The 57,215-nt window shown below is 64.8% G+C and carries 45 protein-coding genes, 4 tRNA genes, 3 pseudogenes and 1 riboswitch (1 of these 53 running past the window's edge); of the genes and pseudogenes, 30 read left to right on the top strand and 22 right to left on the bottom strand.

The window, feature by feature from the left end; translation table 11 throughout:
- Window positions 1-162: the final stretch of a hypothetical protein gene (locus AC5RV1_RS13835; RefSeq protein WP_493946405.1), read on the top strand. 381 nt of this gene lie to the left of the window's left edge; 162 of the gene's 543 nt are visible here — the last part of the coding sequence; the start codon falls outside the window, past its left edge; its stop codon occupies window positions 160-162.
- Between the two features lie 89 nt (window positions 163-251).
- Here the strand turns inward: AC5RV1_RS13835 and AC5RV1_RS13830 are convergent, their stop codons facing one another.
- Both AC5RV1_RS13830 and AC5RV1_RS13825 read right to left on the bottom strand, forming a co-directional pair.
- The gene (locus AC5RV1_RS13830; protein WP_163166594.1) at window positions 252-932 is read right to left on the bottom strand and encodes a response regulator; all 681 of its coding nucleotides are present in this window, start codon (window positions 930-932) and stop codon (window positions 252-254) included.
- Window positions 929-2,170, bottom strand: a complete 1,242-nt coding sequence (locus tag AC5RV1_RS13825) for a sensor histidine kinase (protein WP_493994952.1) — start codon at window positions 2,168-2,170, stop codon at window positions 929-931. Before AC5RV1_RS13825 ends, AC5RV1_RS13830 begins: the two co-directional genes overlap by 4 nt.
- 206 nt (window positions 2,171-2,376) lie before the next feature.
- On the opposite strand from AC5RV1_RS13825, the gene phoU reads away from it, so the two are divergent.
- Window positions 2,377-3,039 (top strand): phosphate signaling complex protein PhoU, encoded by a 663-nt coding sequence (gene phoU, locus AC5RV1_RS13820; RefSeq protein WP_493946352.1) that lies wholly within the window; start codon window positions 2,377-2,379, stop codon window positions 3,037-3,039.
- Window positions 3,040-3,117: 78 nt separating this feature from the next.
- Here the strand turns inward: phoU and AC5RV1_RS13815 are convergent, their stop codons facing one another.
- Entirely contained in the window at window positions 3,118-3,864 is a 747-nt protein-coding gene (locus AC5RV1_RS13815) for a phosphoglyceromutase (RefSeq protein WP_256246524.1), read from the bottom strand.
- Between the two features lie 101 nt (window positions 3,865-3,965).
- Here AC5RV1_RS13815 and AC5RV1_RS13810 point away from each other — a divergent pair, with 101 nt between their 5' ends.
- Window positions 3,966-4,811 carry a class I SAM-dependent methyltransferase gene (locus AC5RV1_RS13810; RefSeq protein WP_493946351.1) on the top strand — a complete coding sequence of 282 codons (846 nt, stop codon included), beginning with the start codon at window positions 3,966-3,968 and terminating at the stop codon, window positions 4,809-4,811.
- 28 nt (window positions 4,812-4,839) lie between these two features.
- On the opposite strand, the gene AC5RV1_RS13805 is transcribed toward AC5RV1_RS13810, so the two are convergent.
- Window positions 4,840-5,193, bottom strand: coding sequence for a DUF2516 family protein (locus AC5RV1_RS13805; RefSeq protein ID WP_163167969.1), 354 nt, complete (start codon window positions 5,191-5,193; stop codon window positions 4,840-4,842).
- Window positions 5,194-5,202: 9 nt separating this feature from the next.
- Complete coding sequence (locus tag AC5RV1_RS13800) at window positions 5,203-6,393, bottom strand: trans-sulfuration enzyme family protein (protein WP_493994944.1); 1,191 nt, start codon at window positions 6,391-6,393, stop codon at window positions 5,203-5,205.
- 108 nt (window positions 6,394-6,501) lie between these two features.
- Here AC5RV1_RS13800 and tmk point away from each other — a divergent pair, with 108 nt between their 5' ends.
- The 4 genes from tmk (at window position 6,502) to AC5RV1_RS13780 (ending at window position 10,058) form a co-directional block, all read left to right on the top strand.
- Complete coding sequence (tmk, locus tag AC5RV1_RS13795) at window positions 6,502-7,158, top strand: dTMP kinase (protein ID WP_493994943.1); 657 nt, start codon at window positions 6,502-6,504, stop codon at window positions 7,156-7,158.
- Window positions 7,155-8,297 (top strand): DNA polymerase III subunit delta', encoded by a 1,143-nt coding sequence (locus AC5RV1_RS13790; RefSeq protein WP_256246520.1) that lies wholly within the window; start codon window positions 7,155-7,157, stop codon window positions 8,295-8,297. The genes tmk and AC5RV1_RS13790 overlap by 4 nt, the downstream gene beginning before the upstream one ends.
- Before the next feature lie 17 nt (window positions 8,298-8,314).
- Entirely contained in the window at window positions 8,315-9,880 is a 1,566-nt protein-coding gene (locus AC5RV1_RS13785; protein WP_493994942.1) for an alpha/beta hydrolase, read from the top strand.
- A 105-nt stretch (window positions 9,881-9,985) separates the two neighbouring features.
- Window positions 9,986-10,058, top strand: a tRNA-Thr gene (locus tag AC5RV1_RS13780).
- Between the two features lie 362 nt (window positions 10,059-10,420).
- On the opposite strand, the gene AC5RV1_RS13775 is transcribed toward AC5RV1_RS13780, so the two are convergent.
- Complete coding sequence (locus tag AC5RV1_RS13775; protein WP_493994941.1) at window positions 10,421-12,226, bottom strand: CBM96 family carbohydrate-binding protein; 1,806 nt, start codon at window positions 12,224-12,226, stop codon at window positions 10,421-10,423.
- 883 nt (window positions 12,227-13,109) lie between these two features.
- Between AC5RV1_RS13775 and AC5RV1_RS13770 the strand changes: the two genes are divergently transcribed.
- The 3 genes from AC5RV1_RS13770 to AC5RV1_RS13760 all read left to right on the top strand — a co-directional run bounded on the left by AC5RV1_RS13770 (window position 13,110) and on the right by AC5RV1_RS13760 (window position 15,120).
- Window positions 13,110-13,784 (top strand): DNA alkylation repair protein, encoded by a 675-nt coding sequence (locus AC5RV1_RS13770; protein ID WP_493994940.1) that lies wholly within the window; start codon window positions 13,110-13,112, stop codon window positions 13,782-13,784.
- Window positions 13,785-13,930: 146 nt separating this feature from the next.
- Entirely contained in the window at window positions 13,931-14,896 is a 966-nt protein-coding gene (locus AC5RV1_RS13765) for a hypothetical protein (protein ID WP_493994939.1), read from the top strand.
- 38 nt (window positions 14,897-14,934) lie between these two features.
- Window positions 14,935-15,120, top strand: coding sequence for a hypothetical protein (locus tag AC5RV1_RS13760; RefSeq protein WP_493994938.1), 186 nt, complete (start codon window positions 14,935-14,937; stop codon window positions 15,118-15,120).
- Between the two features lie 105 nt (window positions 15,121-15,225).
- Here the strand turns inward: AC5RV1_RS13760 and AC5RV1_RS13755 are convergent, their stop codons facing one another.
- The 10 genes from AC5RV1_RS13755 to AC5RV1_RS13710 all read right to left on the bottom strand — a co-directional run bounded on the left by AC5RV1_RS13755 (window position 15,226) and on the right by AC5RV1_RS13710 (window position 25,760).
- Window positions 15,226-16,071 (bottom strand): aldo/keto reductase, encoded by an 846-nt coding sequence (locus AC5RV1_RS13755; RefSeq protein ID WP_493946342.1) that lies wholly within the window; start codon window positions 16,069-16,071, stop codon window positions 15,226-15,228.
- Between the two features lie 63 nt (window positions 16,072-16,134).
- Window positions 16,135-16,611 (bottom strand): hypothetical protein, encoded by a 477-nt coding sequence (locus AC5RV1_RS13750; protein ID WP_493946341.1) that lies wholly within the window; start codon window positions 16,609-16,611, stop codon window positions 16,135-16,137.
- A 5-nt stretch (window positions 16,612-16,616) separates the two neighbouring features.
- Entirely contained in the window at window positions 16,617-17,246 is a 630-nt protein-coding gene (locus AC5RV1_RS13745; protein WP_493994937.1) for a bacterial proteasome activator family protein, read from the bottom strand.
- 78 nt (window positions 17,247-17,324) lie between these two features.
- A complete protein-coding gene (locus tag AC5RV1_RS13740; RefSeq protein ID WP_493946340.1) occupies window positions 17,325-17,528 on the bottom strand; it encodes a YbdD/YjiX family protein in 204 nt (67 codons plus the stop codon).
- Complete coding sequence (locus tag AC5RV1_RS13735) at window positions 17,528-19,822, bottom strand: carbon starvation CstA family protein (protein ID WP_493994936.1); 2,295 nt, start codon at window positions 19,820-19,822, stop codon at window positions 17,528-17,530. Before AC5RV1_RS13735 ends, AC5RV1_RS13740 begins: the two co-directional genes overlap by 1 nt.
- Window positions 19,823-20,066: 244 nt before the next feature.
- Window positions 20,067-20,351, bottom strand: coding sequence for a DUF1540 domain-containing protein (locus tag AC5RV1_RS13730; RefSeq protein WP_493946338.1), 285 nt, complete (start codon window positions 20,349-20,351; stop codon window positions 20,067-20,069).
- A gap of 103 nt (window positions 20,352-20,454) precedes the next feature.
- Window positions 20,455-23,316, bottom strand: a complete 2,862-nt coding sequence (locus AC5RV1_RS13725; protein WP_493994935.1) for an FtsX-like permease family protein — start codon at window positions 23,314-23,316, stop codon at window positions 20,455-20,457.
- Window positions 23,316-24,053, bottom strand: a complete 738-nt coding sequence (locus AC5RV1_RS13720) for an ABC transporter ATP-binding protein (protein WP_493994934.1) — start codon at window positions 24,051-24,053, stop codon at window positions 23,316-23,318. The genes AC5RV1_RS13725 and AC5RV1_RS13720 overlap by 1 nt, the downstream gene beginning before the upstream one ends.
- Entirely contained in the window at window positions 24,050-24,652 is a 603-nt protein-coding gene (locus AC5RV1_RS13715; protein WP_493994933.1) for a PadR family transcriptional regulator, read from the bottom strand. The genes AC5RV1_RS13720 and AC5RV1_RS13715 overlap by 4 nt, the downstream gene beginning before the upstream one ends.
- 124 nt (window positions 24,653-24,776) lie before the next feature.
- On the bottom strand, window positions 24,777-25,760 hold the full coding sequence (locus tag AC5RV1_RS13710; RefSeq protein ID WP_493994932.1) for an NAD(P)H-quinone oxidoreductase: 984 nt from the start codon (window positions 25,758-25,760) through the stop codon (window positions 24,777-24,779).
- Window positions 25,761-25,867: 107 nt separating this feature from the next.
- Between AC5RV1_RS13710 and AC5RV1_RS13705 the strand changes: the two genes are divergently transcribed.
- The 3 genes from AC5RV1_RS13705 to AC5RV1_RS13695 all read left to right on the top strand — a co-directional run bounded on the left by AC5RV1_RS13705 (window position 25,868) and on the right by AC5RV1_RS13695 (window position 31,864).
- Window positions 25,868-25,955 (top strand) — tRNA-Ser (locus AC5RV1_RS13705).
- A gap of 194 nt (window positions 25,956-26,149) precedes the next feature.
- Window positions 26,150-26,944: a VOC family protein gene (locus tag AC5RV1_RS13700; RefSeq protein ID WP_493946333.1), complete on the top strand. Its 795-nt coding sequence runs from the start codon at window positions 26,150-26,152 to the stop codon at window positions 26,942-26,944.
- A gap of 363 nt (window positions 26,945-27,307) precedes the next feature.
- Window positions 27,308-31,864: an ExeM/NucH family extracellular endonuclease gene (locus AC5RV1_RS13695; RefSeq protein WP_493994931.1), complete on the top strand. Its 4,557-nt coding sequence runs from the start codon at window positions 27,308-27,310 to the stop codon at window positions 31,862-31,864.
- A gap of 168 nt (window positions 31,865-32,032) precedes the next feature.
- Here AC5RV1_RS13695 and AC5RV1_RS13690 read toward each other — a convergent pair whose 3' ends face one another.
- A complete protein-coding gene (locus AC5RV1_RS13690) occupies window positions 32,033-33,973 on the bottom strand; it encodes an FAD/NAD(P)-binding protein (RefSeq protein ID WP_493994930.1) in 1,941 nt (646 codons plus the stop codon).
- Window positions 33,974-34,056: 83 nt separating this feature from the next.
- Here AC5RV1_RS13690 and AC5RV1_RS13685 point away from each other — a divergent pair, with 83 nt between their 5' ends.
- The 4 genes from AC5RV1_RS13685 to AC5RV1_RS13670 all read left to right on the top strand — a co-directional run bounded on the left by AC5RV1_RS13685 (window position 34,057) and on the right by AC5RV1_RS13670 (window position 38,588).
- Window positions 34,057-36,294, top strand: a complete 2,238-nt coding sequence (locus tag AC5RV1_RS13685; protein WP_493994929.1) for a prolyl oligopeptidase family serine peptidase — start codon at window positions 34,057-34,059, stop codon at window positions 36,292-36,294.
- Window positions 36,295-36,296: 2 nt separating this feature from the next.
- Window positions 36,297-36,824: a GNAT family N-acetyltransferase gene (locus AC5RV1_RS13680; protein ID WP_493946329.1), complete on the top strand. Its 528-nt coding sequence runs from the start codon at window positions 36,297-36,299 to the stop codon at window positions 36,822-36,824.
- Between the two features lie 98 nt (window positions 36,825-36,922).
- Window positions 36,923-37,010, top strand: a tRNA-Ser gene (locus tag AC5RV1_RS13675).
- 147 nt (window positions 37,011-37,157) lie between these two features.
- A complete protein-coding gene (locus AC5RV1_RS13670; protein WP_493994928.1) occupies window positions 37,158-38,588 on the top strand; it encodes an MFS transporter in 1,431 nt (476 codons plus the stop codon).
- Window positions 38,589-38,684: 96 nt separating this feature from the next.
- Here the strand turns inward: AC5RV1_RS13670 and AC5RV1_RS13665 are convergent, their stop codons facing one another.
- Window positions 38,685-40,874 carry a RecQ family ATP-dependent DNA helicase gene (locus AC5RV1_RS13665; protein ID WP_493994927.1) on the bottom strand — a complete coding sequence of 730 codons (2,190 nt, stop codon included), beginning with the start codon at window positions 40,872-40,874 and terminating at the stop codon, window positions 38,685-38,687.
- A gap of 172 nt (window positions 40,875-41,046) precedes the next feature.
- Between AC5RV1_RS13665 and AC5RV1_RS13660 the strand changes: the two genes are divergently transcribed.
- Genes AC5RV1_RS13660 through AC5RV1_RS13650 form a run of 3 tightly spaced genes read left to right on the top strand, consistent with a single transcriptional unit; the run spans window position 41,047 to window position 43,436 of the window.
- Window positions 41,047-42,465: a phosphomannomutase/phosphoglucomutase gene (locus AC5RV1_RS13660; protein ID WP_493946326.1), complete on the top strand. Its 1,419-nt coding sequence runs from the start codon at window positions 41,047-41,049 to the stop codon at window positions 42,463-42,465.
- Between the two features lie 7 nt (window positions 42,466-42,472).
- A complete protein-coding gene (locus AC5RV1_RS13655; protein WP_493946325.1) occupies window positions 42,473-42,973 on the top strand; it encodes a hypothetical protein in 501 nt (166 codons plus the stop codon).
- 13 nt (window positions 42,974-42,986) lie between these two features.
- Window positions 42,987-43,436, top strand: a complete 450-nt coding sequence (locus AC5RV1_RS13650) for an RrF2 family transcriptional regulator (protein WP_493994926.1) — start codon at window positions 42,987-42,989, stop codon at window positions 43,434-43,436.
- Between the two features lie 60 nt (window positions 43,437-43,496).
- Here the strand turns inward: AC5RV1_RS13650 and AC5RV1_RS13645 are convergent.
- A pseudogene (locus tag AC5RV1_RS13645) lies at window positions 43,497-43,616 on the bottom strand (hemin transporter); the annotation flags it as partial.
- A 5-nt stretch (window positions 43,617-43,621) separates the two neighbouring features.
- On the opposite strand from AC5RV1_RS13645, the pseudogene AC5RV1_RS13640 reads away from it, so the two are divergent.
- Window positions 43,622-44,062 (top strand): annotated as a pseudogene (locus AC5RV1_RS13640) (ferredoxin reductase domain-containing protein); the annotation flags it as partial.
- A gap of 162 nt (window positions 44,063-44,224) precedes the next feature.
- Here AC5RV1_RS13640 and AC5RV1_RS13635 read toward each other — a convergent pair.
- Window positions 44,225-46,051, bottom strand: coding sequence for a phosphoenolpyruvate carboxykinase (GTP) (locus AC5RV1_RS13635; protein ID WP_493994925.1), 1,827 nt, complete (start codon window positions 46,049-46,051; stop codon window positions 44,225-44,227).
- A gap of 277 nt (window positions 46,052-46,328) precedes the next feature.
- Between AC5RV1_RS13635 and AC5RV1_RS13630 the strand changes: the two genes are divergently transcribed.
- The 6 genes from AC5RV1_RS13630 to AC5RV1_RS13605 all read left to right on the top strand — a co-directional run bounded on the left by AC5RV1_RS13630 (window position 46,329) and on the right by AC5RV1_RS13605 (window position 52,097).
- A tRNA-Arg gene (locus AC5RV1_RS13630) sits at window positions 46,329-46,402 on the top strand.
- 117 nt (window positions 46,403-46,519) lie between these two features.
- The gene (locus AC5RV1_RS13625; protein WP_493994924.1) at window positions 46,520-47,974 is read left to right on the top strand and encodes a dihydrolipoyl dehydrogenase family protein; all 1,455 of its coding nucleotides are present in this window, start codon (window positions 46,520-46,522) and stop codon (window positions 47,972-47,974) included.
- A 67-nt stretch (window positions 47,975-48,041) separates the two neighbouring features.
- Complete coding sequence (locus AC5RV1_RS13620) at window positions 48,042-48,740, top strand: ABC transporter ATP-binding protein (RefSeq protein WP_493994923.1); 699 nt, start codon at window positions 48,042-48,044, stop codon at window positions 48,738-48,740.
- Window positions 48,737-50,773, top strand: coding sequence for a YhgE/Pip family protein (locus AC5RV1_RS13615; RefSeq protein WP_493994922.1), 2,037 nt, complete (start codon window positions 48,737-48,739; stop codon window positions 50,771-50,773). The genes AC5RV1_RS13620 and AC5RV1_RS13615 overlap by 4 nt, the downstream gene beginning before the upstream one ends.
- Entirely contained in the window at window positions 50,770-51,414 is a 645-nt protein-coding gene (locus tag AC5RV1_RS13610) for a TetR/AcrR family transcriptional regulator (RefSeq protein WP_493994921.1), read from the top strand. Before AC5RV1_RS13615 ends, AC5RV1_RS13610 begins: the two co-directional genes overlap by 4 nt.
- An 8-nt stretch (window positions 51,415-51,422) precedes the next feature.
- A complete protein-coding gene (locus tag AC5RV1_RS13605) occupies window positions 51,423-52,097 on the top strand; it encodes a hypothetical protein (RefSeq protein ID WP_493994920.1) in 675 nt (224 codons plus the stop codon).
- Between the two features lie 31 nt (window positions 52,098-52,128).
- Here the strand turns inward: AC5RV1_RS13605 and AC5RV1_RS13600 are convergent, their stop codons facing one another.
- Complete coding sequence (locus tag AC5RV1_RS13600) at window positions 52,129-52,656, bottom strand: SixA phosphatase family protein (protein ID WP_163167933.1); 528 nt, start codon at window positions 52,654-52,656, stop codon at window positions 52,129-52,131.
- A 48-nt stretch (window positions 52,657-52,704) separates the two neighbouring features.
- Window positions 52,705-53,571, bottom strand: coding sequence for a winged helix-turn-helix domain-containing protein (locus tag AC5RV1_RS13595; protein WP_493994919.1), 867 nt, complete (start codon window positions 53,569-53,571; stop codon window positions 52,705-52,707).
- 700 nt (window positions 53,572-54,271) lie between these two features.
- Between AC5RV1_RS13595 and AC5RV1_RS13590 the strand changes: the two genes are divergently transcribed.
- The 3 genes and pseudogenes from AC5RV1_RS13590 to AC5RV1_RS13580 form a co-directional block, all read left to right on the top strand.
- On the top strand, window positions 54,272-55,012 hold the full coding sequence (locus AC5RV1_RS13590) for a response regulator transcription factor (protein WP_493994918.1): 741 nt from the start codon (window positions 54,272-54,274) through the stop codon (window positions 55,010-55,012).
- A 7-nt stretch (window positions 55,013-55,019) separates the two neighbouring features.
- Window positions 55,020-56,516 carry a HAMP domain-containing sensor histidine kinase gene (locus AC5RV1_RS13585; protein WP_493994917.1) on the top strand — a complete coding sequence of 499 codons (1,497 nt, stop codon included), beginning with the start codon at window positions 55,020-55,022 and terminating at the stop codon, window positions 56,514-56,516.
- Between the two features lie 126 nt (window positions 56,517-56,642).
- Window positions 56,643-56,803, top strand: a riboswitch (cyclic di-AMP (ydaO/yuaA leader).
- Between the two features lie 5 nt (window positions 56,804-56,808).
- Window positions 56,809-57,215, top strand: a pseudogene (locus tag AC5RV1_RS13580) (aggregation-promoting factor C-terminal-like domain-containing protein); the annotation flags it as partial.

Genomic DNA, 57,215 nt, shown 5'->3' with positions numbered 1-57,215 from the left:
ATCAGCGAAAACGGCACCAACGTGAGCAACACCGTGAAAGTACCGGTGCTGGACGCCACGCTGCCCGAGTACAAGGAGTACCTGCCTGCGGGCAGCACCCCGTCGCCGTCGGCAACCCCCTCCCCCACGGCTTCCGAACTCGGTGGCGGCAGCGGCCACTAGGCCGCTGGCCCGAAGAAGCTTCGGCACAACAAAAGGGAGGGGCCAGGCGGCTCCTCCCTTTTGTTTATGCCGTTCAGGCTCAGTTCCGCCTACGGTTCGAACTTGTAGCCGAGACCCCGCACGGTCACCAGGAACCGTGGCGCCGAAGGATCAGGTTCGATCTTCCCGCGCAGCCGCTTGACGTGGACATCGAGTGTTTTGGTGTCGCCCACGTAGTCCGATCCCCAGACCCGGTCAATGAGCTGGCCCCGTGTCAGCACCCGGCCCGAGTTGCGCAGGAGCATCTCCAGGAGTTCGAACTCCTTTAAGGGGAGCAGCACCTGTTCGCCTTGCACGCTGACCACGTGGCGTTCGATGTCCATGCGGACGGGCCCGGCCTGGACGGTGGAGGAGATCAGCTCCTCCGGTTCACCCTGACGGCGGAGGACAGCCCTGACCCTGGCCACCAGTTCGCGGGATGAGTATGGCTTGGTGACGTAGTCGTCGGCGCCGAGTTCCAGGCCCACCACTTTGTCGATTTCGGAGTCCTTGGCCGTCAACATGATCACCGGGACGCTGGAGCGCTGGCGCAGCTGGCGGCATACCTCGGTGCCCGAGAGCCCGGGAAGCTGGAGGTCCAGCAGCACCAGGTCCGCCCCGTTCCGGTCGAATTCGGTGATGGCGTCCAGGCCGTTGTCCACAACCTCCACCTCGAACCCTTCCTTGCCCAGCAAATAGGACAAGGGATCGCTGAACGATTCCTCGTCCTCCACAATCAAAATCCTGCTCAAGCGTTAGCTCCTCGTTCTTTTGCGCCTGCGGCGCGGGGTACTTGGGTGGCAGTTGGCTTCCGGTGAGTCTGTCCCGTAAGTGCGGGGGCGGCGGCGGGCGGAACCTCGTCCTCGCCGTCCTGTCCTTCCATTTCCGGGAGGCGGAGCGTGAAGGTGGACCCTTGGCCGGGCTGGGACCAGAGGGTCACTTCCCCGCCATGGTTGGAGGCGACATGCTTGACGATGCTCAGGCCGAGGCCAGTGCCGCCGGTATGGCGGGATCGGGCCGAGTCCACACGATAGAAACGCTCGAAGACGCGCTCCTGGTCCTCGGGGGTGAGCCCCTCGCCCTGGTCCGTCACGGAGATCGAGACCAGGCCATCCCGTGAGCGGACGCCGATGCCCACCCGGGTGTTGGCCGGCGAGTAGCGGATGGCGTTGTCGATCAGATTGCGCAGTGCGGTGACCAGGAGGTCCTGGTCACCAAAGACCTTGCCTTCTGTCCGGCCACCGACAACTATCCGGATGTTCTTGCTCTCGGCCGGGAGTTGGGACCGGTCCACTGCCTCGGCAATAACGGCGTTGACGTCTACCGGGCGGCCTTCCTGGGCGACGCTTGCACCCTGCAGCCGGGAGAGCTCGATGATGTCCTGCACCAGGGCGGCCAGGCGGCCTGATTCCTTATGCATGCGCTTGGCGAAGCGGCGCACTGCCTCTGCGTCGTCGGCTGAGGACTCCAGGGCCTCGGCGAGCAGTGAAATCGCGCCGACGGGGGTTTTGAGTTCGTGGGAGACGTTGGCGACGAAGTCGTTGCGGATCTCTTCGGTGCGTGTGATCTCGGTCCGGTCGTCCGCCAGCAGGAGGATGTATTCCTCCCCAAGCATGGCAGCCCGCACCTGGACAATGATCGTTCCCTGCCCCAGCGGGCCGCGCGGCAGCTCCAGCTGCTTCTCCAGGATGACGCCATCCCGCCGGACTCCTGCTGTCATGTCCAGCAGTTCCTTGTGGACCACTGTGTGCCCGCGCACCAGCCCGTAGGCGTAGGCGGCGGGGCTGGCCCGGACGACGCCGTCGACAGCGTCCACCACAACAAAGGCTCGTCCGACGACGGCCAGCACCTCGGCGGCGCCGGCCGGCAGCGCAATTTCATCGGCGTCGACGTCCAGCAGGTGCCGCTGCTTTTCACTGACCCTGTAGGCCAGCACGCCGAACGTGCCGAGCGCCAGGCCGATGAGGCCGGCGACCAGACCGATGAGCATAGGATCCACAGCTCCACCTTATGCGCTGGGAGTGGCCGACGGCGCGTCCGGGACTGCTGCACCGACGGTTCAACTAACGTTCATCTTCAAGGACTTAAACGTTTACCGGATACTGGCAGAGTAACGAGTTGGACTGCCGAACGGCGACACGAATTCCTGCTGCCCTGGAGCGGGCGGGATGGGAGTTCCAAGGAAAGGACGCCTAAGTGCGTAAGGTTTTTCAGGAAGAGCTTACCCAGGTCGGTGACCAGCTGGTGGAGATCTCCCGGCTGGTCAGTGAAGCCATGGCCAAGGCCACAACATCCTTCGAGGTGGCGGACGTGGACCTCGCCCAGGACGTCATTGCTGCGGATGCGCGCATCGACTTCCTGCAGAACAGCCTGGATGAACGTGCCATCGACATCCTGGCGCTGCAGGGCCCCGTTGCCAGCGACCTTCGGATGATCGTGGGATCCCTGCGGATGAGCGCCTCACTGGAGCGGATGGGCGACCTTGCGAGGCATATCGCCCAGCTGGCCCGTCTCCGTTTTCCCGCCAATGTTATTCCGGAATCCATGACCGCAACGTTCAAGAGCATGGCACAGCTGGACCAGGAGATCGCCGACAAGCTCACCTTGCTGCTGGAAACCCGTGATCTTGAGGTAGCCCGGGACATCCTGAAAGCGAACACCGCCATCAACGATCTGCATCTCAGCGTTTTCAAGGCCATCGCCGCCCCGGAATGGACCGAGTCGCCCGCAACCACCGTGGATGTGGCCCTGGCGAGCCGCTACTTCGAACGCTTTGCGGACCACGGCGTCTCTGTCGCGCAGAAGGTCACCTACCTCGTGACGGGTGCCTGGCAGCCGAACGGCAACGAGCACAGCTAACTTCGGCGGGTTTTTCGAACAAACGACGGCGGGCCGGTCACCAGGGGGTGACCGGCCCGCCGTCGAGCGTTTTGAGCCTTATTTCTTGCCCTGGTTGGCCACGGCCATGATGGCCTCTGCAGCTGCTTCGGGATCCAAGTACGTGCCGCCCGGCTTGACCGGCTGGAAATCCTCGTCGAGGTCGTAGACCAGCGGGATACCCGTGGGGATGTTCAGGCCGGCGATGGCTTCATCACTGATGCCGTCGAGGTGCTTGACGAGCGCCCGGAGCGAGTTGCCGTGGGCCGTCACCAGGACAGTTTTGCCCGATTTTAGGTCCGCCTTGATGTCCGATTCCCAGTACGGCAGCAGCCGGACCAGGACATCCTTCAGGCATTCGGTGCGCGGAATGGCGTCCCCGAGGTCGGCGTAGCGGGGATCCCCCACCTGGGAGAATTCGGAGTTGTCGTCCAAAGGCGGCGGCGGGGTGTCATAGGAACGGCGCCACTCCATGAACTGCTCTTCGCCGTATTCGGCGAGCGTCTGGGCCTTGTCCTTGCCCTGCAATGCACCGTAGTGGCGTTCGTTCAGGCGCCAGTCGCGCTTGACCGGGATCCAGCCGCGGTCGGCCTTGTCCAGGGAGATGTTTGCGGTGTTGATGGCCCGCTTCAGCAGGGACGTGTAGAGGATGTCCGGGAGAACATTGTTCTCAACCAGGAGCTCACCGCCCCTTGCTGCTTCCGTACGGCCCTGGTCATTGAGGTCTACATCCACCCAGCCGGTGAACAGGTTCTTGGCGTTCCATTCGCTGTGGCCGTGGCGCAGCAGAATCAGCTTGTAAGTCATGATTTTCATCCTAGCCGAGCGCCGCTGCCGCCCGCCCAGCGTTACAAACGGCGCCACCTGGCAGCAGGCGGGCAGGGATGGCACAAGGATAAGGTTGGGCGGTGGTGCAAAAAGCTGAACGGGTGGCCGCCCCGCAATTAAGTGGCAGGAATCCGGGCGGCAGGCAGGGCCGGCCGGTAGGCAACGTGACCCGCGGCACCACCAATCCCAACCGCATGCGCCGGGTGGACCGCTGGTTGACCGGACCTCAAGCCTGGCGCCTGCAGTCCGCTGCCAGTCCCCTGGTGGTGGACCTGGGCTACGGCGCCACCCCGGCCACCGCCGTCGAACTCTTTGAGCGGCTGTCCGCCGTGCGCCCGGATGTCCAGGTGCGCGGCATCGAGATCGAACCGGACCGGGTCCGCGCCGCACTGCCCCTGGAGCGGCCCGGTTTGAGCTTCCATGTGGGCGGCTTCGAAATCCCCGTTGCCGGGCGGCCTGTGCTGGTGCGTGCCTTCAATGTCCTGCGGCAGTACGAGGAAGCCGATGTAGCCGGGATCTGGCGGCTGGTGCAGGACCGCCTGTCTCCGGACGGCCTTTTCATTGACGGCACCTGCGACGAGATCGGGCGGCGGGTGACGTGGGTGGCGTTGGATGCCAAACGGCCGCTCTCACTGAGTATTTCCGTCCGGTTTGGAAGTTTCGAGCTGCCGTCGGACGTGGCGGAGCGCCTGCCAAAGGCATTGATTCACCGCAATGTGCCCGGCGAACCGGTGCACGCCCTGATGCAGGCCATGGACCGGGCCTGGCTGGAATCCTCTCCGCTGGCGGCCTTTGGCAACAGGCAGCGCTGGCAGTCCATGGCCCGGATCTTGCGCGACGCCGGTTGGCCGGTTCAGGACGGTCCGGCCAGATGGCGGCTGGGCGAGCTCACGGTTGACTGGGAAGCGGTGGCCCCGCGGGTTTAGGGCAGCTGGGTTGGGTCAATGCAGTCCGTCACCAGGGTCCGTACGGCCCCGTGTTGCGGCTGCCGCCGCGTCCTGCGTCCTTCACTGCCGGGCGCACGTCCGCCAGGTAGACGGACGCCGCGACCACCGCCGCGAGCCCGAACAGGCCAAGCGTGCCGAAGAATCCGCCGCCGCTGCCGAAGAACGAGATGACGCCGACGAAGGCGGCTCCGCCGGTCAGGGCCATCCAAAAGGTCTTCGTCCTCTTCCCGGTCGCCTCGAAGGCATTGGCGCGGTGACGCGCGCAGTCCACCACAGCCCACAATTCGAGCCCAAGGGCCACCAGGGCAAGAATAAAGAACACTGCCTGCTCTACAGGCCGAATAATGAGTTCACCGTCCACAAGCCCAGCCTAGCCGCCCGGCGCGTCCAGCGCCTGCTTCAAGTCCGCCCAGAGGTCCTCAACGCTTTCGATGCCCACGCTGAGGCGGATCAGATTTTCGGGCACGTCTAAAGGTTCGGCGGCGTGCCGGCGCCGGCGTTCGATCAGCGATTCCACCCCGCCCAGCGACGTTGCGGGCAGCCACAGCTTCACTGCGCGGACCACCGCGTCCGCAGCGTCGGCGCCGCTCATGCCGTCCACGGGCGCTACCTGGATGCAGATGATTGAACCGAAGCCCTTCATCTGGGCCGCGGCCCGTTTGTGGCCCGGGTCCGCGGGAAGGCCCGGGAACCTGAGCGATTCGAGCAGCGGATGGGCCGCAAGCCGCTCCGCCAGGACCATGGCAGAGGCTTGGGACCGTTCAACGCGGAGCGCCAGCGTCCGCAACCCGCGCAGTGCCAGCCACGATTCGAAGGGGCCGGCGATGCCGCCATGGATAGTGCGGTGATGGAGCAGCGCGGACCGGATGTCGGGGTTGGACGTCACCAGGGCGCCAAGGACGACGTCGGAGTGGCCCGCCAGGTACTTGGTTACCGAATGCAGGACGACGTCGGAGCCCAGGCGGAGGGGCTGCTGGACCAAGGGCGTGGAAAAGGTGTTGTCCGTGACCACGATGGCTCCGGCGGCGTGTGCCGCGGCCGTGACAGCCGGCATGTCCGCAATGCTGAGCATGGGGTTCGTCGGGCTCTCGATCCACAGCATGGAGGCGGCGCGCCCCGCCGGGCCGCTGGGCGCGAGCGCCTCCTTAACGGCGTCGGTATCCGCGATGTCCACGGTCCGGAGTTCGATGAAACCCTTCTGCGCAAGCTCGGCGGCCATGACCAGGGAGCCTGAATAGCACAGCGTGGGCATGACCAGCACTCCACCGGCGGGAATGAGGGACAGGGCGGAACTGACCGCAGCGAGGCCGGATGCATAAAGGAGACCTGGCAGTTCCGACCCCTCAAGCTGGGCGAGCGCTTCCTCGAAGGGATCCCAGGTGGGGTTGGAGTACCTGCCATAGCCACGGTCCCCGTCAGCAAGGGCACCAATGCCGAAGAACGTGGAGGACAGGACGATGGGCGGGTTGACCGGCTGGTCCCTTTCCCGGGAAGGACGCCCGGCCGCCACCACGACCGTCTCGGCTGCCAGGGAAGCCGCTTGCTGTTCGGAAAGGCTCATGCAGGAAAGCCTACTGTCCGCTCCGGGCACCCTGGAAAGCCGCTACTACTGTCCACATATCGCCTTCGGCAATCTGCGATTGCGGGTGCGGGTCGGTAGGCTTGACCGGTGAGTAAACAAAGGGCGGGTCTTTTCATCGCGTTTGAGGGCGGGGACGGTGCCGGCAAGTCCACCCAGGCAGCCCGTCTTGCAGACGCCCTTGAAGCGCGGGGACTCACCGTCCTGCGGACCCGGGAACCCGGCGGAACGCCCATCGGCGAGAAACTTCGCTCCTTGGTCCTTGACCATGGCCACGGCCACATCGACGCCCACACCGAAGCCCTGATCTTCGCGGCGTCCAGGGCCGCCCACGCCAGCCAGGTCATCAGGCCGGCGCTTGAGCGCGGCGAGATTGTTTTGACGGACCGGTACATCGATTCGTCCGTTGCCTACCAGGGAGCCGGACGGGACCTCGGCAAGGATGCAGTCCGGTCGATTAACGCGTGGGCCACTTCCGGTTTGGAGCCCCACCTCACTGTCCTGCTGGATGTTGACCCGGCAGTGGGCCGCCAACGCCGGACCGCCGGTGATGCCTCGGAGGACCGGCTCGAATCCGAAGCTGACGAATTCCACGTTCGGATCCGGGATGCCTTCCTGGAACTGGCAGCCAGCCGCGCCGGCTCCTACCTTGTGTTGCCGGCCCATCTTCCCGTAACTGACCTTGCCGCACGGATCCTCCAGCGCGTGGACGGCCTGTTGGCGGCCGCGGAGGGAGACATGGCATGACGGTCTGGGACGACCTGCAGGGCCAGGCCGCCGTCGTCGAACAACTGCGCCAGGCCGCAAGCGGCGAAAACCTGACACACGCCTGGCTGTTTACCGGGCCGCCGGGTTCGGGCCGTTCAAATGCCGCCAAGGCGTTCGCCGCGGCGTTGAACTGCGACCAGGAGGACGTGGGCCGGCGCGGCTGCGGGCAGTGCCCTGCCTGCCTGACCATCCTGGGGGAAACCCACTCCGACGTCACCTTCGTCCGCACTGAAAAAGTCACCATCACCATCGACGAGGCGCGGGAACTGGTAGCCACTGCGGGCAATCGGCCGTCCTCCGGACGTTGGCGGATCATCGTGGTGGAGGACGCAGACCGGATGGCCGAGCGCACCACCAACGTCCTGCTCAAGGCCATCGAGGAGCCAACTCCCCGGACGGTGTGGATGCTGTGCGCACCTTCCCCGGCCGACGTACTGGTGACCATCCGCTCGCGCTGCCGCAGCGTTGCCTTGCGGCTGCCGCCCGCCGCCGATGTGGCTGCCCTACTGGTTAAGCGCGACGGCGTGGAGCCGGCGCTGGCGGAACGCGCGGCCCGCGCGGCGCAAAGCCACGTGGGGATCGCCCGCCGGCTTGCCCGGGATCCTGCAGCCAGGGAACGCAGACTGGAAACCGTGCGCTTTCCCCTGGCACTTCGGGGCGTTACCGCCGCGGTGATGATGGCGGAGAAGCTGGTCAAGATCGCCACCGCAGAGGCCAACAGTTCCAATGAGGAACGCGATGCCGCCGAGAAGGCCGCCCTGCTGGCAACCCTGGGCGCGCCCGAATCCGGCACGCTGCCTCCGGCCATGCGCAGCCAGGTGAAGCAGCTGGAGGAGGACCAGAAGCGCCGGGCGAAGCGGTCCATCACCGATTCCCTGGACCGGACGCTCACCGACCTGCTGTCCTTCTACCGGGATGTGCTGATTATCCAGCTTGGGAATGCTGTGGAGCTCGTAAACGTTGAGTTGAGGAGTGAATTGGAGGAGTTTGCCAGCCGCTCCGCTCCAGAAGCCACTCTTGCCCGGATGGACGCCATCAACAAAGCCCGTGAACGCATTACCACCACCAACGTTGCCCCGCTGTTGACCATTGAGTCCATGGCAGCCAGCCTGATCTAGCCCTCCAAGGAGACCCGATGACTGCCCGCCCCCTGCCAGCACGCCCCCGATCCTGGGTGATTGGAGTGCGTGCCGCCGGGGCCATGGTGCTTGCCATGGTTCTGGCCTCCTGCACCCTCCTTGGCGGCGACGACCGCAGCCAGGAGGCATCCACTGCAAAGGCGGATCCCTCGATTGTGGCGTCCGCTCCGGCCGGGCTGGAGCAGTTCTACTCGCAGGAAGTTGTTTGGGAGCCGTGCGAAAGCGAATTTCAGTGCGCCAAGGTTAAGGTGCCGGTTGACTACGACAAGCCCGAGGGCGACACCATCGAACTGGCTGCGCTGAGGGCTTCGAGCACAGGCAACAAGACGGGCAGCCTGCTGGTCAACCCCGGAGGACCGGGAGCGTCCGGATACGACTTCGTCAAAGATGCTTCCGGAACACACTTTTCCCAGGCGGTGCGTGACGCCTACGACCTCGTTGGTTTCGATCCCCGGGGCGTGAAGCGCTCTGCTCCAGTCAGCTGCATGACGGATGCCGAGCGCGACGCAGCCCGGGCGAAGATCTACGAGCTTGAAACGGACGCCGGCCTGGAAGCGGCCCGGACGGACAACAAGGCGATTGCCGCGCAGTGTGCTGAGCAGACCGGTCCGGTTCTGGCCCACATCGATACGGTGAGCTCCGCGAAAGACATGGACATCCTTCGCGCAGTGGTCAATGACAGTAAGCTCAACTACCTCGGGTACTCCTATGGCACGTTCCTGGGTTCAACCTATGCTTCGCTGTTCCCGGACAACGTGGGGCGCATGGTGCTTGACGGCGCCCTGGATCCGTCGATCAGTAACGAGGAGCTGACCCGGGGCCAGGCCCGCGCCTTCGAAAAGGCGATCCGGGCCTATGTTGCCAGCTGCCTGCAGCAGGAGGGGTGCCCCCTGAGCGGGAATGTTGATTCCGGAGTGCAGCAGGTTCGCGACCTGATCGCCGCGGTCCAGCAGACGCCCCGCACTGCCAAGGACGGGCGCGTGGTCAACGCCACGATGTTCGTCAGTGGCCTCATTACCCCGCTGTACAACGACCAGAGCTGGCCGGCCCTGACCCAGGCCCTGGAAGCGGCGATGACCGGCGACGTGAGCCTGATGCTTCGGCTGGCCGATCTTGGTGCCGACCGCGCTTCCAACGGAACCTACACCTCCAACTCGACGTTCGCGTTCAACGCCATCAACTGCCTGGACTACCCCATGGAGTCCGATACTGCCGCTATGCGGGCGGAACAGCAGCGCCTGATGCAGGACTCCCCCACGTTTGGGTATTTCTTTGCCTACGGCGGCACCAACTGCGCCGACTGGCCGTACAAGAACGTCCGCACACCGGCACCCGTGGAGTACACGGGAGAGTCCCCCATCGTCGTTATCGGCACCACGGGCGACCCTGCCACACCCGTGGAGTGGGCGGCTTCGCTCAGGAAGCAGTTGGGCAACGCCGCATTGCTGACCTGGGAAGGCGAAGGCCACACCGCTTACGGCCGGTCCAACAGCTGTATCGAGGACCGCGTGGACACCTACCTTGTCAGCGGTCAGCTTCCCGCCGACAACACGGTGTGCTGAAGGCCTCAGCCCTTTCCGTCCTGTCCATTTTGACCCGGGCGCGGGGACTCTATTACAGTTGACTCTTGCATGAACCACCCGGTTCTTCCGGATAAAGCATGCGGTGCTTCCTTAGCTCAGTCGGTAGAGCGTTTCACTCGTAATGAAAAGGTCATCAGTTCGATTCTGATAGGAAGCTCGGGATAAACCCCGTGTTGTCGTTGATTTCGACGATGATGCGGGGTTTTTCGCTGGTTAAGCAGTCGAGACCGCTGGTCTTCCATGGGGTGCATGCTCTACGGAATCCCCTGCTTATTCCAAGAGCTCGATCCGCGGTTCGCCAGGACGTTGTCCGGATCACCGGCCATCCGGTGTACCGACTCCTTGATCACCCCTCCCTCCTTCTGCCTGTCGGCAACGGAGTCGTAGACCTTGCGCCAGGCGCTGTGTCCTCAGCCTCAAGGGCCTGGGTCCGGTGCAATACCGGACCCAGGCCCCCGCGCGGCTTCGCTCTTATGCGGCCAGTCCACCTCCCGGGGACCGGTTCACATTCACGCTCCCCTAGGGGGTGGTCAGGGTGAGGATGAGTTTGGGCCTGTCAGCGGCGGTGGCGGCCTCGCTGGAAGCAAAGTCCAACCCGTCGCCGCTGGAGGAGTCCACTGCCAGCGACAGACTCTGGCCCAGTTCCGCCTGCAATGCGTTCTTGTCCAGGTTGACGCTGTAGATACCGGCGCTGGTTGCACCGGTCAACGTTCCTATCGGGGTTGCTCCGGGTAGCGGGCGGGCGTTGAAGCGAATAGCGTTCTCGTTCCAGAGGTCGTCCGGGACCAGCTTGACCCTCTGGTTTCCCGTCGAGCCGTTGGTTGCCTGGAGCTGCAGCTTTGCCTCCGTGATCGTCCTACCCGAGAGAGTCCCAAGGTCGAACTTCAGATAGCTGACCTCGGCGGGGCTGCCGTCAACCCCCAGCGCCGTGGCCGAGCCGTTGTCGGTCGTGGCGGCACGGCCGGAGACATAGCTGTCCTCGAGCGCGTCAACGGTCACCGTCTGGGGCATACCGCCACCAGGTGGTGGTGGTGGTGTCGCCGTGCCAAGATCCAGGTGGGCGTGCCAGTACCGCGCGTTGGTCCTCGAGGCTGTCAACACCACCAGACCGGTCTGACCGTTGACGTTTTGTTTCGTTGATGTGGGGTCGTTGATGTCCTTGTCGGTACTGCTGCTGATGATGGGCGTACCGGGGCCGGGCGCGAAGGAAACGTTGTCCAGCGGCGACTTCTTGTAATAGAGGGTGCCGCCCGCCTCCGGCGCGATCGCAAACATGTAGAGCTGACGGTTCTCCTCGTCGATCATGACCATGGGCCGGGTGTGGGCGTCCTCCACAGTGCCGTACTGTGTGCTGGTCCATTGGCCATTACCATCGCGCACCAGGAGCGCCACAAACGTTAGACCGGCGCCCTGCTTGGCTGTCTTGATCGCTGCGTAGAGGCGACCGCTGCCGTCACTTGTCAATTGCCTGAGGTTTAGATGGTCGTTCGCGCATCCCCCGCTGCAGTTGTTTCCTCCCCCGTAGGCGACCTCTGTCTGCCACGACGTCTCTGGCTGGCCGTCCTGGTGGGTGGCCAGGTAGAACCTCTTATGACCTACCCGCTGATTGCTCCACATGATTCCGATCTTGTCCCCCTGGAACGACGCGACTGCGGAGATATCGTCGTGGTGCACGTCGGCGTTGGTTGTCGGTAGGACGAACGGAGTCCCCCACGCCGTGTCGCTCGTCGTGGAGTGGTTCACATAGACACGGTTGCTGAGGTCGCTTGAGACGACGGTGTAGGTGACCCATAGCTTATCGAGGGAGTCTTTGGCCACCGTAATCGATTCCGTGCTCCCCCTGTGCAGGGTGACAGGGAATTCGGCGTCTCGGGAGTAGGTCTTCGTGGCTGCGTTGTAGCTGAAGCGGTGAAGCGCTGCGGACCCGGAGGTCACCGCGGCCTGGGTTGGAGGCGTGGTCCACTCCGAGAGCACAGTCGTGCCCGACACCACGTAGAGCTTGCCGGTTTTTGCGTCCCAGAGCGCGTCACCGCGCGCACTCGGCCGTGCGTCAACAACCGTTGGGGTCTCCTGCCAAGCCTGCGTTGCGCCGTCGAGCTTGTGGATTACCGTCGCATTTGCGGACGCACTCCACATCAGCCCCCACCAGGTCCCGTCCTGGAACCAGAGTTTGCTCTGGGCCTTGTCTGCAGTCGGCGTTTCAACGCCGTCGCCGGCATATGATGGCCCAGGTTTTCCGACATCAGCGGCCTGGGCGGCGACGGGCAGTGCGACAACCCCGGCCGCGGCGAGTAGCAGAGCAATTAAAAGGCGTAGCAGACGCATAACGATGCCCTCGGATCTAGGTCGGTGGAAGTCCTTGCGGTATCAGCGAGCGTATGGTTCGCCCCAGGAAGTGTCACGAGTAGCTTGTACTTCCTTTTCTCCGCCCGGTTTATCCGCTTTCCGTAAGTAGCGGGATTAACTTGCCGCCCATTCCTTAGGTATAGGGTTGCCGCTTAATTCAATTTTTAGGCATATGGGGTTTTCCGGCATTTCACCAACACAGGTATAGGGGGTTTTGTTGCACATTCCACGAACACAGATATAGGGGGCTCTGTTGCGCATACTTTGTCACTTTGGCTAATTCCGGGTTCACGCTTTGCTCAACTCCAGCCGGATACGTCGACTCCCAACTAGAAACAGCAGTAAATACTTATGCTGCGTCCGCACTGCGAAACTGGGCACGCAGGACATCGCGCACCCGTCCCGGCAAGAACCTGGTCGCGTGGGGGTTGACCGTGACGTCGTCGGTCGAGCCCTGATCGACTACCACCCCGTGCTCCCAACACCATTATCCGACCCGCGACATAGCAGGCCTGGCCGATGTCATGGTGATGAACAGGACGGGCCGCGGGATTTCCGCGAGTAGTTGAAACATCCAAAAGTCGAGTACTTCCTACGGATGAATAGCCGGTGACCGGCACCTAGCATTGTGGGTACGGCAGCATGCCGGCCACGGCTGCTGCCGGCCATCCGCGTTCACCGGTGCACGCGCTTCGTCCCGTACATGCCCGGCCTTGCGCACAGTTTGCCCTGTCCCTCGCGGGTCGCCATCTGGTTGCTGCGTCGGCTCTAACGCCCCTGATCCCGCAGGAGCAGGCTGGCGTGTACTGGGTGCCTGCTTCATCGTAGGCTGAAGTCCGCACGCGACGGAAAGGGGACTGTGATGGCCGGAACTGCTTTGACCCGGACGAGTTTGGCGGAGCTTGCCGACCTTGAGGACCCGCGGGCGCGCGAGGTGAACGAAAAACACGGCGACGACCACGGCGTAAACCTCGGCAAGCTGCGCGCCATCGCGAAGCGGCTGAAGACACAGCAGGAATTCGCCCGAGAGCTCTGGGACACTGGCGATACCGCAGCCAAGCTGCTGGCCCTCCTGATTTGCCGTCCGAAGGCGTTCGGGCGCGACGAGTTGGACGCGATGCTTCGCGAGGCCCGCACACCCAAGGTGCAGGACTGGCTCGTGAACTACGTGGCGAAAAAGAACCCATACTCAGAAGAGCTGCGGCTGGCCTGGCTCGCCGACCCCGACCCTGTGGTCGCCAGCGCCGGCTGGGCATTGACGTCCGAACGTGTGGCCAAGCAGCCCGAAGGCCTCGAGCTGGCCGGACTGTTGGACGTCATCGAGACCGAGATGAAGGGTGCGCCGGATCGCCTGCAGTGGGCGATGAACACTTGCCTGGCTCAAATAGGGATCGGGCACGCCGAGCACAGGGACCGGGCGATCAGCATCGGCGAACGTCTTGAAGTGCTGAAAAACTACCCGACTCCTCCGGGCTGCACGTCGCCGTTTGCGCCCGTCTGGATCACCGAAATGGTTCGCCGGCAACACAACGGCTAGCAAAAGCCCGTCGTACCGCGGGGTTCCATATATCTCCTGCAGTGTCCGCCGGGCTTCCGGCCGGACCCGTCGCTCCAAAAGGACACTTTCCGGGCGGCGCTCCGGCGGACCAGCCAGCTTTGCCCGACCTGCCTAAGATGGCGTTCATGGAAGACGAGGCCCTGGCAGAGATCGCGAACGAGCTCTATGCCAAGCCGATGGAAGACTTTGTGTCAGCACGCGCCGCCGCAGCAAAGGAAGCTGCCGGTTCGGACAAGGAACTTGGAGCAGCTGTACGCGGGCTGCCAAAGCCCTCGGTTGCCGCCTGGGCCGTGAACATGCTGGCCCTGCACCAACCGGATGTCCTCGCCGAACTGGCCAGTCTCGGCGGCAGGATGCGCGGCGCACAGACGTCGCTGGACGCCGCGGCACTCCGGGAGCTGGGACGTGAGCGCCGGACCATGCTGGCCGCCGCGGTCGATACCGCCCGCTCAGTGGCCCAGCAGCAGGGCCGGTCCATCAGCGATGCCATGGCGACGGACATCGAAGAGACTTTGCGGGCCCTCACTGCGGATGAAGGCGCAGCTGCTGCTGTCCAGAGCGGACGGCTCCTAAAGACACTCTCGGCCGACGGCGTTAACGCCGTGGAGCTTGAGGGCTCCGTGGCAGTCGCCCTGCCCGCACCCAAGGCAGCTCCCGCTCCGCCCAAGGCGCCCATGCGGAAAGAACAGGCAAGGAGCACGACGGCGGCGGGCACCACCCGGCCCCAGCAGGGCAAGCCGCGGCTTGAGGCAGTCCGGCAGACACCCCGGCCAACGTCACCACCCGCACTGGAGAAAGCCAAAGCCGCCCTGGCGGAAGCACAGGCGGCAGAAGCAGAGACAGGGCAGCTCGCCCGGGACCTGCAGGACCAGGCGGACGAAACACGGACTGAAATTGCTGAACTGCAACAGGAGATAGCAGATCTTCGGGCCCGCCTTAGAGCGGCCGAGGACCGCCTGGAGCAATCCCGCAAAAGGCTGGCAAGCACCACTGCCGAGGCTAAACAGGCCGCGCGGGCCGCGGACAAAGCGGAGCGGACGGTGATGCTCGCGCAGGAACGGGTCCTCCGCCTGGGCAACACGCGGGGCTGATTCCGAGGAATGTCAGACCCCGGTTGCACACTGGATTTATGGAAAACGAACTCGTACAGGAATTTCACGTCACCTACTTCGATGCCGACTGCGGCCGCGCACGTGCTGAAGTCTTTGACACCTTGGTGGAAGCCGAGCGGTTCGCCGGACGCCACTGCGCCGGCGAAGACAGCTGGGCCGTCGTGGACGCAGTCCCGGTCCAGCACGTGCGTATTGCCGCCTGAGTCGAGGCCGGCGAAAAGTCCAGGCCGCTTAAAGCAGTAACCCGCGTCTCCTGGGGAATACTCAGGAAACGCGGGTCAACGGTTTAGGGCTGCGTGCGGCTCTGCTTAAGCGAAGTCGGCAACCGCAGGATCGGCCCCGATCCGGCCTTCGCCCTTGGCACTGCGGTCCAGTGCGTTGATGGCCTCAATGTCGTCAGCGTCCAGGGAAACTTCCAGCGCCGCGAAGTTCTCGCGAATCCGGGATTCGGTGACGGACTTGGGAATGACCACGTTGCCGATAGCGAGGTGCCAGGCAATAACCACCTGTGCAGGCGTGGCGCCGTGCTTGGCAGCGATGGAGGCCACGGTTGCATCCTCGAGGAGTTCGCCGCCCTGGCCCAGCGGTGACCAGGCCTGCGTCAGGATCCCCTTGGATGCGCCGAACTCGCGCAGTTCGCGCTGGCTGAAGTACGGGTGGAGCTCGATCTGGTGAATAGCCGGGACCACGCCCGTTTCATCAATGAGCCGCTCCAGGCCTTCGACGGTGAAGTTGGAAACACCAATCGACTTGACGCGTCCGCGCTTCTGCAGCTCGATCAGGGCCTTCCACGTATCCACGTACTTATCCCGCTTGGGCGTCATCCAGTGGATCAGGTAAAGGTCCAGGGTCTCAAGGCCCAGCCGGTCCATCGAGTCCTCGAAAGCGGCGAGGGTGGACTCGTAGCCCTGGTCTGAGTTCCAGAGTTTAGTGGTGATGAAAAGCTGCTCCGGCGACAGTCCCGAGCTGGCAATAGCCCGGCCAACGCCCGCCTCATTACCGTAGATCTTGGCGGTGTCGATGTGGCGGTAGCCCGCCTCGAAGGCCTGGCGGACAACCTTTTCCGCCACTCCGTCCTCGACCTGCCATACGCCATAGCCGAGCTGGGGGATCTGGTTACCGTCGTTGAAAGTCAGTGTGGGTGAAAAAGTCATGCTTCATATCTTGCCAAATCCGCTGCCCTGAACAGGACGATTCGCGCCGACTAAGCCACACGCTTAACCAGGAATATCTTCCTGGCGGGAGCCCAGTCTTTCCTCCCGCAGTTGCCTTTCGGCGTCGGCCACCTGTTGGAAGACAGCCTCCGCACGGCGCCGCACAGAGGCTGCTCCCACGGGCACGGGGCCTACGGCGAGGCGCAGCATCGCAGCGGCTTCGGCGGTGGTGGCAAGGGAGTTACCCGCCTTGGACAGCGAGCGGTGGACAGGTGCCAGGGCAACCGGGATGTCCAAACCCTCACTCGGCGACCGTTGCTGTGCTTCCACACAGACCGCCCTGACGCGGTCCAACAGCGCGGCCAGCTCGTTGGCGATGTCCACCAGTTCCCCGTAGAGCTGGTCGTCCTCAACTCCTTCGAGGACCTGGTGGAATCGGTCCAGCCCCCGGTGGAAACGATCGTGGGCCCGGCGCCACAATCCCTTCCCAAGTTCCGCATCGTCCTTGCGCCCCTGCCTGGCGGCGCTGAAAAAGCCCAATGACCCTAGAGGTACTGTCCCGGACCGTGGTCCGGATCATTGGGCTGCCCTGGTCGGGCCGGAGCCCCCGTCCGGTGGCCGGCCGACGCACGCTGGGGCTCTCCGTTTTCCCCAATAACGACGCCGGGCGCGATCACCGTGCCGGGAGGAAGCTGGCGGAGCTGCAGCTGCGCGGCCGCGTGCTCGCGGGCGGCGTGCTGGGCAGCAATGGCCGTCTGAATGCCGTGGAACAAGCCCTCCAGCCAACCCACCAGCTGGGCCTGGGCAATACGCAGCTCAGCGTCGGAGGGTGTGGCCTCATCCGAAAAGGGGAGGCTGATCCTGTCCAGTTCCTCCACCAGTTCAGGGGCAAGCCCATCCTCCAGCTCTTTGATGGACCGCTCGTGAATTTCGGCAAGCCTGCCCCGGGCAGCGTCGTCCAGCGGGGCGGACTTCACCTCTTCCAGCAGCTGCCTGATCATCGTTCCGATCCGCATCACCTTGGCTGGTTCGTCCACCAAATCCTGCAGGTTGCTGCCTTTGGGCTTTCCGCCGTTGTCCGGGGCAGCCGGCGCAGGGGCCGGAAGCCCGTCGTCAATGGTGGTGCCCTCTACCGGGAGGTCCTCAGGTGCCTGAGTGTCTTTCGGATCGCTCATGCGTTCATACTCTCATGAGCGATCCGCCCGGGGTCCACTCCATGAAGCCCGCCGAGGGTTTGTCCGCTGCAGGCTAAATCAGCAGCAACGGCCCTGAGGATTGGAGTCCTGGCGGTCCGTCCGGTCCCGCCAGAACTCACGCTCGCCCAGGGGCGGAGCGCTGTGGCCTGCAGCCCGGTGGTGCTCCAGGTACTTCGCGTAGGCATCCGCCCCCAGCACGCCGCCAAAATAGCGCGCGAACCCCTGGAAGCCTTTCGCAACCGCGGCGAGTCCGGAGCTCATCAGTGGCCGGCCCTCTCGAACCTCAGTTCGGCCGGGACCTTGTCCCACTCAGCCATCAGCTCCCGCTCGGCAGGCGTCGGAATAAGCCCCGCCGGTGCGAAGACGCGCGAAGGCCTGGCGGGGTCCTCATTGCCCCTCACGGCTGTGGCGTCCGCCCGGTTGCGGAACGCCCTGACGGTGGCGAGCAACGCCGTCGTGATCACGATGATGCTCAGCACCACGAAGACCACCGACAGCCAGCCCTGGATGGCGGTGTTGCGCACCACGGCTTCCATCGCTGCCACCGACTTCGCGGTGCCGAACTCCGTCTTCCCTTCCGCCAGTGCTTTGCTGAAGGCTGCGTTGTTGGCGAAGTAGCCCACCGCCGGGGTGGACGAGAAGATCTTCTGGTAGCTCGCCGTGATGGTGACCACCGCGGCGAAGGCCAGGGGCAGCGCCACGATCCACAGGTACTTGAAGGTTCCTTGCTTGGCGACGATGGCCAAGCAGACGGACAAGGCGATAGCCGCCAGCAGCTGGTTGGCGATGCCGAACAGCGGGAACAGCGTGTTGATGCCGCCCAACGGATCGGTGACACCCATGAGCAGCACCGCACCCCAGGCCCCTACCATGATGGCGGTGCAGAGCCAGGCGCCGGGCCGCCAGGAGTGCTCCTTGAACTTGGGGACGAAGTTGCCAATGGAGTCCTGCAGCATAAACCGGGCAACGCGGGTCCCGGCGTCCACCGCCGTGAGGATGAACAGGGCCTCGAACATGATGGCGAAGTGGTACCAGAACGCCATCATGGCCGTGCCGCCGATGAACTGCTGCATGATGTGCGCGAGGCCGACGGCGAGGGTTGGGGCACCGCCGGTGCGCGAAACGATGCTTTCCTCACCCACGTTGGCCGCCGTCTGGGACAGGAACTCCGGGGTGATGTTGACGCCGGCAAGGCCCAGGCTGTTGACCCAGGTGGCGGCTGTCTCAACGGTTCCGCCGGTGAGGGCGGCAGGAGCGTTCATGGCGAAATAGAGGCCGCGGTCGATGGAGATTGCAGCGACCAGGGCCATGATGGCCACGAAGGACTCCATCAGCATTCCGCCGTAGCCAATGAACCGGGTCTGCCGTTCCTTTTCGACGAGCTTCGGTGTGGTGCCGGAGGAAATCAGTGCGTGGAACCCGGAAAGGGCGCCGCAGGCGATGGTGACAAACAGGAAGGGGAACAGTGCGCCGGGGAAGACCGGGCCGTTGTCCCTGCTGGCGAACTCGCTGAAGGCCGGGACGGTGATCTCGGGGCGCACCACGATGATGGCGAGCGCGAGCATCACGATCACGCCGATCTTCATAAACGTGGACAGGTAATCCCGGGGGGCCAGGAGCAGCCACACGGGCAGGATGGCTGCGATGAAGCCGTAAATGATGAGTCCCCAGGCGATGGTGACCTTATCCAGGGTGAAGATATCGGCGCCCCAGGGGGTCTCGGCAACAATGCCGCCACCGATGATCGCCGCCATCAGCAGGACAAAGCCGATCAGGGAAACTTCCATGATCTTGCCGGGGCGCAGGTAGCGGAGGTAGACGCCCATGAACAGGGCGATGGGGATGGTCATGCCAACGGAGAAGACGCCCCACGGGCTTTCACCAAGGGCATTGACGACCACCAGGGCCAGGATGGCCACAATGATGACCATGATCAGCAGGGTTGCGATCAGGGCTGCGGTGCCGCCGATGATACCCAGTTCCTCCCGGGCCATCTGTCCCAGGGAGCGCCCGCCGCGCCGCATCGAGAAGAACATGACCAGGTAGTCCTGCACTGCACCGGCAAGGACGACGCCGATGATGATCCAGATAGTGCCGGGCAGGTATCCCATTTGGGCTGCAATAACGGGCCCGACCAGCGGTCCGGCGCCTGCGATGGCGGCAAAGTGGTGGCCGAACAGGACATTGCGGTCCGTGCGGACGTAGTCCTTGCCGTCCGCCTTGTACTCGGCGGGGGTGGCCCGCCGGTCATCGGGCCTGGTGATGTAGCGCTCTATGACCTTGGAATAGAAGCGGTAGCCGATCAGGTAGGTGCAGACCGAAGCGAACACGAACCAGATGGCGTTGACCGTTTCGCCGCGGATGATCGCGAGCATGAACCATGCCACGCCGCCCAGCAGGGCAATCGCGGCCCACAGGGCGATCTTGCCCGGCGTCCATTTTTTCTCTTCCGCCGCGCGGACCTTTTCATCCAGGGCCGAGGGAGGGAGATCGGTGTCGGTGGCAACCGCACCTACGCCCCGGGCTGTGCTCCGTCGATCAGGCGTTTCGGCCATGTCTCCTCCTTGAGATTGTTTTCGCTTCTGCTGACAGGCACCCTACCAACGACAGGTGCGTATCGGGCTGGATTTTGCCGCTTAAGGAAAAGCCCTGCGCCAAACGGCCGGCAGCCAGCGCCAAACGACGTGTTGCGGCTGAGGTCCGCAGCGCTGCGGCCCGCGTGCGGCTCCACGCAAAGAGGGCCCCCACCCGGTGTTCCGGACGGAGGCCCCCACTCCCGCCGGCGGCGGAACGGGTTTGCTAGGCGTGTGAATAAGTGAGGCAGTCGGCGTTGTCGGCCCCCGGCCCAACATGCACTTCAGGTGCCTTGCACATCAGGTGGTCGTTGTGGATGCACTCGGAGCGCTGGCATGCTCCGACGTCGGCCAGTACCTTGGGCAACCCGCCGTGCATTCCGGTGTCAATGAACGTGGCGCAATGTGCGTGGTTTTCGGCTCCGCCCACGGTGATGGCGGCGGCATTGCAGTTGGTGTGGTCGTTAAAGGAACAGTTCGTTACGCTGCAGTCTGCGACGTGCGTTGTCATGGAAAGTCCTCCTGGGTTCCGCCGCCCTGGCCGGGCGGCTCCTGAACCCCACGGTAAGCCCGTTGGGAACAATCAAAAAGACCCAATTTAGTGACCTAATTGCTCATATCCCCACCGCCCGCCGCGATGCCGGCAGTCGGGTCCGGGTGAAGAGCCAGGCCAGGAAAGCGCCGGTCAGCGGAACTGCAACCAGGAGTGCCAGCAGGTGCAGCCAGGGAACGTTCACCGAAGCGCTCATTCCGGTAGCACTGGCAATGAGAACTGCGGGCAAAGCGCCCGCCGAACAGCCGAGTAACGTCCCCAGACCGGACGTGAGGAGCGCCTGCGAACCGGCCAATCCTTTCCGCAGCCGGGGTGGGGCGCCCACTGCAGCAAGTGTTGCGTGATCCGGACGGGCATCCGCAAGCGACAAGCCGGCGGTAATACCGGCAGCACTGAACGTGATCAGTGCGCTGACGGCAACGATCGACCAGGTCATCCATGGATTCTCCTGCGAAATGCCTGGCTCCACCCAGAACCCTGCCCTGGGTTGCTGGTAGACGGCGGCAACGGCGGCAGATGCCGCATCCGCCTCAGCCGCGGACGGGTGCCGGTTCAACTGGACCAGGAGCTCAGCGGGCCCAGGCTGCATACCGAGCCGTTGGGCTGTCTCTTCCGAAATGAAGCCGTAGTACGGAACGGCTTCGGCAGGCTCAACAACCGCGGCGGCAAGGGCAGTACTGCTGACAGTTTCATGCATCAAGTAGGGGTCCGGCTGTTCGGCCTGCGTGCGGACATCCTGCGCCAGCAGCACGGTTTCCCCGTCGCGGACGAAGACGGGGTTGGTCACCACCATGCCTCCCGCATCCAGGACAGCCAAGGCCTCTTGACCTGCTTCACGCCCGAGCACGGCCCCAATGACGTCAGCATCACCGACCATGATCGAACTCTGGGATCCCGGTGACTGGGCGAGGGAGCCCCGGCACCGCCAGTCGTCACGGTTCACAACCCTTCCCTGCGGGGTGACGGGACATTCGTTGCCCGGGGGTTTGGCCAACGAATACTGCAGGCAGTTGGACGTGGCCGTCCTGGCCGGTACGGACAAGTCCGAGCCGGGCCCGAAAGCGCAGTTTCGAACATAGGCTGGAGCACTAATCGTCTTCGTCCAGGCAACGCTGCCGAGGGCACTCGTTAGGGCGGAAGAAAGATCCGCTGCTTCGACGTCGACCGGCGGCTGGCTGCTGCCGTCAGCCAGGAAAGGACGCTCGATGGACAACGGCAGAAAGGTCTGGTTCTCCAGGGCACTCCAGTAATGGTTCTCCCGCATCCCGGCCTGCTGACTGGCCAAGAGGACCAGCGCGGCGCTCGCCAGGGTGGCGGCGGCCAGGACAGAGGCCACTGCCGGTATGGTGCGGCCACGGTTCCTGGTGGAGTCGCGGGCAGCCAGCCGCATGGACAGCGGCAACCAGTCCGTTCTGGCGGTCAGGCCAACAATGGCCCAGCCGACGATGAGCACAAGGCCGACGACGGCAAGGACGGCTCCCGCAATCAGCAACCCTGCAACCAGAGGGAGCTGCTCGGCTTTTGTGTCCGGATCGGCGGCTGACTGCCCGAGCAGCCATCCCGTGGCCAGCAGCCCTCCTGCCACGAGCAGCAGCGCGGCCCCGGCCAGGCTTGTCCGTTTTCCATTGCCGGCAGGGGCCCTGCCGGATTTGAGGGCGCCGAGCGCCGCCTGCCGGGCCACTTGGTTCGCCGGAGCCATCGCCGCCAGGATGCAGCACACGAGGCCCATGACCATGGAGACCAGTGTCAGCGGCACGTCGGGATGGAAGCCGGGGAAGCGCGGAGAACCCATAAAGCGAACCCAGTGCACAACGCCTGCTGCCGAGCAGAGGCCCAATGCGGCACCGGACAGGACGGCAATGCCGCCCAGCCACAGTCCCCCTGCCGTCACCACCGAGCGGACTGTCGGTGAATCGGCTCCTGACGCCGCCAGCAGCGCCAGCTCCCGAACCTGCCTTTTGGCACCAACCGCGAAAGCGGCTCCTGCCAGGAGGCCAACCTCCAGGAGCGCCAGCGCGGCCATCAGGCCGAACATTGCATAAAGCGCCATGAAGTCTGAATGCCGCTGGGGAGGCGGGACGCCCTGGATAGCCTGCTGATCCACGGACGGCGGATTGAGCACGACACTGCGCGACAGCACACCCACCCCCTGGCTGTTGGCCTTGCGAACAAGGGACCACGTCACCGGTTCCGGGCCAACAACGTAGTAGGACATCGACTGCGGAGATCTGGACTGCTGGTCCAGGACGGAATCCGGCACCTGCCCGTCACGCAGGAAAATAAAGGAGTTCCGGTCCGAAGCATCGGCGTCCCGGAGGGTTCCGACGGGCACAAAAGAACCCGCCGACGTCGTGATTTGTTGGCCCAGCCCAAGGCTGAACCGCTCCAGCAAGCCGGGAGATACCAGGACCTCTTCCGCGGACCGGGGAGCCCTTCCCTCAAGGAGCGCGTACTTTCCCGTAAAGGCGGGATGCAGTGCGTCAACCAGCCGGCCCTGCAGGGACACCGTAGCCGCCCCCACACCTGTTGTCAGGTCCAACTCGCGTTGGGGCAGAACCTCATAACCCGGCGGGATCAGGTCAACGGGGTCCGCGCTTGTGAAGTCGGCATCATGGACTCCCGTGCTGTGCGCAACCATTGTGTCGTTCAGCGGATCCTGGACAGAATCCGCGTTGGGCACGGGCAGTGCACTGAAACGGGCCTGCGTGCCCCCGAGCTCGTACCGGACAATCTCTTCCGACGTTTTCTGCGTGCTCTGGAACAGAGTAACCGCCCCCGTCATGCCGGCTACCGGAAGCATGATCAGCAGGATGATAAGCAGCGAGCGCCCTTTGTGCCGGTTGATGTCCCGGCGGGCCATACGCAGGGCAAGGCGGAAACTGCCCCGGCGCCCGCCCGGGGCCGGAGCGAGGTCCAGCGGCATCAGCGGCCTGCCTGCGCCAGCAGAACAGCGGGATCCTGCAGTGCAGCCGCCTGCTCCACGATGCGGCCGTCGCGAAGGAACACCACGCGGTCCGCCCAGGCCGCGTGCCGGGCCTCATGGGTGACGAGCATAACGGCGGCACCTGCCTCCGCACGCGAGCGCAGGACTTCCATGACCCCTTGGCCGGTAGTGGAATCAAGTGCTCCCGTCGGCTCGTCCGCAAGGATCAGGCGCCGTTGTCCCACCACGGCACGGGCTATGGCCACGCGCTGCTGCTGGCCTCCGGACATCTGGTCCATGAAGCGGTCCGCTAACTCGGGGATCTCCACCTGCCGCAGCGCGTCCAGCGCCTGCCGATGGGCTTTCCGGGATGCCGTGCCGTCCAGTTCCAGCGGCAGCGCCACGTTCTCGGCCGCCGTCAGGGTGGGGACGAGGTTGAAGTCCTGGAAGACGTAGCCGACGGCACGGCGCCTGAGGCGCGCCAGGTCGTTCAGCCCCAACCCCGCAAGCGGCGTGGACTCAACAAAGACACTGCCCGACGTCGGACGGTCCAGTCCCCCGGCAAGCGCCAGCAAGGAGGACTTGCCGGACCCGGACGGTCCCATCACCGCAACGAACTCTCCCGCACCGATGGTGAGGTCGACGTCGCGAAGTGCGGCAACCGCCGTCGCGCCCTCCCCGAAAGTCTTGCTGACCCCGGCAAGTTCCAGGACCTGCTGCGGCCCCTGGACGCTCACCGGCGGCTGTCCGCGGTGAGCGGGGCCGCGGCTTCCGTAACCCCGGTGGACGTCCTGCGTGCATGCCCGGCGGACTGCGCCTGCTGGACCATCCTGGCTTCACAAAGATCCAGCCAGCGGACCTCTGCTTCTGTTTGGAAGATCAGGGAATCAAGGACCAGCAGCCAGGCGGTGTCTCCCGCGCGCTGGCTCGTGGAGGTGTCCCTGCGGGCCTTGGTGTAGTCCTGCAGGGCCTTGATGGAAGCCACCCGCTGCGCCTGGATGATGCCTTGCACGTCCACGCCCGGGATGGTGACGGCGAGCGCCAGCTTGATGGCAAGCTCGTTTCGCGGCGGGTTGTTCCGCTCCACCGGGGCCGCGAACCAGTTCCCCACGTCGGCTTTGCCGGCGTCGGTAATGCTGTAGATCACGTGGCCCTCGCCGTCGTCGCCGTCCTTGGAGACGAGGCCATCGCGTTCCAGCCGGTCCAGCGTGGTGTATACCTGCCCGATGTTCAGCGGCCAGGTGGCGCCTGTGCGATTTTCGAACTCGACCCGCAGCTGGTAGCCGTAGCGCGGCTGGTCCTGGAGCAGGGCGAGGAGGCTGTGGCGGATGGACATGGCGCTCCTTGCGCTTGAAAGCTTTGGTATGCACGCTCCCCCAAGGCGCGTGCATACCGCGTATGTTGAGCGTAACGCAGACGGGATCCTCAGGCAATACTCAGTATCTATGCGCCGGGGGCCGCTACATCAGCAGGAGAATCTTCCCCACGTGGTGGCCACTGTCGAAGTACTCATGCGCAGCCTGCACCTGGTCCAGCGGGAAGGTCTTGGCTACCAGCGGACGGATCCTGCCGTCGCTGACCAACGGCCAGACGGCGTCACGGACCGCGTTCATGATGGCACCTTTTTCTTCAACCGGCCGGGGCCTTAGCGCCGTTGCCACCACAGCGGCCCGCTTCGTCAAGAGCTGTCCCAGGTCCAGCTGCCCCTTGGTGCCGCCCTGCAGGCCAATCACCACCAGCCGTCCATAGTCGGCGAGCGCATCGACATTCTGCGCGAGGTACTTGGCACCGACGACGTCGAGGATAACGTCAGCGCCATGCCCGCCATTCTGCTCGCGGAGGCTCGCCGGGAAATCCTCTTCGGCGTAATTGATCGCAATATCGGCACCGAGGAAGGCTTTTGCCGTCCCCACCTTTTCGTCGGTGCCGGCCGTCGTTGCCACTTTGGCGCCCAAGGCCTTGGCCAGCTGGATGGCCATAGTACCGATACCGCCGGTGGCACCGTGGATCAGGACCGTCTCGCCGGCCTGGAGCTGGGCAGTCATGACGAGGTTGGAGTAAACAGTGGCGGCCACCTCCGGCAGCGACGCCGCAGTAACCAGGTCCACGCCGTCGGGCACGCGCAGGACCTGCTCAGCCGGCACCGCCACCTGCTGGGCATATCCGCCGCCTGCCAGCAGGGCCACCACCTTGTCGCCAAGGGAAAAGGGCTTGCTGACGCCGGGGCCAAAGCCTGCAATCCGGCCTGAAACCTCCAGCCCCGGAATCTCGGAAGCGCCGGGCGGCGGCGGGTAAAAACCCCTTCGCTGCTGCACGTCCGCGCGGTTCAGGCCGGCGGCGACGACGTCGATCAGCACCTCCCCGGGTCCGGGTACCGGAGCGTCCGCCTCGCGGACCTCAAGTACTTCCGGGCCGCCCGGTTCGGATATGTAGACGGCTTTCATGGAACACTCCCGTTTCTGACTGAATACTGGCTGCAACCAGTGTGCACCGGACAGCTTCCGGTCTCTGTTTTGTTGCAGGCAAGTGCCTATGAAACACTACTAGTCGAGGAAGGTTGTCCGAGCGGCCGAAGGAGCTAGTCTTGAAAACTAGTGTGCGGTAACCCCGTACCAAGAGTTCGAATCTCTTACCTTCCGCGATTGGGACCCCTGTCCGCCAGCACGCTGGCCGGCAGGGGTCCTTCGTTTATCCCGGGACCTGCGGCGATGTACCCGAACGGGCCCGAACCATTGAAAGTGTCAGACCCCCCGCATAGCCTCATGGTGTCCATCCAGGAACGGAAATCCATCCGTTCCTAACCAACGGATTACCACTCACCCAGGAGACCGCTATGCCTGCTCCCGATATCAAACCCGGCTCCCCCTGCTGGATCGACCTTATGACCTCCGACACCACAAAGGCCCGGGAGTTCTACGGGGAACTTTTTGGCTGGCAGTTCGAAGCGGGTGACCAGGAACTCTACGGCGGCTACATCACCGCCCGCAAGAACGGGAAAACGGTGGCCGGCATAATGCAGAAGCAGGAGGACCAGGCCGGGCTCCCGGACATGTGGTCCACCTACCTGTATACCGAAGACGCCAACGCCACGGCAGCCTCGGCGTCCTCCAACGGCGGACAGATCTACATGGAGCCCATGGAAGTCCCGGCGCAGGGAGTCATGGCCTATTTCGCCGATTCCAGCGGTGCGTCCGTGGGTGCCTGGCAGCCCAGCGGGATGGGCGGGTATGAGATCGCGGCCGAACCTGGCGCCCCCGCGTGGCATGAACTGCACACCAAGGATTACGACCATGCTGTCAGATTCTACGAAAACGTTTTTGGCTGGCAGACGAGTGTCATGAGCGACGCTCCCGAGTTCCGTTACACCACCTTGGGCGCGGGGGAAACCGCCCAGGCCGGGATCATGGACGCTTCCGGGTATCTTCCCGAGGCTGTCCCGTCCCACTGGCAGGTGTATTTCGCCGTGGAGGATACCGATGCCGCGGTTGAGCGCACCGTGGCGATGGGAGGCTCCGTTCTGGACGGACCGGCGGACAGCGACTTCGGGAGGGTTGCGCAACTGGCAGATCCCATGGGCGGCATGTTCAAGGTTATTTCGAGCCCCTCCGGGTCTGTGCAGGACCAGTAGGCAGAAGCCTGGTTCCACGCGTCGCAAAAATTTGAAAGAACTGCCGGCCGGAGCTTCCCCTGAAGCTACCGGCCGGTATTCTTTTGTGATGGCCGGCACATGGGGTTCCGGCCACCAACCCAACCACTGCTGACAGCAACACCGGACCGGGCTACTGGGGCGCCGGCCGGTGGGGCGCGGCGTTCCGCTGGGGAACGTCCTGCCGAATGCACGCGCTATCAACCTTGCGTTCATTCAGCGCTGTTGTGATGTGCCGGATACCACTTGACCAGGAGCAGGATCCGGGCCCTTGTCCGTCGGTAAAAACCTGGACACCTTCCATCGGCTCCCCTACCGGGGAGACCCTTCTGAAAGTAAGAGCGGATGCATCAAACACCTTGGAAATTAGCGCTGGGGACAGCGCTGTCGGCGGGGCTCATAGCACCCTTCGCGGCCTTTCCTGCTGCTGCCGACTCGGTCGCGGAGGTCTCAGCCGCGGCGGGAACCTCGCCCGTTGTCATCAACGAGGCCTATCTCAGCGGTGGCAGCGAAGGCGCCGCCTACAAGAACAAATTCGTTGAGCTGTACAACTCCTCGGACGCTCCGGTTTCCCTGGAGGGCTGGTCGGTTCAGTACCGTGCCGCCTCAGGCATCGCGGCCCCCACCGGCGTGGTTGCGCTGACCGGTTCCATCCCAGCCAAGGGGCATTACCTCATCCAGGGAGGAAGCAATAACGGTGGCGCTGCCGGTGCAGACCTGCCGGCAGCGGACCTGGTAGCTACCGGCATCAACCCCTCCGGCAGTGCCGGGACACTGATTCTGGCGAGGCAGCGCACCGCCGTCGTGCTGGGCACCGGTTCCCAGGTGGAGCCTGCCGGCGTGGCCGATCTCCTCGGCTACGGCACCTCGAACACTTTCGAAACGCAGGCAGCCCAGGCCCCGACCGCCAACACCGACGTCAGAAGCCTGAATCGCGCAGCCGGCGCGGACAGCAACAGCAACTCCGCGGACTTCTCGCTCAGTGCCAGCATTACCCCGACGGCGGCGGGTGGCACCACGGCACCGGATCCCACACCTGCCCCAACACCCGACCCCACGCCCACGCCCACGCCTTCAACCCGGACTATCGCAGAAATCCAAGGCACGGGCACCGAAAGCCCGCTGACCGGCTCCACGGTGACCACCACGGGCAAGGTCACGGCAGTCTTCCCGACCGGCGGGCTCAATGGCTACTACGTGCAGACCCCGGGAACCGGCGGGGATCTGACGGCAACCAACCATGCGGCTTCCGACGGGATCTTCGTCTACTCCCCCGCCACAGCGGCGTCGGTCCAGGCCGGAGACCACGTCCAGGTGACGGGCACGGTGGCCGAGTACTTTGGCATGACCCAGCTCAACGTCACGGCAGCGGCTGGGCTCACCAGGCTGACAGAGCCTGCACCCGAAGTGAAGGCCACCACCTTCACGCTGCCAGCCAACGAGACCTTCCGTGAATCCCTGGAAGGCATGCTCCTGGCACCCCAGGGCCCGTTGACGGTGACAGACAACTACACGCTGAACCAGTATGGCGAGATCGGCCTCGCCGGCGGAACAACTCCCCTGGTCCAGCCCACCGCCGTCGCCCCCTACGGCTCGGCCGAGCACACGGCAATGGTGGCGGAGAATGCCGCCCGGGGCATCAAGCTCGACGATGGCTCCAGCACAAACTTCCTAAAGGACGCCGCCACGAAGGCGCAGGTCCTGCCCTACCTGACCACCGCTGAACCGGTACGGGTTGGCTCCCCCGTCACGTTCACCACCAATGTGGTCCTCGGCTATGCCAACAATGCCTGGAAGCTCCAGCCACTGACGCACCTGACGGAGGGCAACAGGGCCACGGCACAGCCGGCCACCTTCGGCGCCACCCGCACTGAAGCTCCCGCCGCGGTAGGAGGCAACCTGAAGCTCGCCTCCTTCAACGTCCTCAACTACTTCCCCACCACAGGCGACACCTTGGAGGGTTGCACGTTCTACGAGGACCGGGCCGGCAACCCCGTCACTGTCCGCGGTGGCTGTGACGCCCGCGGCGCCGCCAACGCTGAGAACTTCGAACGGCAGCAGGACAAGATCTTCGCGGCCATCACCAAGGCCGGCGCAGATGTTGTCACGCTGATGGAGATCGAAAATTCCGCACAGTTCGGCAAGAACCGGGATGACGCCCTGGCCAAGCTGGTGGATGCGCTGAACGTCCAGACCCCGGGCATCTGGGACTACGTCCGTTCGCCTGCCAACGCGCCGCCGCTCAGCGATGAGGACATGATCCGCACCGCCTTCATTTATAAGAAGGCTGTTGCAGAACCTGTGGGTGAGTCCATCATCCACAACGACACCGTGGCATTCGCCAGCGCACGCAAGCCGCTGGCCCAGGTCTTCAAGCCGGTGGGCGGCGGCGCCGGGACAGAGTTCATCGCCATCGCCAACCACTTCAAGTCCAAGGGCTCCGCTGCCACTCCGGAGGACACGGACAAGGGACAAGGTGCGTCCAACCTGGCCCGTACAGCCCAGGCGAAGTCCCTTCTGGAGTTCACCAAGTCCCTGCAGCAGTCCAAAGGCACGGACAAGGTCTTCCTGATCGGCGACTTCAATGCGTACGCCAAGGAAGACCCCATCAACGTCTTCACGGACGAGGGCTACGTCAACCAGGACGACAAGGCACGCAACGCCGACGGCACCGCCAAGCACTCCTACCTGTTCGGCGGAATGGTGGGTTCCCTGGACCACATCCTGGCTTCCCCGGCAGCAGACGCCGCGGTCGCCGGAGCCGACATCTGGAACATCAACTCGGTGGAATCCGTAGCCCTGGAGTACAGCCGCTACAACAACAACGTCACCGACTACTACGCGCCGGACCAGTACCGCGCCAGCGACCACGACCCCGTGATCGTGGGCTTAAACCTGGAGTCCGCGCCCGCCACCGTTGACCTGAATTTCCTGGGCATCAACGACTTCCACGGCAGGATCGACACCAACACGGTCCAGTTGGCAGGCACCATTGAGAAGCTCCGGGCCGCAGCCGCCCCCGGTGCCACCGCTTTCCTCTCGGCCGGTGACAACATCGGGGCGTCTCTGTTTGCGTCCGCCGTCGCCAAGGACCAGCCCACCATCGACGTGCTGAACGCCCTGGAGCTTCAGGCATCCGCCGTGGGCAACCACGAGTTCGACGGCGGCTGGGCGGACCTGCGGGACCGCGTCGTCGCCGGCGGTACCAACGCGAAGTTCCCCTACCTGGGAGCTAACGTCTACAAGAAGGGCACCACCGAGCCCGTGCTGCCGGAGTTCACCGTCCTGGACATGAACGGGATCAAAGTGGCCGTCATCGGCACCGTCACGCAGGAAGTCCCCTCCCTGGTGACTCCCGCCGGCATAGCCGACCTTGAGTTCGGCGACCCGGTGGACGCCATCAACCGGGCAGCGGCACGGATCACGTCGGAGAAGCTTGCCGACGTCATCATCGTGGAAAACCACGACGGCGCCGGTTCGGGAACGGTGGAAGGCGCCACCCTGGAGGAGGAAGTGGCCGCCGGCGGGCCCTTCGCGAAGCTGGTCACCGAGACTTCTTCAGACGTCGACGCGATCTTTACCGGGCATACCCACAAGGAGTACTCCTGGGATGCCCCGGTCCCGGACGGTGAGGGCAGGACCCGCCCGATCGTCCAGACAGGCAACTACGGTGAGAATGTGGGGCAGATCCAGCTCACCGTTGACACCGCCACCAAGGAGGTCACCGCGTACAAGGCCGGCAACGTCAAGCGGACCACCGATCCCGCGGCGGACCTGATCGCCGCCTTCCCGCGGGTTGCCGCCGTCGATGCCATCGTCAAGAAGGCACTCGCGGATGCCGCCGTCGTGGGTAACCAGCCCGTTGGCGCCGTCACGGCGGACATCACTACGGCCTTCACCACTGACGCCGCCGGTGTTGCCAAACGTGATGACCGCGGCAGCGAGTCAACCCTGGGCAACCTGGTGGCCGATTCCCTGCTGGATTCGCTGCAGCCGGCAGAACTGGGCGGCGCCGAAATCGGTGTGGTCAATGCCGGCGGACTCCGGAACGAGCTCTACTACGCTCCGGACGGTACTGTCACCTACGCCGAGGCGAACGCGGTGCTCCCGTTCGTGAACAACCTGTGGACCACGTCCCTGACCGGCGCCCAGCTCAAGACGCTGCTGGAACAGCAGTGGCAGACCAACCCGGACGGCACGGTACCCAGCCGCGCCTACATCCAGCTCGGCCTGTCCAAGAACGTGAACTACACCTACGATGCAGCCCGGCCCGCCGGAGACCGCATCACCTCCGTGCGGGTGAACGGGGCCGCGCTCGATCCGGCCAAGTCCTACCGGGTGGGTACGTTCAGCTTCCTGGCCACCGGCGGCGACAACTTCCGCATTTTCACTGCAGGGTCCAACACCAAGGACTCGGGCCTGGTGGACCGGGACGCCTGGATCGGATACCTGCAGAAGAGCAGCCCCCTCTCGCCTGACTTTGCCCGCCGCTCCGTTGCCGTCACCAACACCACCCCCGGCGAGGTCAAGCCAGGTGAGGCCATCACGCTGGCAGTATCCAAGCTGGACCTTACGTCGCTCGGCAGCCCGGTCAACAAGACGCTGTCAGCCGTATTTACCGACTCTGCGGGCACGGCGACCCAGCTCGGGTCGATGCCTGTGGAAGCCGGCGCAGCTAACGTCAGCCTGCCCGTTCCCTCGGGCGCCGCTGCCGGTACCGGAACCCTTGTCCTCACCGCAGCTGAGTCCGGCACGGCAGTCACTGTTGAGGTGAGGGTGGCAAGCGTTCCGGTTGACCCGGCCTGTATCGCGCCGGCGAAGCCGACCAAGTGGTACGACGTCCTGGGCTGGATCCGCTACGCTGCTGCCTGGCTCCAGTACCAGGTGTGCCTGCGGGGCTAAGGGACTGGTTTCGGCATCCGCCGCAAACGCTCTCTCAGATAACGCCGGCATTCCTCCTACGCTCTCTCACCCAAGTGAACCGGGTGAGAGAGCGTAGGGGTTTAAGGCGCGTCAAATGAGAGAGCGTAGAGGTTTAACGCGCATCAAGTGAGAGAGCGTTGGGGTTTGCTAGAGCCCCAGGATGGCGCCGGCGATCTCGTCGGCGTCGCGCAGCGTGCGCTGGCCGCTGCGGTAGTTCGGCCCGCCGGACTGGACGGCTTCGGCCGCAATGGCTGTGCCCCACTGGGTGGAGGAGAGCTGCAGTCCCAGCACGTAGAGGCCTTCCGTCACGGAACCGTTCGCTGCCAGAGGGCGGTAAGGGTGCGGCTCAACATCCAGGCCGGTGGACTGCACTGGCGCGCCTTCCACCGACATCATGAGCCGGGGCCGCACCAGGCCGTCGGCCAGCAGCTGCTCCAATACCGGCCAATCGTTGGCGGAGACTCTGTTACCGGGCGCCAGCGCCTCCACCATGGTCCGTGCTGCCACCGGCGCATCGTCCACCCATGGCGAAAAAGCAGTGAAGACACCATTCCTGCGGTCCACCCCGAACTTGGGGTCGGGGCCAACGAAACTGACCACTCCTGCTCTTGCCAGTGCCGCGAGCTGTTCGGAGCGCAGCGCAGGAGGCCCGCTGGCCAGTCCTTCCACAAACGACTCGAACCAGCCACGCAGTCCCGCGACCCAGGATTCATCGGTGATGCCGCCGTCGGCTACCGCTGTCTTCAGCACCGCGCGGCCATGGTGTAGGGCCCCAATGGCCATCTTCACCGGGTCATCCTCGCCCAGGGCGGAGCGGCGCGCATCGTCCAGCAGGTAATCCACGACGGCGGCGTCAAGCTCTGCGCGCGATCCGAAGGACCGGCCCGCCAGCGGCGCAGCGAGCCCCGGCAGGTCCAGCCGGTGCCGGGGCCCAACGTGGACAGCGAGGACGCTCTCGACGCTGTCCTCCCAGTTCGCGGCACTGTGCGCGTGCGGGTGGAGTGCCTCGTCAAGGGCTTCGAGGAAGGCAGCCGAATCAGGCACGGCATTGGGCTGCGAGCGCACCAGGGTTGAGTAGTAGGCCCAGAGCGCATCCCGGTGCAGGAGGGGCCAGAAATCATGGTCGAATGCGGGGCGGATACCGGCCTTTTTGAAGCGTTCCAGCGCAGCCTCAGTGAAGTAGCGCAGGGTCACGGATGCCGGGTAGTAGCCGTTCAGCGCGGCTTTGGCCCGGTACGGCGTTCCTCGCCGGGAGGCGGCAATGATGCGCGGTTCCTGGCCTGAGGGCTCGTAACGGAGCACCGTCCCGTTGCTGATGAACTTGCCGCCGCGGCCCTCGGTCAGCTGGCCCATGGTGTCGAAGAAGTTCAGTCCCATGCCGCGGACCAGGACAGGTTCCCCGGACGGAATCAGGGACCAGTCCACGTCCGCCGGCACCGCAGGAGGAAAATACCGAAGGCCCAATTGCTCGGCCGAGGACTGCAGCTCACGCTGTTCAGGATTCAGCCGGGACGGGATGTGGCCGAGCGCCAGCACTACGAATTCGGTGCGGATCGTGGCTCCCGTGGCCAGGCCGACGTCGAACGTTCCGTCTCCTGAGGGGCGCACCGACAGTGCGGACGTTTCGTGGAAGTCGATGGTGACGCCGTCGGGTGCGTTCCGCATCAGCTCCTCCACGGTGCTGCGGAGGTACCGGCCGTACAGTGCACGGCTGGGGAAATCGCTGGCGGCCAGGACCGCAAGTTCCGCCAGTTCTTCTTCGTTCAGGGACGGTGAAGGGTCCTTCTGCTGCCGGGCCCGCCACTGGTCGAAGGTAGTGCCGGCGACCGGCGGCGCCAAGGCAGGGTCCTCAGGAATCAGCGTGGGATAGAAGGACTGCGTGTTCATCAGGAACAGCCGCGACTGCCCTGGCTGCCACACATGGCCCGGACCTGCAGGATAGGGATCAATGACATGGATGTGGAGCCGCACCGGGCCCGCGCCGGCCGCGCTCAACGCGGCACTGCGGGCAAGCAGGCGTTCCAGGACACTGGTGCCCCGGGGACCCGCCCCAACAATGGCGGTCCGGATGCTCTGCGTTTTTTCCACGGCATCCAGAGTACGGGCTCAAACAAAGTCCGCGCTGAACCCTTGACTTGCCAGCCGTCTGCGGATGTTGTTTGGATGGGGCCATGACCACCACTGCAGCTGATCCAGCGCCCGCCTCCGGCGATACCACCGGCACCGCACCCTCGGGCCTCGCGCCCGAGCCCACTGACGAGAATGCCTGGCTCGAGGAGATCTACGGCGAGCAGCAACTGGCCTGGGTGAAGGAACAGAATTCACGCACGGAGGACCTGCTGGAGGACGCCGACTACGTGGAACTCGAGGGAAAGATCCTTGAGGTGCTGGACTCCACGGACAGGATCGCCATGGTGGGCAAGCGCGGGGACTGGTATTACAACTTTTGGAAGGACCAGCAGAACCCCAAGGGCCTGTGGCGCCGCACCACGTGGGACAGCTACTGCACCGACACCCCTGTTTGGGATGTCCTGCTGGACGTGGACGCCCTGTCCGCCGCCGAGGGCGAAGAATGGGTCTTCCACGGGGCAACCTTCCTCCGCCCTGCGCCAGGTGCGCCCTACCGGCTGGCGCTGCTGGCGCTTTCACCTGACGGCGGCGACGCCAACCGCTACCGCGAATACGACGTGGAATCCAGGATGTTCGTGGACGCCGCGCAGGGCGGCTTTGACCTGCCAACGGCGAAGGGGAACGTGTCGTGGCTGGATGCAGACACCCTGCTGGTGGCCTCCACCGCGGAGGGCCTTCCGCGGACTGCGTCCTCGTACGCCCGGACCGCCATCACCCTTAAGCGCGGTGCCTCCCTGGCTGAAGCGCCCCGCCTGTTCGAGGTGCCCGAGAACCACATGATGGCAGTGGTGGCCCACGACTCCACGCCGGGGTTCGAAAGGACCTTCGCGGTTGACTACATCGACTTCTACAACAGGAGCAATTCCGTACTGCGCGAGGGTTCCTGGGCGGTCATCGACGTCCCCACCGACGTCAACGTCAGCGCGCACCGGGAATGGCTGCTGTTCCGTCCCCAGCAGGATTGGGTGCTGAACGGGTCGACCTATCCCGCGGGATCGCTCCTGGCCGCCCGGTTTGAGGACTACCTGGCCGGCGTGCGCGAGGTGGCAGTGCTGTTCACTCCGGATGCCAACACTTCGCTGCAGTCCTGGAGCTGGACCCGGAACTTCCTGCTGCTCAACCTGCTGAAGGAGGTTTCCTCCGAGATTCGTGTTCTCGACCCGTCCCGGCCAACGGGTGACGCCATTGGAGCCTGGGAGTCCACTCTGCTGGATGCCTGTCCGCCGCTGCACGACGTCAACGCCTACTCGGTGGACGATGAAGACGAAGCCGACGGCGGCGCGGGCGACGACTTCTGGCTCGTCGCCACGGGCTTCACCACCCCCAGCACGCTGATGCGGGGCACGTTGGAGCGCGCCGCAGCGGGGACGCCGGGGGTGGTGAGCCGGCAAACGACAGTCAAGGCCTCGCCGTCGTTCTTTGCCGATGAAAACTATGAAGTGCAGCAGCACTTCGCCGTTTCCGACGACGGAACCCGGGTTCCCTACTTCCAGGTCGCCTCGCGCGACCTCCCGCTGGACGGGCAGAACCCCACCCAGCTCTCCGGCTATGGCGGTTTTGAGGTTTCCCGCACTCCGGCCTACAGCGGCACTGTGGGCAGGGCCTGGCTGGAACGCCGGACTTCCACTTCCGCCGGCACCAATGGGGAAGCATCCCACTCCAGGGGCGGTGTGTATGTGGTGGCCAACATCCGCGGCGGCGGGGAATACGGTCCGGGGTGGCACCGGGCAGCCCTGCAGGAGAACCGGCACAAGGCTTACCAGGACTTCGCGGCCGTGGCCCGGCACCTGATCTCCCGCGGTGTCACCTCCCCGGAGCGGCTGGGCTGCGTGGGCGGGTCCAATGGCGGCCTGCTGGTGGGAAACATGCTCACGCAGTACCCCGAGCTGTTCGGGGCAATCTCCTGCGGCGTGCCGCTGCTTGATATGCGCCGGTACACCAAGCTGTCCGCCGGCCATTCGTGGATCGCCGAGTACGGTGACCCTGACGTGCCGGAGCAGTGGGAGTACATCCGCACCTTTTCTCCCTACCACCTGCTCAAGGATGGGGTTGAGTACCCGGACACGTTCGTTTGGACGGCCACTTCCGACGACCGCGTGGGTCCGGTGCAGGCCCGCAAGATGGCTGCCCGGATGCTGGCCATGGGCATCCCGAACGTCTGGTTCCACGAGGCCCTTGAGGGCGGACACGCCGGAGCGTCCGACAACCGGCAGGCGGCAGCGCTGCAGGCCCGAAGCCAGCACTTCCTCTGGAAGGCGCTGGCGGGCGGGACGGCGTAGCGGTGTCCCTGGCCGTGCGGCGGGCGGCGCGGGCTGACGTGGAGCGGCTGGCGGAGGTGCACGTCCGCTGCTGGCAGGAGACGTACCGCGGCATGCTGTCCGAGGGGTTCCTGGCGTCACAGACTCCCGATAACCGGCTGCCGCTCTGGCGCCATCTCCTCGATGCTGCGGAGCCTGCGGAAGCCTGGGTGGCCTGCGACGACGGCGTGATCGTGGGGTTCGCGGGTATCCGGCGTATGCCTTCCGGCGATTCCTGGCATACATCAGGGCCGCCCTCGTCCGGGGACCTGGAATTGTGGGGACTGTACCTGCTGGCATCGCACCAGGGGCTGGGATTGGGGCGCCGGCTCCTGGAGGAAGCATTGGGCGACAGCGCGGCAAGCCTGTGGGTGGCTGCTGGGAACGGGCGTGCGATTGGCTTCTACAGCCACTTCGGCTTCGCACCCGACGGCGCTGCGGACGTAATTCCCGACTGGGAGAACCTGCGCGAAATCAGGTTAGTGCGGCCCGGGCAGGTCCCGCGTTCGTAGCCGGCGGGCGATTTGGCGGGCACTTTGAAGGGGCTTGCGACCCGTTTTGCACTGCGTGCCACGTTCTGCGTATCCTTGGTGGGCTAGGAATAGCAATTGGAGACGTGCCAGAGCGGCCGAATGGGCTTCACTGCTAATGAAGTGTGGGGCACAACTCCACCGGGGGTTCAAATCCCCCCGTCTCCGCGTTTGGCCCCGGTCCTGGACCGGGGCCTTTTGCGTCCCCGCCGATGGTGCTGCCTGCCGCCCCGGCTGCCCTCGCCGTCCGCTAACCCCCGTCCGCGGTGCGGACAGATGCATCCCGGGATACCGCCGCGGTGGAATGATGAACGGATGGCAGTAAGCGACCCAGTGGATGAGACGCCAGGCAGCACGCGGGCCTGGAGTCCCCGCCTGGCACTGCTGGTGGCCGCGACCTTCTTTATGGAGTTCCTGGACGGCACGGTCCTCACCACGGCCATTCCCAACATCGCTGACGACTTCAAGGTTCCCGCCGCTGACGTAAACATCACGATGACGGCATACCTGCTGACCGTTGCCATGGGCATCCCGCTGAGCGGCTGGCTGGCTGAACGGTTTGGCGCCCGGCGCGTTTTTTGCCTTGCCATTGCGATCTTCACCTTGGCGTCCCTGGCCTGCTCGCTGAGCCAGGACCTTACCGCGCTCACTCTCAGCAGGATCATGCAGGGGTTGGGCGGGGCCATGATGGTTCCCGTCGGAACGCTCTTGGTCCTTCGCGGGACGCCGAAAGCAGAACTCCTCCGCGCCACGGCGTTCCTCGTGTGGCCCGGCCTCCTGGCACCGGTCCTCGCTCCCTTGGTGGGCGGGGCCCTCACCACGTATTTGTCCTGGCACTGGATCTTCCTGATCAACCTCCCGCTGGGTGCGGCTGCATTCCTGGCCGCACTCCGCTTGGTCCCGGCAGCGGCAGGTGACCGGGGGCGGCGGCTGGATTGGCTGGGGCTGTTCCTCACGACGCTCGGCGTGGGGGCCTTGGTGGTGGGCCTCGAATTGGCGAGCACCCACCCCGCTCCCTGGGCCGCCCTGAGTGCAGGAGCAGGCGCGGTTGCTCTCGCCTGCTCCGTGCTGTGGATGCGGCGTGCCCGCTATCCACTCTTTGACCTCGGGGTTTTCAGCGCCCGGACGTTCAGGGCCATGGCCACCGGCGGGTTCGCTTACCGGTTGACCATCAGTTCGGTCCCTTTCCTGCTGCCCCTGATGTTCCAAGCCGGGTTCGGTTGGACCCCGCTGCACGCCGGGGCCATGGTGGCCGCTGTGTTCATCGGCAACATCGGCATCAAGCCGGCTACAACTCCCCTGATCCGGCGGTTCGGCTTCAAGGCTGTGCTCGTCTTTGCGTCGGTTGCCTCTGCGGCCACTTTCGTGCTTTGCGCCCTGCTCACGCCCGAGACGCCCGAGCCGCTGACTTTCGCCCTGCTGGTCTGCAGCGGAGCTTTCCGCTCGATCGGTTTCTCGGCCTACGCGTCGGTTCAGTATGCGGACATCGCACCGGCGCAGCTCACCTCGGCGAACACGGTCTCTGCCACCCTGGTCCAACTGGCCGCTGCCGCAGGCATCGCTGTAGGAGCGTTACTGATTAGGCTCTTTGACGGCCTGGGCACATTTCCTGAAGACGCCGCCGGACCCTTCCGTGGCGCCTTCCTCGCCATGGCTGTGCTGATGCTGGCCAGCACGGCGGACAGCCTGTTCCTGCCACGGCATGCCGGTGCGGAAGTCAGCCAGCGCAAGGCCCAGCGGGTCTAGGGTCTCATCCCCCGCCACGCGCCAGCCCGAAGTCGGCCCTGTGGGTCTTACCCGGCCTGCGTGGGTTTACCTGGCCTAGTTTCAGCCGGCCTGGTTTCACCCGGCCTGGGCAAGGACCAACGGAAGGACCGCTCCCACCCCGGCCTGCCTCAGTGCCCGACCAGCAACCGTGAGTGTCCAACGGCTGTCTGTCAGGTCATCGACCAGCATCACGGGCTGGCCCTGCACAGTGGCCAGCGCAGCTTGGAGCTCAGGACCCACCACCAGCCGCTCCCAAACGCCGGCCAGCCGGTAGGCGCTGTTGCCGCCGCGGCCTCCGGTGGGACCACCATGCGCGAGCTGCATCTCCCCAAGGTAGGGAATGCGGCCGATCTCGGAGATTCCCCTGGCCAGAGAACCCACCAACTCGGGCTTGCTCCGCGCCGGAATGCTTACTATCGCGGCAGGCCGGCCGACTCCGCTCCAACCAGGATTGCGGGCATCTCCGCCACCCCACTCCCGCAAGACCTGCACGCAGGCCTGCAGCATGGCTGGATCCACGGGTTGGTCTTCGGCGCCTGCCGCAAACAGCGCGCGCAGGGCGCCACCCCAGCCAAGGTCCGTCAGCCTGGCCAGAACGCGCCCTTCGGCGAGCCCTTCCCCCGGCTTGAGCTTCCCCTTAACCGGCACGCCAAGGCGGTCCATGCCGCTGGGCCACTGGAGCCTGGCTTCCAGGACCCCGCCTGCCCTGCTGAGGGTCTGGCCGGCAGCTTCCGTGGCGGTGTCCGCTATGTCCGCCGGGAACCAGCGCCCTGCACAGTTGTCGCATCGGCCGCAGGCCTGCGCGGTTTCGTCGTCAAGGACGGAGGTGATGTATTCCATCCGGCATCCGGCGGTGTCCTGGTAGATCACCATGGAGTCCTGCTCGTCCACGCGCGCCTCAGCGATCCGGCGGTACCGCTCTGCGTCGTAAACCCATGGCTGGCCCGTGGCCCGCCATCCGCCTCCCACCCGTTCCACTGCGCCGTCAACGGACAAGACTTTAAGCAGCAGTTCCAGAGGGGTGCGGCGGAGGTCAACCCGCGCTTCCAGGGCCACCGTGGAGAGTGCCGTACCGGCTTCCGCCAAGGCAGTGAGGACGGCCGCTGCTTTCTCTTCGGAGGGCATGGACGCGGTGGCGAAATACTGCCAGATGTCGCGGTCCTCCGAGCCGGGAAGCAACAGGACGTCTGCATTGGCAGCGCCTCGCCCGGCACGGCCCACCTGCTGGTAGTAGGCCACCGGGGAAGACGGCGCCCCAAGGTGGACCACAAAGCCCAGGTCAGGTTTGTCAAAGCCCATGCCCAAGGCCGAAGTAGCCACCAGCGCTTTGACCTGGTTGTCCTTTAGCAGCTGCTCGGCGCGTTCCCTGTCCGCGGGATCGGTGCGGCCGGTATAGGCCAGTACGTCATGCCCGGCTTCGGCGAGGAGCCGCGCGGTGTCTTCCGCCGCCGACACAGTCAAGGTATAGATGATGCCGCTTCCGGGCAGGTCGGCCAGATGCGTCAGGAGCCAGCCCAGCCGCTGCTTCGAGTCCGGCAAGGACAGGACGCCCATCCGCAGGGAGTCACGCCCCAGGGAACCGCGGATGGTGAGGACCCCGTCTCCGAGCTGCTCTTCGATGTCGTGCACCACCCGGGAGTTTGCCGTGGCGGTGGTAGCGAGGACCGGAACGTTATCCGGCAGTTGGGTGATCAAGTCCGCGATCCGCCGGTAGTCGGGGCGGAAGTCGTGGCCCCAGTCCGAGATGCAGTGGGCCTCGTCAATAACCAGCAGGCCGGTGCGCCGGATGAGCTCCGGCAGCTGGGTTTCCCGGAAGGCCGGGTTGGTGAGCCGCTCCGGGGAGACCAGCAGCACGTCCACCTGGTCAGTGGCAAGCTGCTCACGGACCGCGTCCCATTCCAGCTGGTTGGCGGAGTTGATGGCGACGGCACGCACCCCTGCCCGGGCAGCGGCAGCCACCTGGTCCCGCATCAGGGCCAGCAGCGGCGAAACGATGAGCGTGGGCCCGGCGCCGCGGCGGCGCAACAGCAGGGACGCCACAAAATAGACGGCAGATTTGCCCCAGCCGGTGCGCTGGACCACCAAGGCCCGCCTGCCGCCGTCGACCAGGGCTTCAATGGCTTCAAACTGCCCCTCGTGGAAGGCGGCCCCGGGGTGTCCCACAAGCTCGCGCAGCACCTCCAGTGCCTGGTGGTGGGTTGCGGAGTTGGAGGCAGAGCCTCCGACTGGCTCTGCGATTGCTGTGGAGTTCTGGTTATCGACCATTGATTCAGTATCCCAGCCGCCCCTGACATACGGCTCCGAACGCCGCCCCTCTGTGGATAGCAGGATACGGCCTGGATACAAAACGCGCATGCCCGCCGGAACCGCCGTCACATAGTGCGCTTGCCAACCCGTCCTCCACAGCCACTTCCGCCGTCCACGTAAGATAAATCCCGTGACTAGCGAACAGACAACGACTTTCGACCTTTCGGCATCCTTCAAGGCGTACGACGTCCGGGGCATCGTGGGCGAGTCCATCACCGCCGAAATCGTTGAAGCCGTGGGGGCCGCGTTCGTGGACATCCTCCAGCTCCAGGGCCAGACGATCCTGGTGGGCGGCGACATGCGCCCTTCCTCCCCGGAGTTCAGCAAGGCTTTCGCCAGCGGCGCAACCGCCCGTGGCGCGGACGTTGAGCTCCTGGACCTGATTTCCACTGACGAACTGTACTTCGCCTGCGGTTACCTGAACCGTGCCGGTGCCACGTTCACCGCCAGCCACAACCCTGCGGGCTACAACGGCATCAAAATGTCCAAGGCCGGGGCCGTGCCCATCTCCTCGGAGTCAGGCCTCAAGGACATCCAGGCCCTGGCCGAGCAGTACCTGAACACCGGTTCCATCCCTGCGGCGGAAAAGCGCGGCCAGGTCAGCGTCCGCGACGTGCTCAAGGACTACTCCGAGTACCTCCGCACGCTGGTAGACCTCTCCGGTTCACGTCCGTTGAAGGTGGTAGTGGACGCAGGCAACGGCATGGCTGGCCTCACCACCCCGGCAGTCCTGGGAGACGCCCTGCTCCCCAAACTGCCCCTGGACATCGTTCCCCTGTACTTCGAGCTGGATGGTTCCTTCCCCAACCATCCCGCCAACCCGCTCGAGCCGGAGAACCTCCGCGACCTGCAGGCTGCAGTGCTCCAGCACGGTGCGGACATCGGCCTGGCGTTCGACGGTGACGCTGACCGCTGCTTCGTCATCGACGAGAAGGGCGAGCCGGTCTCGCCGTCGGCCATCACCGGGATGGTGGCCCGCCGGGAGATCGCCCGCGCCAAATCGCAGGGAGAAGCCACCCCCACCATCATCCACAACCTCCTCACTTCGCGTGCCGTGCCCGAACTCGTGGAACACGACGGCGGCAGGGCTGTCCGCACGCGGGTTGGCCACTCCTTCATCAAGGCAGTCATGGCGAAGGAAGGGGCGGTGTTCGGAGGAGAACACTCAGCCCACTTCTACTTCCGTGACTTCTGGAACGCAGACACCGGCATGCTGGCAGCAATGCACGTCCTGGCTGCCCTGGGCGAGCAGGACGGTCCGCTTTCGGAGCTGGGCCGTGAGTACGAGCCCTACGTATCGTCGGGCGAGATCAACTCCGAAGTGGAGGACAAGGCCGCAGCAGTTGAGCGCGTCCGCCTGGCTTTTGCCGACGAAGACCTCACCATCGACGGGATGGACGGCAGCACGTTCACCGCCAACGACGGCAGCTACTGGTTCAACCTGCGCCCGTCCAATACCGAGCCTTTCCTCCGGCTTAACGCTGAGGCCACGGACCGCACCACAATGGAGCGGATCCGGGACCGCGTCCTGTCGATCGTCCGGGCCTAGTCCACGCATGGCTGAAGAGAGCGCATCCGGTTCGGGAGAAGCTACCGCCGGTGAAGCGTCCTGGCGCGACACCGTTCCCGAGAGCACGGCGACGGACCTTGAGAACCTTCTAGGGACGGGCATCAGCGCCGCACAGGAACAGCTTCAGCGCAATGGCGGTTTCCTGCCCTTCGCCCTGACAGTGCAAAACGACGGCGAGGTCCGCTTGGTTGCCGTTTCCCCGGCGGATGCCCAGGAAGGTTCCGACGGCGACTTTGATGCCGATGCCATGATCAGTGACCTCACCGCCCTGCTGCGCCAGAACCGGGAGGACTTTCGTGCCGCGGCGGTGGTTTGCGACATTCTGTTGGTGGAGGAGGACTCAGACGCGATCCATGTAGCCACCGAGCACCGCGAGGGCCCGGTGTTCGCCGCCGTTTTGCCCTACTCCGCCGACGCCATCACCCGGACGTGGGAGTTCGGTGAGCTTGCGGCTGACGCCAGCGAGCCCGTTATCTGGGTGGACTAGACCGGCCCCCGCCATGAAAATCAACGCTTTCGCGGACGTAAGCCTGCGGGCCCTCATGGTGCTGGCAGCTGCCCCTGGCGGCACCCTGCTTACCACGCAAAACATTGCCGATACCGTGGGAACTCCCTACAACCATGTCAGCAAGGCGATGGCCAAACTGCGCAACCTGGGGTTGATCGAGGTGGAGCGCGGCCGGACGGGCGGTTCCCGGCTGAGCCATGGTGGCCGGAGTGCCACCGTCGGCCAAATCCTTCGGCAGCTCGACACCCGAACGGACGCGGCGGAGTGTGTAGCCCCCAGCGGCAACTGCCCGCTCATCAACGATTGCAAGCTCCGCGCTGCCCTGTCCCGAGCCCGCGAGGCGTTCTACCGCGAGCTCGACGGGGTAGTGATCGCAGATCTTCCGGCCTCTCGGCAGATGAACCCGGTCTTCGAAATGATCGGACTGCGGCCCGGGCTTTAGCGCTGCGCAAGGTATTCAGAAAGGCCGGGCGAAGGCCCCGGTCCCTACCTCAGGAGTTTGCGTGGCAAAGGCGGCAACGCTTCCTGCCAGGGCCTGCTGCTGGTTGCCGGAGCGTTGGTTGGAGCGGCTGAACAGGCCGTCCAGGAGTTCGGGGTGCGCGGCGAACAGCCGCTGGTAAAACTCACATTCTGGAAATCTCCAATCCGTACGGCGAGATCACCCTGAAGGACGGCGACGGTCCGGTGGTGCTGGCGTCCGCCGGCATCGGCTGCACGCCCACCGCATCAATCCTGCGTTCCCTGGCTGATTCCGGCTCCGAACGGCAAGTGCTGGTACTTCACGCCAAGAGCGCCCTGGAAAGCTGGGCCCTGCGCAGCCAGATGACGGACAACGTCGAGCGCCTTGACGGTGCCGAGCTGCAGCTATGGCTGGAACAGCCGGAGGCGGGAGCCAAGGACGGCTTCATGTCCCTGCGCGAAGTGGACCTTCCGGCCGATGCGTCCCTCTACCTCTGCGGCCCGCTGCCCTTTATGAAGAACATCCGCAACGAGGCAATCAACGCCGGGATCCCGGCCACCCGGATCCACTACGAGGTCTTCGGCCCGGACATCTGGCTGGCCGGCTAAACCCCTGCCCTTGGAGTCTTTGTCCATGTATGCGGACGTAGAGGCGATTTAGGTCTGCGTAGCTGGACAAAAGGTCCGGACAGGACGACGGCGGCCCCGCACCTTTCGCTGGAAAGGTGCGGGGCCGCCACCGCACTTAGGACGCCGTTGTACTTAAGGGGTTCAGCCCAGCCGGGACTTCAGGCTGGTGAGCTCCGACTGAAGTGCGTCGGGGAGCGAGCTGCCGAAGTTGGCGAACCATTCTTCGATTGAGGCAAGTTCCGCCGCCCACTCCGTCGGGTCCACCCTGACTGCTTCCTCCACCTGGGCGGGAGTCATGTCCAGGCCTTCGAGGTCGATCGAATCACCGGTGGGCACGAAGCCAATGGGAGTCTCAACAGCGTCCGCCTTACCCTCGAGGCGCTCGATGGCCCACTTGAGGACACGGGCGTTGTCGCCGAATCCGGGCCAGGCGAAGCCGCCCTCAGAGTTCCGGCGGAACCAGTTGACCAGGAAGATCTTGGGCAACCGCTCGGGGTTGGCCTTCGCTGAAAGGTTGACCCAGTGGTTCAAGTAGTCGCCTGCGTCGTAGCCGATGAAGGGCAGCATGGCCATGGGATCGCGGCGCACCACGCCCACAGCGCCTGCAGCGGCAGCAGTGGTTTCGGAGGACAGTGTTGCACCCATGAAGATGCCGTTTGACCAGCTGCGCGCCTCGGTGACCAAGGGGATGGTGGTCTTGCGCCGGCCACCAAACAGGATGGCGGAAAGCTCAACACCGTTGGGGCTGTGGTACTCCTCGGCGAGCATGTCGATCTGGTCGATCGGCGTGCAGAAGCGCGAGTTGGGGTGCGCGGCGGGCTTGTCGGAGTCGGGGGTCCAGGAGTTGCCCTGCCAGTCCGTGAGGTGGGCGGGAACTTCCTCGGTCATGCCCTCCCACCAGACTCCGCCGTCGTCGGTCAGTGCCACGTTGGTGAAGATGCTGTTGCCCTTGGCGATGGCCCGCATGGCATTGGGGTTGGTGCCCCATCCAGTGCCCGGGGCAACGCCGAAGAGGCCTGCTTCAGGGTTGACCGCGCGCAGTTCGCCTTCCTTGCCGAACCGCATCCAGGTGATGTCGTCACCGAGGGTTTCGACCTTCCAGCCCTTGATGGTGGGATCCAGCAGGGCAAGGTTGGTCTTGCCGCAGGCGGACGGGAATGCAGCGGAAACGTAGTACGTCTTCTGCTCAGGAGAGGTGAGCTTGAGGATGAGCATGTGCTCGGCCAACCAGCCCTCGTCACGGGCCATAACGGAGGCGATGCGCAGGGCGTAGCATTTCTTGCCCAGCAGGGCGTTGCCGCCGTAACCCGAGCCGAAAGACCAGATGGACCGCTCTTCCGGGAAGTGGACAATCCACTTGTCCGGGTTGCAGGGCCAGGGGACGTCCGCCTGGCCGGCCTCGAGCGGAGCACCCAACGAGTGCAGCGCAGGGACGTAGAACGCGTTCGTTTCGGTAATGCGGTTCAGGACATCGGTGCCGATCCGGGCCATGATGCGCATGGAAGCGACAACGTAGGCGCTGTCAGTGATCTCGACGCCGAACTTGGGGTCCTCGGCGTCGAGGTGGCCCATAACGAATGGAATGACGTACATGGTCCGGCCCCGCATGGACCCGGCGAACAGGCCGCGAAGCTTGTCCTTCATCTCAGCCGGTGCCATCCAGTTGTTCGTGAACCCGGCGTCGTGCTCCTTTTCGGAGCAAATGAAGGTCTGCTCCTCCACGCGTGCCACGTCAGCCGGATCGGAGAAAGCGGCGAAGGAATTAGGGAAGAGGTCCTGGTTCAGGCGCCTGAGGGTTCCTGCCGCGACCAGCTCGTCGGTAAGGCGGGTGTTCTCCTCTTCGGAGCCGTCAACCCAGTAGATCCGGTCCGGCTGCGTAAGCTCAGCAACCTCTTCGACCCATGCCAGCAGACCGGCATGTGTGGTGGGTGCATTCTCAAGCAGCGGCTTTTGCGCCAGATCGCCCATTTCGGTTCCCTTCCTCGGGTTCATCGGTGTGAGCTAAATGCTATGGTCCGGACCACCGGAGTTTTTGGGACGCATGCTGAGCATTTGGGGCAGCAGAAATGCGTTTCCGCAGGAAATCAAGGAATTTGGGACGCAAATCCGTCAATTAAGTGACGAAGGTCACCTATACCGGTCTAGTTGCCGAGATTACATGCTTCCCGATTTGGCATCGCGGCCAACCCTCGCGTAAAGTAATTCGAGGTTCAGGGAGAGCGGTTCTTCTCCCGGGACACGAGATGCGCCCATAGCTCAGCTGGATAGAGCGTCTGTCTACGGAACAGAAGGTCAGGGGTTCGAATCCCTTTGGGCGCACAGATAAGGTCCGCACCGGTTCGCTGGTGCGGACCTTTTGCTTTGCGCCACGAATGAACCCACGTGGCGGATGCCCCCTCCAGCAGCAGGCCGGGATCCCGGGCGTAGGCTTTCCCCATGATGCCCGAGGCGATTTCGCGTGAATTTGATGTTGTGGTGATCGGCGCAGGCGCCGTTGGGGAAAACGTGGCCGACAGGGTGGTGCAGGGCGGCCTCACCGCCGTGCTGGTGGAAGCGGAACTGGTGGGCGGCGAGTGTTCCTACTGGGCATGCATGCCTTCAAAAGCCCTGCTTCGCCCCGGCACTGCCCTCCACGGAGCCCAGACCGCACCTGGAGCCAAGGAAGCGGTGACGCGGACCCTGGATGCCGCGGCCGTCCTCAAGCGCCGGGACTACATGACGTCCAACTGGCAGGACGACGGGCAGGTCAAGTGGGTGGAGGACACAGGCATCGAACTGGTCCGGGGGCACGCGTGGCTGACTGGGCCCAAGTCGGTTGAAGTCGCCGGGCTCGACGGCAACCCGTACCAGCTTCACGCGCGTCATGCGGTAGTCCTGGCTACCGGCTCAGCACCCAACACTCCCCCGATCGAGGGACTCCAGGACGTGCAGGTATGGGGCACCCGGGAGGCAACTTCAGCCAAGGAAGTTCCGCCACGGCTTGCAGTGCTGGGGGGAGGAGTCGCCGGGACAGAACTGGCGCAGGCCTTTGCCCGGCTGGGCTCTACTGTGACGCTCGTGGCACGCAGCGGACTGCTCCGGGCCTTCCCGGCGGAGGCAGCGAACCTGGTCGCGGCCGGGCTGCGTGCCGACGGTGTGGAGATCCGGCTCAACACCACGACGGAAAGCATCAGCGAGAACGACGACGGCACGCTGAGCCTGCAACTGGGTGACGGTTCCAGCGTGGCCGCCGAAAAGGTCCTCGTGGCCACGGGCCGGCATCCGGCCTTGGAAGGCCTGGGGCTGGAGAGCGTAGGATTCGAGCCGAACGAGGCCGGGCACCTCACCCTTCGCACGGACAATTCGGGGCTGGTGGAAGGACCCTCCGGCGGAGAACCCTGGCTTTATGCAGTGGGTGACGCCGCCGGCAAGAACCTGTACACGCACCAGGGAAAGTACGAGGCCCGCGCCACCGGAGACGCCATTGCCGCCCGGGCCAAGGGGGAATTGGCAGGCGCCGCCAGGGACTGGAGCCGCTTCGCGCAAACTGCCAACGAGCATGCTGTGCCCAGCGTTGTCTTCACCGACCCGGAATTGGCCACCGTCGGGCGCACCTTGGATATTGCGCAGAAGGACGGCTACAACGCTTCCTCCGTTGAACTTGCCATCCAGGTAGCCGGGGCTTCCCTGCACTCGGAAAACTACGAGGGTTGGGCACAACTGGTGGTTGACGAGGACCGCAGGGTTCTCCTCGGAGCCACGTTCGCCGGACCGGACGTGGCGGAACTCCTGCACGCGGCCACCATCGCCGTGGTGGGCGAAGTGCCGCTGGACCGGCTGTGGCATGCAGTTCCCTCCTACCCCACCATCAGCGAGGTCTGGCTGCGCCTACTGGAGAAGTACGGGCTATAGCGCTCTATTTGAACTGACTAGTCAGTTCAAATAGACTGGGTGCAGAACACCACCGCGAAAGGCATCCTTGCTTCTGGCCCAGCAGCTCCATGTCCACGGTCGCCGGGATCCCCTGCTCCCGGCGACCTCCCTCCGAACACGCCGCGGGGAGCTGGTACTTGCCTGCGGGGAACGGCAGGCTCAGCGGACGGCGCTGGCCCTTGTACTAAGCGGCAGGATGAAAGCCGATGGGGGCTCCATCAGCTGGGATGGCAGCCGCGGTATCAAGGCACTCCGCACGGCCAGCGCTCTGGTTGATGCCCCGGGCGTCAATGAGCCTGAACCGCACCTGAGTGTGCGCGATCTCGTGACGGAGGACCTTGCCCTGATCCCGCGCCGCTACCGGGGTGCCCTGCTTAGCAGTCCGTGGTTCAAGGTGAACCGTTTTGAGGACATCGGCGACCTGTGGACTGAGCAGCTAAATCCTTCCCGCCGGCTGGAACTCCTGACGGCGCTGGCTTTGGCCAGCCCACATACGGACTTGCTGGTGGTCGACTCACCGGACCGGCACAGTGCCGATCCCGGCAGCTGGCTGCCTCGCCTGGAGCAACTGGCATCCGACGCCGGGCGGCCGCTGGCCGTCGTTGCGACGGTAGCTGCCCCTCCGCCGTCGTGGTCCGGTCCGCTCGTTGCGATTGGCAACGCGGTGCCCAGCGAACATAAAGCTGGAACGGAAAGCCCGGCGGCTATCCACGAACTCGAACTCGAAACCGAGGATGCGAAGTGACCGTATTGCGGCTGGCCCGCTCTGAACTCAAGCGGATGACGGGCGGGCTGCTGCCGAAGCTGACCATCCTCGCGCTGACCATGGTCCCGCTGCTGTACGGCGCCGTCTACCTCTACGCCAACTGGGATCCGTACGGCAACCTGGACCAGATCGACGCCGCACTGGTGGTTGAGGACGCAGGTGCCACCGCCGCGGACGGCTCTGAACTGCAGGCGGGCAGGGAAGTGGCGGACAGCCTGATGGAGGGCAATGTCTTCCACTGGATCCCGGTGGCAGACGGAGACGAGGCGGATGAGGGCGTCGCCAGCGGCAAGTACGCCTTCGCACTGAAAATACCCCAGGACTTTTCCGCCCACCTCGTATCCCCCGGCAGCTTTGACTCCGCCAGCCAAGCCATGCTCAACGTCACCACGAACGACGCCAACAACTATCTGCTGAGCACCATCGTGGACAAATTGACCACCTCTGTTCACAGCACCGTTGCTGCAGATGTCGGAGAAGAAACCGCCAACCAGTTGCTCACCGGATTCGGCACCATCCATACGCAGATGGTCAAGGCGTCCGACGGCGCTGGTCGCCTTGCGGACGGCGTGGCCACCCTCCGGGACGGGAGTGTGGCCCTTCATGACGGGACCGCAGGCCTGAGCAGCGGAGCCGATGAGCTTTACGCAGGCCAGCTCAAGCTGCGCGACGGCGCCAACGAGCTGACCGCCGGCGCCGGCCAACTGAGCAGCGGGCTCTCCGTACTGAAGGACAAGACAGCAACATTGCCCGGGGATTCCCGGACACTGGCAGCGGGTGCCGCGCAGGTGGCTGCCGGAAACGCGCAGCTGAACACCAAGGTCCAGGACGCCGCGGCCCAGCTGGAGGCCGCTGACCAGGGACTTCGCACCCGGGTGGTGGAGTCGAACAACAGGCTGATCGCTTCCGGCGTCCTCACCCAGGCCCAGGCGGTCAGCATCCTGGCCGACTTCGACTCCGTGGCCGCCTCCAACCCGGTGACAGCTGCCAAAACACAATTCCAGGCAGACGCCGCGCAAATCCAACAGCTGGCAGACGGAGCCGAGGCAGTCAGCGTAGGTGCCGCACAATTGGCTGCCGGAACCCCGGCACTGAAAGAAGCGATTACACAGGCATCCGGAGGTGCTGATCAACTGCACACCGGCGCAGCGACGCTTGCCACCGGAGAGCAGTCAGCGGTGGATGGCACTGCAGCCCTGGCGGACGGGGCGCGCAAGCTCGCCGCCGGCGCCGCGCAGCTCGAGGAAGGCGCAGGTACGGCCTCAGACGGTTCCCGAACCCTGGCCGACGAGTTAGGAAGCGGCGCAGGACAGGTTCCGCATCCGGACGACGCCCAGAAGAGCAACCTGTCGCGGGTCATCGCAGATCCGGTGGCGGTCAGCAACGTTTCACAGGCGAAGGCCGGGTCCTACGGCGCCGGGCTGGCACCGTTCTTCCTCACCCTCGCTTTGTGGATCGGGATCTTTATGCTGATCCAGGCCATGCGGCCCCTCACGCAGAGGGCGCTGGCATCCAACGCCCGCTCCTGGAAAATCGCGGTCGGAGGATGGCTGCCTTTCCTGGCCGTCTCGGTGGTGCAGGCCACCCTCCTCACCCTGGTGGTCAACCTGGCCCTGGGCCTGGACGCCGCCCATCCCGCCCTGATGTGGCTCTTTATGCTGGCCGCAGCCATGGCTTTCAGTGCCCTTATCCAGGGAGTCGTGGCACTGCTAGGCTCCCCCGGGAAACTCGTGGTCCTGATCCTGCTGGTCCTTCAGCTGGTATCTTCCGGTGGAACCTTCCCCTGGCAGACCACACCACAACCCCTGCATGTGGTGCACCAGATCCTGCCCATGGGGTATGTGGTGACAGGGATGAGGCACCTGATTTACGGGGCCGACCTCTCCATGATCGTCCCCACTGTGCTGGGACTTGCGGGGTACACGGCGCTCGGATTGGCCATGTCCACCCTGGCCGTGCGCAAGGGAAAATACTGGACGCTCAAGACGCTCACACCGGAGATCGCAGTATGAGTCTCGCGGATCTGGAGCCAGCGAAAAAACTCCGCCCTGCCCGGACGACTGCCACGCGGCAGAGGCTCTTTGACGCTTCCATGGAGCTGATCGGCGAGCGTGGTGCCGCCGGTGTGACCGTTGACGAGATTGCAGCTGCAGCAGGCGTTTCCAAGGGGACGGTTTACTACAATTTCGGCAGCAAATCGGACCTCATTGCGCAGCTGCTGAGGCACGGCGTGGACATCCTCAAGGCCCGGCTGCTGGGGGCGCCAGACGGCGGGACGGGCCAGGATCCCTTGCTGGCAATGGAAGCGATGATTGGCCAGGCCATGGACTTTATGGCCGAGTACCCGTCCTTCGCCCGGCTGTGGGTGAGCGAGAACTGGCGTACCCCCAGCGAATGGCAGGGGACCTTTACGCTCCTGCGGGCAGAGCTCCTGGCGGTCATCAGCGAAGCGGTGGAAAACGTTGCCAAGGCGTACCCCGTGGATCCCTCCGTTGCAAGGGGCAGCCTGGAAACAGCCATTTTTGGCGCATGCTTTGTGGTGGGGCTTGACCGGCAGACCTACAACCCGGAGCGCACCCGTGACCAAAGTGTTGCAGCAATCATGGCCATCATGCGCGGCTACGTGATGCAGCAGCCCGCTCCTCAGGGATGATGGTGGACATGCGTCACATGGGGAACAGCGGAAAATTCGCGGTCATCACCGGCATCGTGGCTGCCGGCCTCCTGGTCCTGACAGGCATGACGCTGGCGGAGCCCGTGTTCATGGCTTTCCTCGGCGTGCTGGGGCTCGCCTCCCTTGCCTGCATCACGGAGCTCCTGCGCCGCCGACGCTTCGTTATGCTCGCCATTGCCGGTCTGTCCACGAGTCTCGCCGTGGCGGGATCGCTGGCCTTCCTGAGCACGTGGGAGGTGGCCTTCACCGACGAGTCGTCGCTGTTTGGCACCCCGTTGCCCACCTCGGACCCGGACAACTACTTCTTCCTGGCCGCGTTCTCCGCAATGACGGCCCTGGCGGCACTGTTCACGGGCGCCATCTGGCCGGGACGCCGGCGCGCACAAGGCAGCGCCTCCCGGGCTGCCGGCGTCCGAACCGCTGCGCGCGGCAGCAGCACCGCCGCGAGGAGGGCTCCGGCACGGCAGGCCGGTGCAACGCAGCCGCCCAGCCCGTCCGGGGCGCGCGCGCAAGTGCGGCAGCGGACGTCGTCCGCCCGGCAGACGTCCCAGGGACAGTCGTCCCAGGGAGAAGGCACGGCGAGGCAGGGCGCCGCCAGGCAAAGTGCCACAAAACAACGTTCCGCAAAGCTGCCGCAGGGCCGTACAGCAACAAGGAAATAGCTTGGGCGCTAACAAGGAAATAGCTTGGGCGCTAATGGGCCCGCGGCACCTTGAATTTGGTGATCCGTGCGTCCTGTCCGTCCAGCTCAGCCCACGACTTTTCCGTTTCGAGGACAGTGAGCGCGTTGGTGGGGTACCTCGTTGCGGCGTCCATGTAGGCATCGTGGTCTGAATCGCGTGAGGCGAGGTGCATGGCAAGATCCTGTACCCCTGGCAGGTGCGCTATCAGCATCAGCGTGGTGACGGTATCGGGCACGTGGTTGACCACGGTAAGCATGCGCAACGCGGAGGAAGCGTAGAGGCCGTCTTCGAGCTTGGGCGTGGGCGCCTTGTCCCCCAGTTCAGAACAAACCCAGGTGCAGGTCTGGCGGGTCCTCAAGGCGCTTGAGCACAGGATGAAGTCAGGCACGATGTTGTGCTTGAGCAGCCAACGTCCAGCAAGGGGCGCCTCCCGGTGGCCCCGCTCCTCCAGCGGCCGCTCGTGGTCAGCCACGCCACCAGGCCAATCGGCCTTGGCATGGCGCATGATCACAAGGCGTCGAAGATGGTGCTGGCTCATGGCCCAAGCCTAAGGCACGGCCAGATGACTCCTGCGTGCCTCTGGGTGCTAGATCGAGTATTCCGGAGCGGCCCAGACAACAACCTCGGGGTGCTCGTAGAAGCGGTAGCCCTGGCCGCGGACGGTGCGCACGGTGTTGGCAAGGCGGCCCAGCTTGGAGCGGAGGCGGCGGATGTGGACATCGATGGTGCGCTCGTTGGGCACTTCTTCAGCGTTGCGCCACAGGCCTTCGAGCAGTTCGTCGCGTCCTACAGTGCGGGTTCCGTTTTCCACGAGGTAGTTCAGGAGCTCGAACTCTTTGAACGTGAGATTCAGGGATTCACCGTCCAGGTGCACTTCGCGGCGGGCGAGGTCGATCAGGACGCCTGAGGGGCGCGGCTCCTGGGGCTGCTGCGGCCGCGGGGTTTCGGTGCGCTGGCGGGTGTTGACGGTGGGGTCACCGAAGGTGGAGCGGACGACGTCGAGTGCTGAGCCGGGCGTGCCGGCAGGGGCGACGGCGACGGCGGCGTAGCTTTCGGCTCCCGATACCAGGGACTGAGCGTAAGCGCGGATCTCCTGGGCGAGTTTGGCGATGGACGTACCTGCGGCGGCTGCGGTTTCCTCGTCGATCCCCATGTAGAGAACGAATCCACGGGCCACAGTGTCACTGGCCACGGGGCGGACCTGGTCGGGCCCGGCAACTACCGGAGTGGGGGCAGTGAGCGGCGCCGACTCGGCCGGCGGAACGGCGCGGAGTTGGCCGTAGGAGTTGGGGTTATAGCCCTGTGGACCGTATCCCGAGCCGGGAAAGCTGCTTCCGGAAGTGGCGGGAGCGAGCGACGTGCGGGGTCCGAAGCCGGGGCGGAGGCCGGAAGGCTGGCCACCCTTGGCGGCGTTTCGGACGGAAATGTGGACGTATCCGGATGCAACTGACATGGATTGCTTACCTCAATGTGAATGGCCGTCATCGCGGCTCGAATGCTGGGTTCCCCGCAATGAAACTGGGGAGGGACGCCCGACGCTGGGCTGGGGGCGTATGCCTACAAACTTCGAGGGGTGGGAAGATCAGGCGTACATTCGACAACAGCGCATGTCGACAGCAGCGGATGTGCTGGGCCAATAGTCTGCGGCTGCAGGTGCTGTTGAGTTCTTGTTCACAATGGAAGTGTGCAGCGTAACAATGCGAACTTGCAAGTAACAATGGACCTTCCCGTCCGCATTATGAGACAAAAGCGCTTGATGTGGCACAGATCACGATTCTGGACAATCGTCAGATTGCTGATCATTGCCCTGCTTCCGGGGCGGGAAAGCAGCTTCTGATGAAGTTAATTCGCCGGTTGCTCCACTAGCGGCCCTTTTCTTCAGACGTGCAGGGAATGCCGAAATTGCCCTTCTGTGCGCCCCATCTGTCCAGTGGCAGCCGGAGCTGGAGGAGAAAAAATCGCCCTTCCTCTGCTGTATGGCCAACTCTTCAGGGCGCCCAGCTGTCCAGCTTCCCATTGACCGACGCTGGCCGGGCAGCAGCAGCCCCTCTTCGCAGGCCGCCCTTCCCCGCCCAGCTGGCTACGCTGGTATTCACAGCTAAGGCACAGGAAGCCCATAGCCCCGGCCAAACGACTGATCGGAGAGTTGTTCCATGGCCACTTCGCACTCCATGACCAACAACCTCCCTGAGCTTTCCCACCCGGACGGCTCCCCCATCCGCGCCCTGGTGGTCGACGACGAGCCAAGCCTTTCGGAGCTGATGAGCATGGGCCTGCGCATGGCCGGCTGGTCGGTGGCGGTGGCGGCCGACGGCCCGGAAGCAGTGAAACTGGCCAAGGACTTCCGTCCCGACATCCTGGTCCTTGATGTCATGCTGCCGGGGTTCGACGGCGTCGAGCTGCTGGGAAGGATCCGCACGCTCGCACCCGAGGTACCCGCTCTCTTCCTTACTGCCAAGGACACGGTCCAGGACCGGATCGTGGGCCTGGCGGCCGGTGGCGACGACTACGTCACGAAACCGTTCAGCATGGAGGAAGTCTTGCTTCGGCTGCACCGCCTGGTCCAGCGTTCCGGAGTTGCCGCTATGGACACGGCCGAATTGGTGGTAGGAGACCTCGTCCTCAACGTCGATACCCGTGAAGTGACCCGGGCCGGCGAGGAGCTCCAGCTCACGGCCACGCAGTTCGAGCTGCTCCGCTACCTCATGGAGAATCCCAAGCGCGTCATCAGCAAGGCGCAGATCCTGGACCGCGTGTGGGACTACGACTTCGGCGGCCAGGCCAACATTGTGGAGCTTTACATCTCCTACCTGCGCAAGAAGGTGGACGCAGTTCACCCGCCCATGATCCACACCGTGCGCGGCGCCGGGTACGTCATCAAGCCTGCCGAGTAGGCGCACCATGGCGTCACAACAGGCAGCCGATCCCCATCGCCGAAGCTGGCTCAAACCCGGCACCTGGCACTTGCGTACCCGCCTCATCCTCCTGGCCATGGCCCTGCTGATTGCCATCTGCGGTGCCGTGGGCGTTGCAAGCTACGCCTCCATGGATGCGTTCCTGACCCGCCAGCTGGACGAACAGCTAAGCCAGGCTGCAGAGCGGTCCAACAATCCGGGCCGCCCTCCCATGGGCGGCTTCAACGGAAGGGACCCCTTGGACGCCCGCGGCCAAAGCGTGGGAACCATGAACGCCCGCATCCTGAACGGCCAGGTGAACAGTGGTGGATTCCTCACCTCGGACACCACGCGTTCCGCCCTGTCCGCCGAGGACAAGCAGACGCTGCTGGCACTGGCGACAGATGCAAAGCCCGTGGACCGTACCCTCTCGAACGGTGGCTACCGCCTGCTGGCGGTGAAGACCACCTTTGGCGATGTTTTGGTCACGGGACTCCCCCTCGCTGCCAAAGAAAGCACGCTTGCCTCCCTCGTGTGGACCTTTGTGGTCGTTTCGCTTGGCGGGTTGCTTTTGATCGGATTAGTTGGCACGGTCCTGATCCGACGCACCATGAAACCTCTCGAGCAGCTGTCGGAGGTTGCCACCCGGGTATCGCAGCTGCCCCTGGACGCCGGCGAGGTGGCGCTCGCGGTGCGCGTACCGCCGTCGAACTCCAATCCCGGGACGGAAGTGGGCAGCGTCGGGCACGCGCTCAACCTCATGCTGGACAACGTGGCAAACGCGCTGCAGGCGCGCCAGAAGAGCGAAACGAAGGTGCGCCAGTTTGTGGCCGACGCCTCCCACGAGCTGCGCACTCCCCTGACCGCCATCCGCGGCTACACCGAATTGATGAGGATGACGGAGTCTTTCACCCCGGACGGCCAAAAGTCCCTGGCCCGTGTACAGAGCCAGTCGGAGCGGATGACTGCCTTGGTGGAAGACCTGTTGCTGCTTGCCCGGCTTGATGAGGGCCAGCCGTTGAAGCTCAGCGAGGTGGACCTTACGCAGCTGGTGGTCGAAAGCGTCAGCGATGAAAAGGTGATGGCACCGGGCCACAACTGGCGGCTGGAACTTCCGGATGAGCCCGTGGTGGTCACCGGTGACGCCTCCCAGCTGCGCCAGGTGCTGATGAACCTGCTTTCCAACGCTCGCAAACACACGCCTGCCGGCACCACTGTTGTTACCGGCGTGGGAAAGACCGCTGGAGGTGCCGCGTTGATAACGGTAACGGACGACGGCGCCGGCATCCCGGCCGAGTTTGTGGACCATGTTTTTTCGCGCTTCGCCCGCGCAGACGCGGCGCGGAAGGGCGCGGAAGATGGGGCGGGCACTGCAGCAGCCGAAGGCACCAGCGGCGTGGGGTTGTCCATCGTGGAATCTATTGTGGAAGCCCACCGCGGAAGGGTAACGGTGACATCACAACCGGGGCGCACACAGTTCGCCTTACAGCTCCCCTCGAGGTGACGTTAGCAGCAAGGCGACGCGCCGCCGTCGTGATCTCTGTTACCAAAATGTGACTTACGCGCTGCGTTCCTGTACCGTCGATTGGGTGCAGTTCGTGTTCGAGCCGCATATCCGGATGACGCCAAGCTCTGCCACTTCCCGGATTCCCTTTGAACAAAGGCAGAGGCGGGGGACCCACCGTCCCGGGCACTGATTGCCCTTGGGGTTAAGCCAGCACGTGATCTTTCCGTGCGGCCGGATGCCCTCATCCGAACCCGACAGCTAACTCCGCAGGTGTGAGAGGCGATCCATCATGTTCAAAATCCTGGTAAAACCACGTCCGAAAACCCGGCCTGCACCGCTCGCCGGACCGGAAGCCGGCAAAATCCCTTCCTTCGGCAAGCGCGCGGCCGTGGTGGCCGCATCCTGCGCACTCCTCGTCGGAGTGGGAGCTGCGGGACAGGCTACGGAAACCAGCATCCGCGTAGCGGCCACCGAGACGCAGGCCGCCCAGGCGCAGTCGAACCTCAGCATCGAGAAGAGCGAGATTACCTCTAATCCCGCGCCTGAGCCCGCCGTTCCGGAGATAGCTGTAGCCCCGCAGGCGGCCGAGCCCGCCCCTGCGCCGGCTCCCGAGCCTGCACCGGCACCCGCTCCCGAGGCGGCTCCAGTCCCTGAGCCTGCTCCGGCCCCCGCGCCCGAGCCTGCGCCCGCCGTTGC

The organism is Arthrobacter sp. Hb9-2, assembly GCF_059091165.1.
The sequence above is the reverse complement of the archived record's forward strand: the minus strand, read 5'-3'. Positions and strand labels throughout refer to the sequence as shown.

Excerpts from the sequence above, each read along its gene's own strand:
- AC5RV1_RS13715 (WP_493994933.1), bottom strand. The coding sequence starts at position 24,652 with ATGTCCATCCGCCACAGCCTCCTCGCCCTGCTCCAGGACCAGCCGCGC.
- AC5RV1_RS13685 (WP_493994929.1), top strand. The coding sequence starts at position 34,057 with ATGACCACCACTGCAGCTGATCCAGCGCCCGCCTCCGGCGATACCACC.
- AC5RV1_RS13725 (WP_493994935.1), bottom strand. The coding sequence starts at position 23,316 with ATGCCGCTGGACCTCGCTCCGGCCCCGGGCGGGCGCCGGGGCAGTTTC.
- AC5RV1_RS13770 (WP_493994940.1), top strand. The coding sequence starts at position 13,110 with ATGGCCGGAACTGCTTTGACCCGGACGAGTTTGGCGGAGCTTGCCGAC.
- AC5RV1_RS13670 (WP_493994928.1), top strand. The coding sequence starts at position 37,158 with ATGGCAGTAAGCGACCCAGTGGATGAGACGCCAGGCAGCACGCGGGCC.
- AC5RV1_RS13605 (WP_493994920.1), top strand. The coding sequence starts at position 51,423 with ATGCGTCACATGGGGAACAGCGGAAAATTCGCGGTCATCACCGGCATC.
- AC5RV1_RS13755 (WP_493946342.1), bottom strand. The coding sequence starts at position 16,071 with ATGACTTTTTCACCCACACTGACTTTCAACGACGGTAACCAGATCCCC.
- AC5RV1_RS13600 (WP_163167933.1), bottom strand. The coding sequence starts at position 52,656 with ATGAGCCAGCACCATCTTCGACGCCTTGTGATCATGCGCCATGCCAAG.
- AC5RV1_RS13610 (WP_493994921.1), top strand. The coding sequence starts at position 50,770 with ATGAGTCTCGCGGATCTGGAGCCAGCGAAAAAACTCCGCCCTGCCCGG.
- AC5RV1_RS13595 (WP_493994919.1), bottom strand. The coding sequence starts at position 53,571 with ATGTCAGTTGCATCCGGATACGTCCACATTTCCGTCCGAAACGCCGCC.
- AC5RV1_RS13775 (WP_493994941.1), bottom strand. The coding sequence starts at position 12,226 with ATGCGTCTGCTACGCCTTTTAATTGCTCTGCTACTCGCCGCGGCCGGG.
- AC5RV1_RS13695 (WP_493994931.1), top strand. The coding sequence starts at position 27,308 with ATGCATCAAACACCTTGGAAATTAGCGCTGGGGACAGCGCTGTCGGCG.
- AC5RV1_RS13635 (WP_493994925.1), bottom strand. The coding sequence starts at position 46,051 with ATGGGCGATCTGGCGCAAAAGCCGCTGCTTGAGAATGCACCCACCACA.
- AC5RV1_RS13665 (WP_493994927.1), bottom strand. The coding sequence starts at position 40,874 with ATGGTCGATAACCAGAACTCCACAGCAATCGCAGAGCCAGTCGGAGGC.
- AC5RV1_RS13785 (WP_493994942.1), top strand. The coding sequence starts at position 8,315 with ATGACTGCCCGCCCCCTGCCAGCACGCCCCCGATCCTGGGTGATTGGA.
- AC5RV1_RS13585 (WP_493994917.1), top strand. The coding sequence starts at position 55,020 with ATGGCGTCACAACAGGCAGCCGATCCCCATCGCCGAAGCTGGCTCAAA.
- AC5RV1_RS13740 (WP_493946340.1), bottom strand. The coding sequence starts at position 17,528 with ATGAGCTCCGGACTCGCCGCGGTTGCGAAAGGCTTCCAGGGGTTCGCG.
- AC5RV1_RS13700 (WP_493946333.1), top strand. The coding sequence starts at position 26,150 with ATGCCTGCTCCCGATATCAAACCCGGCTCCCCCTGCTGGATCGACCTT.
- AC5RV1_RS13730 (WP_493946338.1), bottom strand. The coding sequence starts at position 20,351 with ATGACAACGCACGTCGCAGACTGCAGCGTAACGAACTGTTCCTTTAAC.
- AC5RV1_RS13815 (WP_256246524.1), bottom strand. The coding sequence starts at position 3,864 with ATGACTTACAAGCTGATTCTGCTGCGCCACGGCCACAGCGAATGGAAC.
- AC5RV1_RS13745 (WP_493994937.1), bottom strand. The coding sequence starts at position 17,246 with ATGAGCGATCCGAAAGACACTCAGGCACCTGAGGACCTCCCGGTAGAG.
- AC5RV1_RS13735 (WP_493994936.1), bottom strand. The coding sequence starts at position 19,822 with ATGGCCGAAACGCCTGATCGACGGAGCACAGCCCGGGGCGTAGGTGCG.
- AC5RV1_RS13655 (WP_493946325.1), top strand. The coding sequence starts at position 42,473 with ATGGCTGAAGAGAGCGCATCCGGTTCGGGAGAAGCTACCGCCGGTGAA.
- AC5RV1_RS13710 (WP_493994932.1), bottom strand. The coding sequence starts at position 25,760 with ATGAAAGCCGTCTACATATCCGAACCGGGCGGCCCGGAAGTACTTGAG.
- AC5RV1_RS13800 (WP_493994944.1), bottom strand. The coding sequence starts at position 6,393 with ATGAGCCTTTCCGAACAGCAAGCGGCTTCCCTGGCAGCCGAGACGGTC.
- AC5RV1_RS13765 (WP_493994939.1), top strand. The coding sequence starts at position 13,931 with ATGGAAGACGAGGCCCTGGCAGAGATCGCGAACGAGCTCTATGCCAAG.
- AC5RV1_RS13760 (WP_493994938.1), top strand. The coding sequence starts at position 14,935 with ATGGAAAACGAACTCGTACAGGAATTTCACGTCACCTACTTCGATGCC.
- AC5RV1_RS13590 (WP_493994918.1), top strand. The coding sequence starts at position 54,272 with ATGGCCACTTCGCACTCCATGACCAACAACCTCCCTGAGCTTTCCCAC.
- AC5RV1_RS13625 (WP_493994924.1), top strand. The coding sequence starts at position 46,520 with ATGATGCCCGAGGCGATTTCGCGTGAATTTGATGTTGTGGTGATCGGC.
- AC5RV1_RS13790 (WP_256246520.1), top strand. The coding sequence starts at position 7,155 with ATGACGGTCTGGGACGACCTGCAGGGCCAGGCCGCCGTCGTCGAACAA.
- AC5RV1_RS13825 (WP_493994952.1), bottom strand. The coding sequence starts at position 2,170 with ATGCTCATCGGTCTGGTCGCCGGCCTCATCGGCCTGGCGCTCGGCACG.
- AC5RV1_RS13650 (WP_493994926.1), top strand. The coding sequence starts at position 42,987 with ATGAAAATCAACGCTTTCGCGGACGTAAGCCTGCGGGCCCTCATGGTG.